At 59.0% G+C, this 57671-nt stretch carries 51 protein-coding genes and 2 pseudogenes (1 of these 53 running past the window's edge); 24 read left to right on the top strand and 29 right to left on the bottom strand.

Translation table 11 applies throughout. The annotated features are described in order from the left end of the window. Positions 1-2129 carry the 3' portion of a DEAD/DEAH box helicase gene (locus A8G00_RS16370; RefSeq protein ID WP_103001173.1) on the top strand. Its footprint begins 829 nt before the window's first position, so 2129 of the gene's 2958 nt are visible here — the last part of the coding sequence; its start codon lies beyond the left edge, outside the window; it ends in the stop codon at positions 2127-2129. Between the two features lie 258 nt (positions 2130-2387). Here the strand turns inward: A8G00_RS16370 and A8G00_RS16365 are convergent, their stop codons facing one another. The 5 genes from A8G00_RS16365 to A8G00_RS16345 all read right to left on the bottom strand — a co-directional run bounded on the left by A8G00_RS16365 (position 2388) and on the right by A8G00_RS16345 (position 11619). Continuing rightward, a complete protein-coding gene (locus A8G00_RS16365; protein WP_103001172.1) occupies positions 2388-6095 on the bottom strand; it encodes an AAA family ATPase in 3708 nt (1235 codons plus the stop codon). Next, positions 6095-7327 (bottom strand): exonuclease SbcCD subunit D C-terminal domain-containing protein, encoded by a 1233-nt coding sequence (locus tag A8G00_RS16360; RefSeq protein ID WP_103001171.1) that lies wholly within the window; start codon positions 7325-7327, stop codon positions 6095-6097. Before A8G00_RS16360 ends, A8G00_RS16365 begins: the two co-directional genes overlap by 1 nt. A gap of 72 nt (positions 7328-7399) precedes the next feature. Further along, positions 7400-8887, bottom strand: coding sequence for a DUF2779 domain-containing protein (locus A8G00_RS25260; protein WP_172451887.1), 1488 nt, complete (start codon positions 8885-8887; stop codon positions 7400-7402). Positions 8888-8952: 65 nt separating this feature from the next. Beyond that, on the bottom strand, positions 8953-9993 hold the full coding sequence (locus A8G00_RS16350; RefSeq protein WP_103001170.1) for a YafY family protein: 1041 nt from the start codon (positions 9991-9993) through the stop codon (positions 8953-8955). 135 nt (positions 9994-10128) lie between these two features. Beyond that, a complete protein-coding gene (locus A8G00_RS16345; RefSeq protein WP_103001169.1) occupies positions 10129-11619 on the bottom strand; it encodes an ADP-ribosylglycohydrolase family protein in 1491 nt (496 codons plus the stop codon). A gap of 171 nt (positions 11620-11790) precedes the next feature. Between A8G00_RS16345 and A8G00_RS16340 the strand changes: the two genes are divergently transcribed. The 4 genes from A8G00_RS16340 (at position 11791) to A8G00_RS16325 (ending at position 13651) form a co-directional block, all read left to right on the top strand. Then, positions 11791-12039, top strand: coding sequence for a hypothetical protein (locus A8G00_RS16340; protein WP_103001168.1), 249 nt, complete (start codon positions 11791-11793; stop codon positions 12037-12039). A gap of 111 nt (positions 12040-12150) precedes the next feature. Further along, a complete protein-coding gene (locus tag A8G00_RS16335; RefSeq protein ID WP_103001167.1) occupies positions 12151-12498 on the top strand; it encodes a thermonuclease family protein in 348 nt (115 codons plus the stop codon). 174 nt (positions 12499-12672) lie between these two features. Continuing rightward, positions 12673-12912, top strand: a complete 240-nt coding sequence (locus tag A8G00_RS25255) for a DNA translocase FtsK (RefSeq protein ID WP_172451886.1) — start codon at positions 12673-12675, stop codon at positions 12910-12912. Between the two features lies 1 nt (position 12913). Then, a complete protein-coding gene (locus A8G00_RS16325) occupies positions 12914-13651 on the top strand; it encodes a hypothetical protein (protein WP_103001165.1) in 738 nt (245 codons plus the stop codon). 26 nt (positions 13652-13677) lie between these two features. Here A8G00_RS16325 and A8G00_RS16320 read toward each other — a convergent pair whose 3' ends face one another. The 11 genes from A8G00_RS16320 to A8G00_RS16280 all read right to left on the bottom strand — a co-directional run bounded on the left by A8G00_RS16320 (position 13678) and on the right by A8G00_RS16280 (position 21293). Continuing rightward, entirely contained in the window at positions 13678-14718 is a 1041-nt protein-coding gene (locus A8G00_RS16320) for a hypothetical protein (protein ID WP_103001164.1), read from the bottom strand. Further along, entirely contained in the window at positions 14715-15395 is a 681-nt protein-coding gene (locus A8G00_RS16315; RefSeq protein ID WP_172451884.1) for a hypothetical protein, read from the bottom strand. The genes A8G00_RS16320 and A8G00_RS16315 overlap by 4 nt, the downstream gene beginning before the upstream one ends. Positions 15396-15460: 65 nt before the next feature. Then, positions 15461-16159 carry a HEPN domain-containing protein gene (locus A8G00_RS16310; protein WP_031286271.1) on the bottom strand — a complete coding sequence of 233 codons (699 nt, stop codon included), beginning with the start codon at positions 16157-16159 and terminating at the stop codon, positions 15461-15463. A gap of 61 nt (positions 16160-16220) precedes the next feature. Continuing rightward, positions 16221-16784 carry a hypothetical protein gene (locus A8G00_RS16305; RefSeq protein WP_172451883.1) on the bottom strand — a complete coding sequence of 188 codons (564 nt, stop codon included), beginning with the start codon at positions 16782-16784 and terminating at the stop codon, positions 16221-16223. A gap of 4 nt (positions 16785-16788) precedes the next feature. Beyond that, positions 16789-17181 carry a heavy metal-binding domain-containing protein gene (locus tag A8G00_RS16300; RefSeq protein WP_103001161.1) on the bottom strand — a complete coding sequence of 131 codons (393 nt, stop codon included), beginning with the start codon at positions 17179-17181 and terminating at the stop codon, positions 16789-16791. A gap of 28 nt (positions 17182-17209) precedes the next feature. Further along, positions 17210-17830 (bottom strand): hypothetical protein, encoded by a 621-nt coding sequence (locus A8G00_RS16295; RefSeq protein ID WP_103001160.1) that lies wholly within the window; start codon positions 17828-17830, stop codon positions 17210-17212. Positions 17831-18006: 176 nt separating this feature from the next. Continuing rightward, positions 18007-18141 (bottom strand): hypothetical protein, encoded by a 135-nt coding sequence (locus tag A8G00_RS25800; RefSeq protein WP_301182313.1) that lies wholly within the window; start codon positions 18139-18141, stop codon positions 18007-18009. Positions 18142-18418: 277 nt separating this feature from the next. Further along, positions 18419-18868, bottom strand: coding sequence for a PIN domain-containing protein (locus tag A8G00_RS16290; RefSeq protein WP_172451882.1), 450 nt, complete (start codon positions 18866-18868; stop codon positions 18419-18421). Beyond that, a complete protein-coding gene (locus A8G00_RS25250; protein ID WP_172451881.1) occupies positions 18858-19127 on the bottom strand; it encodes a hypothetical protein in 270 nt (89 codons plus the stop codon). Before A8G00_RS25250 ends, A8G00_RS16290 begins: the two co-directional genes overlap by 11 nt. Positions 19128-19257: 130 nt before the next feature. Then, on the bottom strand, positions 19258-19770 hold the full coding sequence (locus tag A8G00_RS16285; RefSeq protein ID WP_103001158.1) for a hypothetical protein: 513 nt from the start codon (positions 19768-19770) through the stop codon (positions 19258-19260). Positions 19771-19949: 179 nt separating this feature from the next. Then, positions 19950-21293: an anti-phage deoxyguanosine triphosphatase gene (locus A8G00_RS16280; protein ID WP_172451880.1), complete on the bottom strand. Its 1344-nt coding sequence runs from the start codon at positions 21291-21293 to the stop codon at positions 19950-19952. A 176-nt stretch (positions 21294-21469) separates the two neighbouring features. On the opposite strand from A8G00_RS16280, the gene A8G00_RS16275 reads away from it, so the two are divergent. Then, positions 21470-22234, top strand: coding sequence for a hypothetical protein (locus A8G00_RS16275; RefSeq protein ID WP_103001157.1), 765 nt, complete (start codon positions 21470-21472; stop codon positions 22232-22234). Between the two features lie 68 nt (positions 22235-22302). Here the strand turns inward: A8G00_RS16275 and A8G00_RS16270 are convergent, their stop codons facing one another. The 5 genes from A8G00_RS16270 to A8G00_RS16255 all read right to left on the bottom strand — a co-directional run bounded on the left by A8G00_RS16270 (position 22303) and on the right by A8G00_RS16255 (position 31494). Further along, positions 22303-23553, bottom strand: a complete 1251-nt coding sequence (locus A8G00_RS16270; protein WP_253258019.1) for an MBL fold metallo-hydrolase — start codon at positions 23551-23553, stop codon at positions 22303-22305. Beyond that, positions 23553-24551: a hypothetical protein gene (locus tag A8G00_RS16265; protein ID WP_103001156.1), complete on the bottom strand. Its 999-nt coding sequence runs from the start codon at positions 24549-24551 to the stop codon at positions 23553-23555. The genes A8G00_RS16270 and A8G00_RS16265 overlap by 1 nt, the downstream gene beginning before the upstream one ends. A gap of 44 nt (positions 24552-24595) precedes the next feature. Continuing rightward, positions 24596-25561, bottom strand: a complete 966-nt coding sequence (locus A8G00_RS24845; protein WP_146032605.1) for a hypothetical protein — start codon at positions 25559-25561, stop codon at positions 24596-24598. A gap of 84 nt (positions 25562-25645) precedes the next feature. After that, positions 25646-28804: an exodeoxyribonuclease V subunit beta gene (locus A8G00_RS16260; protein WP_103001155.1), complete on the bottom strand. Its 3159-nt coding sequence runs from the start codon at positions 28802-28804 to the stop codon at positions 25646-25648. 2 nt (positions 28805-28806) lie between these two features. Beyond that, a complete protein-coding gene (locus tag A8G00_RS16255) occupies positions 28807-31494 on the bottom strand; it encodes a PD-(D/E)XK nuclease family protein (protein ID WP_103001154.1) in 2688 nt (895 codons plus the stop codon). 337 nt (positions 31495-31831) lie between these two features. Here A8G00_RS16255 and A8G00_RS16250 point away from each other — a divergent pair, with 337 nt between their 5' ends. From A8G00_RS16250 to A8G00_RS16225, 6 genes are all read left to right on the top strand, one after another. Further along, entirely contained in the window at positions 31832-32368 is a 537-nt protein-coding gene (locus A8G00_RS16250; RefSeq protein ID WP_103001153.1) for a hypothetical protein, read from the top strand. Next, the gene (locus A8G00_RS16245; protein WP_103001152.1) at positions 32365-32724 is read left to right on the top strand and encodes a hypothetical protein; all 360 of its coding nucleotides are present in this window, start codon (positions 32365-32367) and stop codon (positions 32722-32724) included. Before A8G00_RS16250 ends, A8G00_RS16245 begins: the two co-directional genes overlap by 4 nt. 153 nt (positions 32725-32877) lie before the next feature. Then, complete coding sequence (locus A8G00_RS16240; protein WP_172451879.1) at positions 32878-33363, top strand: hypothetical protein; 486 nt, start codon at positions 32878-32880, stop codon at positions 33361-33363. Beyond that, on the top strand, positions 33360-33935 hold the full coding sequence (locus A8G00_RS16235) for a hypothetical protein (RefSeq protein ID WP_103001150.1): 576 nt from the start codon (positions 33360-33362) through the stop codon (positions 33933-33935). The genes A8G00_RS16240 and A8G00_RS16235 overlap by 4 nt, the downstream gene beginning before the upstream one ends. Before the next feature lie 532 nt (positions 33936-34467). Continuing rightward, positions 34468-34899 carry a hypothetical protein gene (locus A8G00_RS16230; RefSeq protein ID WP_103001149.1) on the top strand — a complete coding sequence of 144 codons (432 nt, stop codon included), beginning with the start codon at positions 34468-34470 and terminating at the stop codon, positions 34897-34899. 125 nt (positions 34900-35024) lie between these two features. After that, positions 35025-37055 (top strand): hypothetical protein, encoded by a 2031-nt coding sequence (locus A8G00_RS16225; RefSeq protein WP_253258018.1) that lies wholly within the window; start codon positions 35025-35027, stop codon positions 37053-37055. Between the two features lie 470 nt (positions 37056-37525). Here the strand turns inward: A8G00_RS16225 and A8G00_RS16220 are convergent, their stop codons facing one another. Next, positions 37526-38170: an outer membrane protein gene (locus A8G00_RS16220; RefSeq protein WP_172451878.1), complete on the bottom strand. Its 645-nt coding sequence runs from the start codon at positions 38168-38170 to the stop codon at positions 37526-37528. Positions 38171-38498: 328 nt separating this feature from the next. Between A8G00_RS16220 and A8G00_RS16215 the strand changes: the two genes are divergently transcribed. Genes A8G00_RS16215 through A8G00_RS16200 form a run of 4 tightly spaced genes read left to right on the top strand, consistent with a single transcriptional unit; the run spans position 38499 to position 41073 of the window. Beyond that, positions 38499-39023 (top strand): hypothetical protein, encoded by a 525-nt coding sequence (locus A8G00_RS16215; RefSeq protein WP_103001146.1) that lies wholly within the window; start codon positions 38499-38501, stop codon positions 39021-39023. 37 nt (positions 39024-39060) lie between these two features. Further along, positions 39061-39633: a hypothetical protein gene (locus A8G00_RS16210; RefSeq protein ID WP_103001145.1), complete on the top strand. Its 573-nt coding sequence runs from the start codon at positions 39061-39063 to the stop codon at positions 39631-39633. 49 nt (positions 39634-39682) lie between these two features. After that, entirely contained in the window at positions 39683-40414 is a 732-nt protein-coding gene (locus A8G00_RS16205; protein WP_103001144.1) for a GIY-YIG nuclease family protein, read from the top strand. Positions 40415-40428: 14 nt separating this feature from the next. After that, positions 40429-41073, top strand: coding sequence for a hypothetical protein (locus A8G00_RS16200; protein ID WP_103001201.1), 645 nt, complete (start codon positions 40429-40431; stop codon positions 41071-41073). An 18-nt stretch (positions 41074-41091) separates the two neighbouring features. On the opposite strand, the gene A8G00_RS24840 is transcribed toward A8G00_RS16200, so the two are convergent. After that, complete coding sequence (locus A8G00_RS24840; protein ID WP_146032604.1) at positions 41092-41361, bottom strand: hypothetical protein; 270 nt, start codon at positions 41359-41361, stop codon at positions 41092-41094. 416 nt (positions 41362-41777) lie between these two features. Here A8G00_RS24840 and A8G00_RS16195 point away from each other — a divergent pair, with 416 nt between their 5' ends. Continuing rightward, positions 41778-42341, top strand: a complete 564-nt coding sequence (locus A8G00_RS16195) for a hypothetical protein (RefSeq protein WP_146032603.1) — start codon at positions 41778-41780, stop codon at positions 42339-42341. Here the strand turns inward: A8G00_RS16195 and A8G00_RS16190 are convergent. Both A8G00_RS16190 and A8G00_RS16185 read right to left on the bottom strand, forming a co-directional pair. Continuing rightward, positions 42338-42775, bottom strand: a complete 438-nt coding sequence (locus tag A8G00_RS16190; RefSeq protein WP_103001200.1) for a hypothetical protein — start codon at positions 42773-42775, stop codon at positions 42338-42340. The two genes, A8G00_RS16195 and A8G00_RS16190, sit on opposite strands and share 4 nt — an antisense overlap. A gap of 384 nt (positions 42776-43159) precedes the next feature. Beyond that, positions 43160-43666 (bottom strand): hypothetical protein, encoded by a 507-nt coding sequence (locus tag A8G00_RS16185; protein WP_216365626.1) that lies wholly within the window; start codon positions 43664-43666, stop codon positions 43160-43162. On the opposite strand from A8G00_RS16185, the gene A8G00_RS16180 reads away from it, so the two are divergent. The 3 genes from A8G00_RS16180 to A8G00_RS16170 all read left to right on the top strand — a co-directional run bounded on the left by A8G00_RS16180 (position 43667) and on the right by A8G00_RS16170 (position 46755). Continuing rightward, positions 43667-44782 carry a hypothetical protein gene (locus A8G00_RS16180; protein ID WP_216365625.1) on the top strand — a complete coding sequence of 372 codons (1116 nt, stop codon included), beginning with the start codon at positions 43667-43669 and terminating at the stop codon, positions 44780-44782. 1 nt (position 44783) lies between these two features. After that, on the top strand, positions 44784-45956 hold the full coding sequence (locus A8G00_RS16175) for an adenylosuccinate synthetase (RefSeq protein ID WP_103001140.1): 1173 nt from the start codon (positions 44784-44786) through the stop codon (positions 45954-45956). 151 nt (positions 45957-46107) lie between these two features. Further along, the gene (locus tag A8G00_RS16170; protein WP_103001139.1) at positions 46108-46755 is read left to right on the top strand and encodes a hypothetical protein; all 648 of its coding nucleotides are present in this window, start codon (positions 46108-46110) and stop codon (positions 46753-46755) included. Positions 46756-46811: 56 nt separating this feature from the next. On the opposite strand, the gene A8G00_RS16165 is transcribed toward A8G00_RS16170, so the two are convergent. Further along, on the bottom strand, positions 46812-47543 hold the full coding sequence (locus A8G00_RS16165) for a hypothetical protein (RefSeq protein WP_103001138.1): 732 nt from the start codon (positions 47541-47543) through the stop codon (positions 46812-46814). Between the two features lie 411 nt (positions 47544-47954). Between A8G00_RS16165 and A8G00_RS16160 the strand changes: the two genes are divergently transcribed. The 4 genes from A8G00_RS16160 (at position 47955) to A8G00_RS16140 (ending at position 55098) form a co-directional block, all read left to right on the top strand. Continuing rightward, entirely contained in the window at positions 47955-52841 is a 4887-nt protein-coding gene (locus tag A8G00_RS16160; protein ID WP_146032602.1) for an autotransporter domain-containing protein, read from the top strand. Positions 52842-53564: 723 nt separating this feature from the next. Then, positions 53565-53900, top strand: a complete 336-nt coding sequence (locus A8G00_RS24835; protein ID WP_146032601.1) for a hypothetical protein — start codon at positions 53565-53567, stop codon at positions 53898-53900. After that, the gene (locus tag A8G00_RS16145; protein WP_103001134.1) at positions 53897-54517 is read left to right on the top strand and encodes a thermonuclease family protein; all 621 of its coding nucleotides are present in this window, start codon (positions 53897-53899) and stop codon (positions 54515-54517) included. Before A8G00_RS24835 ends, A8G00_RS16145 begins: the two co-directional genes overlap by 4 nt. A 197-nt stretch (positions 54518-54714) precedes the next feature. After that, the gene (locus A8G00_RS16140) at positions 54715-55098 is read left to right on the top strand and encodes a hypothetical protein (RefSeq protein WP_103001133.1); all 384 of its coding nucleotides are present in this window, start codon (positions 54715-54717) and stop codon (positions 55096-55098) included. Positions 55099-55376: 278 nt separating this feature from the next. Here the strand turns inward: A8G00_RS16140 and A8G00_RS16135 are convergent, their stop codons facing one another. The 3 genes and pseudogenes from A8G00_RS16135 to A8G00_RS25495 form a co-directional block, all read right to left on the bottom strand. Next, entirely contained in the window at positions 55377-56018 is a 642-nt protein-coding gene (locus tag A8G00_RS16135; RefSeq protein WP_103001132.1) for a hypothetical protein, read from the bottom strand. Between the two features lie 162 nt (positions 56019-56180). Further along, positions 56181-56962, bottom strand: a pseudogene (locus A8G00_RS16130) (IS5 family transposase). A gap of 575 nt (positions 56963-57537) precedes the next feature. Next, positions 57538-57671: pseudogene (locus A8G00_RS25495) on the bottom strand (transposase); the annotation flags it as partial.

The raw sequence follows: 57671 nt of genomic DNA, 5'->3' as shown, positions 1-57671 counted from the left end.
GGCTTCTTATCCTCTCTCCACCGCTTCGCAAAGCCATGAGCGTCACTCGGCAAGTGCAGCGTACGGGAGGCGAACTCGCACGCGATTTTGTGCGCAATCCGAGAGCCTATCTTCGCGAGGCACTCGGCGGGGAATTGGATGAGCATCTCGTCGAAGAGCTGTTCAAAGAAACGCGTGAGTTCTCCGAGCGGGTTCAGGCGATCGGCCTTTGGCAGAAGAAGGTATTGCCTTGGATTCAGGTGCCGCGTGAGCCTTGGTTGCCACCCGAGGCAGTTGGCCTGATCGTCGATGGCGCGCCGGTGCAGCTCCCCGCGGAGCGAGTGGCGGAGCTGGCGACCGCGATCCGTCATGCGATTGACGAAGGCCGCGCGGAGGTTATTTTCGACGGCATTCCCATCCCCGCCACCGAGCAATCCCTCGCCTCCTTGGGCGAAATCGAGCGCGCCTTGGCCGGAGGCGACCCGAAGGGCAGGGCCGATCACGAAAAAGGCGACAGCCCGAAGGAGCCGAAGCACGATACAGAAGGCGGCAGTGAGCCGCATGTCCTCCTCGTCCGCAACAACTTCGAGGAAGTCATCTTCAACAGCGATCCGGCACCAAGATTGCCCTGGATCGCGCCGGGGCTTCACGAGAGCTTGCTCCGCTCCTCACCCAAGCAGCATCAGCGCGAAGGGGTGGATTGGCTGCAGCGGTGCTGGCATGCGGGTTGGACTGGCGCTCTGCTCGCCGACGACATGGGCCTTGGCAAGACGTTCCAGACGCTGGCCTTTTTGGCATGGGTTCGGGAAGGCATGCGAAGGGAGCAAATAAAACGAGCGCCTTTGCTCATCGTCGCGCCAACCGGACTGCTCCGCAACTGGGAAAAGGAGCACGACATCCATCTTGACGCGCCCGGGCTGGGGAATGTTCTGCGGGCATATGGCCCTTCACTCCGCACCTTGCGCATAGCATCGGGATCGGAATTGGAGATCGCTAGGCCGGTACTGGACACCGATCGGATTGAGGCCGCGGATTGGGTGCTCACCACCTATGAGACATTGCGCGATTACCAGCACAGTTTCGGGCGTGTCAGTTTCGGTGTGATCGTCTTTGATGAGATACAGAAGATAAAAACGCCGGGGACGCAAGTCACAGACGCGGCCAAGGCAATGCAAGCTGAATTCGCGCTGGCGCTAACGGGCACGCCGATAGAGAATCGGTTGGCCGACCTCTGGTGTTTGATGGACACGCTGCATCCGGGCGCTCTTGGAGGGCTGAAAGAGTTCAGTCGTCGCTATGAGGATCAGCCCGATCCGAACGACCTTAAACGGTTGAAGGAGGCCCTCTCGGTTCCCGGTCCAGAGCGACCCGCAGTGATGCTCCGCCGGATGAAGGACGAGGTACTGGAGGGGTTGCCCATCAAAACGGAGCACGTTCGGGCGGAACGAATGCCGGACGTACAGGCGAATGCCTATTCGGCAGTCGTTGCCGAGGCGCGGCGTCGCACGGATCGTGGAAAAATGCTTGAAGCGCTTCAAGCAATGCGTGCGGTGTCGTTGACGCCTTTGGAACGATCAATGGTTGCTTCGGACGAAGATTATATCCGCTCCTCGGCGCGCCTTATAGCGACCATGTCTATTCTAGACGAGATCAGGGACCGGGGAGAAAAGGCGCTCCTCTTCGTCGAGATGCGGGCCGCTCAGGCCGATCTCGCCGGCATTCTTCAGCGACGATATAATCTCGCGCGCACTCCAATGATCATCTCGGGCGAGGTCGCCGGACCCAAGCGCCAAGAGCGCGTAGATGAGTTTCAAGCAGGGCCGGCAGGTTTCGACCTCATGATACTATCGCCCAAAGCAGGTGGTGTTGGCCTCACCCTCACTGCAGCTAATAATGTTGTGCACCTGACCCGCTGGTGGAACCCTGCAGTAGAGGATCAGAGCACCGACCGATGCTACCGCATTGGCCAGCAGCGGCCGGTGAACGTCTATTTGCCGATGGCTCTGTTGCCTGGTGGCGAAGAGCACAGCTTCGATAATCGCCTTCACCTGCTTCTTAGGCAGAAGCGGGCATTGAGCAGGGATCTGCTCATGCCCCCGGCTATGTCGGAGGAGGATGCTCGACGTCTTTACGAGGAGGTCCTTGGGTGATCTGCGTATGATGGCAAACGCGCTGCCACAGCTTTGTCGAAGCGCGCCGCAGGGAGCAGTTGCAGCTCAAGCTGCTCGGCGGCGAGGGCTTCGGCGATGATCCGATGCGTCGGGCAGTGAATACCGACGGCGTCGAGCCCACAGCGCGCCGCATGCTGGGATAAGGCACGGTGTGGAAGGAGCCAGCACCGGTCATTCGCTGGATCATTGAATGTAGAACACCGGGAGAAGCGGACCCGGATGAAATCAGTGAATTATCTATCCACTGACTATCGTCAATTCGCTGCGGCCGCGAGCCACGGGCGTCACCGCGATTTTTACGGGAATCCTTTCTTTGATCTCCTCGACATGGCTGATGACGCCTACTCGGCGCCCGGTCGCGTGAAGATGCTCCAAGACAGACAGGGCTTGGCCGAGGCTGGCGCCGTCCAGTGCGCCAAATCCTTCATCGATGAACAGGCTTTCTATCTTGAGGCCGCGGCCAGTCGACATCTCGGCAAGGCCGAGTGCCAAGGCAAGACTGATCAGGAATCGCTCGCCGCCTGAAAGATTGTGCACCCCACGGATTTCGCCAGCCATGTCATGGTCGATCACCTGGATAAGCATGTCGCCGCTGGGCGCGCGTTGGAGCTCATAACGGGGCTTGAGATCCGTCAGCCTCGAATTTGCGTGCGCCAGAAGGCGATCAAGCGTTAGCCCTTGGGCGAAGCGCCGAAACCGAGCACCCGTCGCATCGCCGATGAGTTCATCAAGGGCGAGCCACACCCGTGCCGCTGAGCGCTCGCGTTCCAGGTCGGCGCGAAGCTTTGTAGTCTGCGTCCGTACCTCATCATCCCGGCGGAGCACGAATTGGGCATCTTGGAACGCCTTCTGTGCCGCCTCGTCAGCTTGCTTGGCTTCGTTGACTGCTTGAGCAAGGGTTTCGCCGGAGAGAGAAGGAGGGTCAGTCTGATCATGGCGGATCAGATCCTCCTGTCGCTGGGTCAGCAGGGCAGCAGCCTGTTCTGCGGCCCTGTCGATGTTGGCAAGAGCCTCAACCTCCTGATCGATCGCTTCCTGTCCTGCTTGAGCTGCGCCGGCGACGGCGTCCTCTCCGATCGCCAACTCGGTAAGGCGTGCGTGAAATCGACCTTGGCGCTCGAGATGGTTCTTGATCTTGCGCTCTGCTTCTTGGTCCGCGGACTCTTTATGAGCTGTTGCGGCCGCCTGCTGCTCTCGCGCCTTGCTGGCCTCAACTTGGGTAACTTCCAAAGCTCGGCGGCTCTGCGATAGGGCCGCTTCGTTGCGGGCGACGACGATATCCACCGTGTCGCCGCCAAGCAGGCTTTTCCGAGCGTCCGTTTGCCGAAGCTGATCTTCCTCCCACCCCTTCGCTTGAGACTCGATTTCGTCGAACCGGGCGGTGGCTGTGGCGGTCTCCGTACGCGCGTCAGCAACGGATTTCTCCAGCCCCGGAATTGCGGCGAGGAGTCGTGAATGTTCAGCAGAGTGGGCGCGCCAAGCCTTGGCAGATTCGTCGAGCCAGGCTGCGGGGTCAGGTAACTGTCGCCAATCTGCGCTGCCGCCGAACCTCGCGTCGATCGATCGCGCGAGCCGATCTCGTGTTTCGGTAGCGTGCGATCGTCGCTCCGCTATGCCGCTCAATTTCTGTTCGATATCGCGCGCTGTCTGAGCGGCGAGACCGGAGGCTGCGCGGCATTTTTCCCACTCGTTTCGAGCCTTTTCATCGGCGACTTGCGCAATCGTGACCGCGGTCTTCGCCTCCGTCATCGAATCGCGCTGCTTGTCGAGCGCGGCGAGTTCGCTTTGAAGAGTGGCCTCGAAGTCTGGTCCGGCCGGATCAAGGCCCACCGAGCTGCACTTTTCTGAGAGGACTGCAGCGGCAGATTGGGCATTATTGCTGGCCGCCGCCGATGCAGCGGTCTGATTTTCTATGTCGTGGTCCAGCCGGAGGATTGACTGGTCAGTAGCCTGGATTCCTGTGGCTAGGGCGGCCTCTTCAGCGGTCTTTGAAGACAATGAAGCGTCCAGCTGGGCAATGCGCTCCCGCTGCTCCCGAAGCTGTAGGCCCAAGAGCGAGTCGATCGCACTCAACGCATGTTCGGTCGCCCCGCAAACTGGGCAAGCCTGTCCATCCTCGAGCGTGGCGCGAAGTTGCATTGCCGCTTCGCCCGAGGCCGTTTCGGCTAGCTCGCCCGCACGCCGTGCCTCCTGCAATTGCGCCCGCAGAATAGGGAGGGAGGAGCTGACCTGGGAATGCCGGGCGACCAGATCTTCGCGTTCGGCCTTAGCGTCATCGAAATTGCTGCGCAGACGGACGAGGAGGTCGCGGGATGTTTCTACCTGAGCTTCTTGATGCTTCCAGTCTACTAGGAGAGGGGAAAGACCTCCCAGGCGATCCCGTTTTTCAATGATCGCTGAGAAGGCGGCATCGGATGGTGCTGAAGCCTTAGCCTCGTCCAAAATGTTGCGAGCCCATGTGGCAGCTGCGGCGGTTCCCTCTTCCGCTGCCTTGGCGGCTTCCCATGTGGCGTTGGCCTCTATTTTGGAGGCCTCTGCTTCCTTTGCGCTCTCTGAAAGCTCGGACAGCTTTATATCGACGGCTGCGATCTCGACGAGCTCTGCAGAGAGTTCCTGCTGCTGTGCAGCCAACGTGGCAAGCCCGGCGTTCGCCGCAAGCCACGACGCCTGAGCGTCACGAGTTTCTGCAGCCTCAGCCAACAAGGTGTTGGCGGCCTGCTCAAGCTCCTGACATCTCGATAGGGCTAGCGCGCGCGTAGCGCGGACGTCTGCTATACCATCAAGCGATGCGCTTGTTTCGGACAGCTTTCGGTCGAGCACACGGGCTTCTTCGATCTCAGGAGATTGAGCGGCAACCCGCTCCGTCTCGAGCTGGAGTTGAGCTGCTGCGTGACTTTCTTCGGCTGCCGTTTGCGTTGCGCGTTCGCTTGCCTGCTCAAGTGCACTTTGCCGCAGGACAGCAGTTTGCTGCGCTTCTTGCGCCTGCGTGGCCGCTTCCTGGACGGCGGTCCAGTCTCCGGCGAGCGCGTACGCCGCTTTGCTTAGGCGCAATGCTTCGTGCCGAGGGGCGGCTTCTTCGCGGGCTGCGTTCGCGATCGATGCGGCCAACTCACATTCCGTCACCTTGTTGGCCAAGGCAATGCGATCGGTTTCCCAGCGAACAGCTTTGGAGAGTTCTCCAAGCGTAGACGCGGTTCGATCTGCAACGTCCTTCGCTGCGCTTTGCTGCTCTTCGGCGATTCGGCGTGTTTCGTCGTCGAGGCCGTTCTGCGCCTCAATGCGGTCTAGGATCGCCTGCTGCTGGGCCCGCAGCGTTGCTGCTTTTTCATGAGCTGCGCGGCCAAGGCTCGCATAAATATGCGACCCGGTCAGCCGTTCGAGTAGCTGGGCGCGCTCATTATCGTCAGCCTTGATGAATGCCTCGAAATCTCCCTGTGCCAGGAGGACGGCCCGACGAAACTGTTCGGCGGATAAACCGACGAGACGGTGAATCTCCGCAAGCGTTTCGGTTTTGGTCCCACCCAAGATCTCGCCGTCAGCAAGGCGCGTGAGGTTGTGCCGGGTAGCCTGCATGCGGCCATCGGTCTTCTGACGGGCGCGCTGGACGGTCCACCGAGCGCGGTAGCGCTCGCCGTCCCGGCCAACGAAGTCCAATTCAGCATAGCCCTCACCAGAGCCATGCCGAAGGATGGCCCTCGGATCACCTGCCGACAACTCGTCACCTTGGGCCGTTTCGATCCTGGCGCGTGCCGGTGCCGCGCCGAGGCGCGGTACCGAATCGAACAATGCCAGGCACATGGCGTCGAGTAGGGTAGATTTCCCTGCGCCTGTTGGGCCGGTGATGGCAAAGATGCCGGCGTCGCTGAGCGGCTCGGCTTCGAAATCCACTTCAAAATCGCCGTTCAGGCTGGCGAGATTACGGCCGCGAATTGCCAGGACACGCATTAGGCGTCCTCCCTCGATGTTTGTGTCTCGATGAGAAGGGTTTGAAACGCTTGTTTCAAATCGTCCGGCGGTTCGCTGCCGTGAGCCCGCTCGAACAGCTCTGCGAAGACGGCATCAGGAAGGAGTTCGGCTAGATCTACCTCGCGCTCGGCGATGGCTTGGTTGGTGGCCTCACGAGCCGATACACGTGCGATGCGCGTCAGCCGCACAGCCTTCCCATCGAGTGCCGCCATGACCCGAGCTTGTAGGTTGGGTTCAGGGCCATCAACGAGGACTGAAACTTCCACAAACGGATGCAGCCCGCGAGGCATATCGGGATCGAAGTCCAATCCCTGGATTTCGATCTCAACCTCGCCGATCGGCTTTGGACCGTCGGCTGGGATCGTCAGAAAGGGGACGAGGCGGGGAATTTCTTCCTCTCGGACGATCGCGCCGCCCGGCGCAAGATCGACTATGCTGACTGAATGGCGGTAGAGCCTTTCCGTTGCGGACAGGGGGAATGGCGAACCCGCATAACGGATCAGCGTGTCGCCCCTGATCATCTGAGGGCGGTGAAGATGGCCAAGCGCAATATAGGCTGCTCGGTCGTCAAAAAGCGCCGTCGCCTGGGCTTCCTCCCCGCCTATGGTGATTCGCCTTTCTGAATGTTCGGAGATGTCCCCTTCCGCGACGTGAAGGTGGCCAGTCACTATGAGAGGCAATCCGTCTGCTTGTGCAGCGCCTGCCGCCAGAACATTGGCATACAACTCGGCAAGGCCTCCCGCGCCCATATCTCCCGGCCGGCAGTATGGGACGGCTGCCAACCATGCTGCGGTCTTACCCGTCCGATCGGTCAGCGGGATCAGCAACCTATCGAGGTCTGCCATGCCATTTGCGCGGGGCAGGGAGCCCACAAGGTGAATGCGCCCAGGTCCGAGAAGTGCGGCGGGTAGATTGATCCTCGCTGCGCTGTCATGGTTCCCGCCAATGATGACGATCTGCAGATTGGGGCAGCGCGTCGTAGCATCCCGAAGAAACGCATAAAGGCGTGCCATGGCTGATACCGGCGGGTTCGCCACATCGTAAATGTCGCCCGTTACGAGCAGGAGATCCGCTTCTTCAGCTATTAGGCGGTCAAGAAGCCAGGAGAGAAATGCGTCATGCTCCGCCTCTCGTTCATGGCTGAACAGCTCATGCCCAATATGCCAGTCAGAACTATGGATCAGTCGGAAGGCGGGTATCGATTCGGTCATGGGTTGAGTTTCGCAAAATTGGCGACAGAAATGGACGTAATTCGATCGCGGGGGGAGATGGCCAGCGTTGGCTTAGCAGCCATCTCCGCTCTGGCAGAGGTGTCTGGCAAGGACGATCATGGCTTCCGTATCTCGCCCGCAATACGCTCGTAGCGCCGTGTCGAGTGCCGCTCGGCGGTCTTCAGTCGTTGCGGGGGAAATGGCCTCCAGATAGGCGGCCTGGGCGTTCCCGCCGTCTTTGACCTCCAGCTCTGAATAATCAAGATCTGGGGCCACTGTGGGCAGAACGGCCTTGATCGACCAACTGCCGCGCTGGTCACGGTGATACCAGTTGGCGCGCGTGACCGGCAAAAGGTCAACGACCCGCTCAATGATCGAGTTGAGATCGTCCGCCAGATCGGGGAAAAATTCAGACAGTTCCCGGAGGCGTCCCTTTTCAAAGCTAGCGTTGTAAGCGACTACCGCGCCCGACTTGGGGATCATCGTCACCAGCGCTTCGGCACAGGCCCTGCGGGGGTCCGCCCCGTCCAGGTTGAGGAATTCATGGTGCTGAAGGCCTCCATCCTCCGCTTCCACATGAGCAGAAAACTGGAACGGCACCTGTTGATAGGGGCGGGTACCCACCCAGCGAGGAATGGCGAAAGCGATCGTCTCAAAGTCCAACCACGTTCGGGGGAAGGCCCAATCCGACATGGCGGATCGGGCGCCCTCTATGTTGTGATCGGGCTCGCCGGTTAAGGTGGCGTGGAACACCCGTTGATGGGTCGGATTGGTCAGCGCCGCAGGGTCGACTTCGAAAAGATCCTCGACCCCTCGTCGTAGCCACTGATTGCCGCCCCCGTACGGAAGCACGGTCACCGGCCATTCCGGGCCTGACGGGAGCGCTGCCTCGCAATATGCCGCGAAATTGCATGGGAGCCCGCCGCAGTGCGGGCCAGGAAGGATGTTGGGTTCGCTGCCAGTGAGCGCTTCCCGCGCCGCTGCCACTACCGCTGCTCGCGTTTCGACGCGATCCTCGATGTTGGAAGTGAGGTCGCTGTCGAAAAACAGCCCCTCGAGCGACCCATCACTTTTGAGGACGAAGTCGGAGTCCAGATGGCGGATCGCTGCGCTGTCGATTCGCACGCCGGCTTCACGAGCGACCCAGACCTGCGTGGCCAGGTCATTCACGTGATAGTCCTTGGGCTTCGTCGAACTTTTTACCTCGGCCATGTGCCAGCCACCGAGGCCATTTGGCTCGAGAATATCGACACGCACCAGAACGCCATCATGCTGAAAGGTGGCTTCGAAGATCGGATCCTCGTGACCGTTTTCCAGCAAAGCCTTCGTCGTCGCCAACGCAGCGGACAGATCGGGTTCAGCCTCCACCATGACACCGCCTGGCAAGAGCGAGCAGGCAGCCGAGCCAACCTCGTGCCCGGCAGCGAACCGGGCTTCTGCGCCCTCATCGTCTTCCGCGAGTTCAGGGCGATGAACCGATAGCCATAGCCGCTTCGGACATTGCTCGAAGTAGGTGATCCTCGATTTGGATAGACCATGCGGGCGCGATGAGACGCTCATGCTGCCACCCCCATGATGAGATTGAGGAGGGGACGGAAAAATCTGGGAGAGCCGATCGTCATGGTTCAGCCATGCATCGTTGGTGCGACAGAAATGGTCGCTTCGGTTGGCTGGGCCTGAGACGGTAACATCGTCAACGCCGCCACGATGCGCTGGCGCATCATCTCAATCAGGGCATCAGGCTGCTCGATGACGAGCTCATTGCCCCACGTGAACAGATGCTCCGCCAGCTCCCGCATGCCGCCACTGGTGAAGCGGATGAGAAGATCTCCATTCTCGAGTTCTTCCATTTGCTGATGGCGATGGAAGCGCCATTCTCGCGCTCGCGAGGCTGCCGATGCGTGGACGCGAAGCACGACGTCTTGCTTTTCGTCTCGCCAAACCGCGAAACTGTCGGCCAGCCAGGCGTCGATGTCCCAGTCATCTGGGGCGCAGCCGAGCTTTTCGCTGAGCCGGGGGTCGATCATACGATCCAGTCGGTAATAGACCGGATCATTTTCTCGGTCGGGCATCTTTCCGACCAAGTACGACAGGGGGCCGTGGACGATGCCGAAGGGAATGACCCGTCGCCAGCGCGGCTCCTGCTGCTGAACAGCGGCATAGCTGAATTCGAGGCAGCAACCGGACAATATTGCAGCTTGGACGGTCGCAACCGTCTCGGGCGGCACGGTCGCGACAGGGCCTGCGGTGACCATCGTTCGCTGAAGCCGGGTGAGCGCCTCTAGATCAGGATCAATGCGGCGTTTCTCGCGGTCGTCGAACGCCCCTTTCACTTTGGCCAGAAGGTTTGCCAGTTGGTCAGCGCGAACCGTCTGACCAGCTTCTCGTCGTCCATCCACCTCAGCCTGTAATGCTGCAACTTCAGCCGCAGTGGGGCGGGTGTAAACACGGCGAAGGCTGTCCCTGATGAGAAAGCGCTTTCGGCGATCTTCTGTCACTTCCTCAAGGTCAAAGTGCCGAGCGATGACGTCGCGCATGCGCTCGGCCGTCCTGCGATTGACGCCGAGCGTTTCCGCCATTTCATCCAGTGTCAGGCCCTCGGTCGACTCCGATAGCGCGTGTACAAGCGCTAACAGTCGATCCAATTTGGCCATACGATCGGTCATACTACACTACCCCCCAATCCTGCCCACCTACGTCCGCTTCTGCCGCTCTTTCAAGAGCCTAAAGAAGCAAATCGAAGTTCGTCATGCTGGTAGATGCGGGGGCGGGGGCAGAGCACTGGAGTGATGGCGCTGACTTTAAGGGTGCCGAGACAAAAGCTGATCGGCCATTTCGCTAATGCGTTCATATCCGACGATCCGATCCCGCCATGCTTCTGGGATTCCGTCCTCGCCGTAGACGGCGCCCGCGAGTTGGCCGGTGATAGCTGCGGTGGTGTCGGCATCCTCGCCGAGATTGGCGGCCGTGAGGACCGCTTCGGCGAAGCTTCCGGTGCGACCGATGCACCAAAGCGCGGCTTCAAGCGAATGGGCCACATAGCCCGATGCGTGGGTATCTTGCCTTGGCTTACCTCGCCAAGATCCGCCAACGATGTCGGCAATCTTCCCCGTCAGCCGTTCGCGGTTGACGTTGAGAACCTCATCAAGGGTGCTGCCGGAAATTGCACTTGCGATCATTCGAGCATAGATGGCGCAGGCCCCCACGGCCTCGGGCGCTCCATGGGTCACTCGGCTTTGACGAGTTGCCGCATCGTCGAGTGCTGGAAGGTCGTCGTGATATCGCAGAGCGACCGGCGCGAGGCGCATCAAGCTGCCGTTCCCCGCGCTAGTGGGATCCGTTGACCCGGCGATGGGGTTTCCTGATCGCTCCCATCGGGCCAATGCCGCACTCACGGTCATGCCGATGTCGAAGCAGTGCCCGTTTGATGAATAGGCTCCCTCATCTCGCCATGCGACGAAGCGCTTCATCAGATCCGCTTCATTGATGCCGTTGCAGCATATGAGGCTGTCCGCCAAGGCGAGTGCCATTGACGTGTCGTCTGTCCATTCGCCGGGCTTCAGGCCGAAGGGGCCGCCACCGATCATGTCGGTCAGGACGGGATAGCTGTCCCGGCGCGCAAACTCCAATGTCGTTCCCAGTGCGTCGCCTACGGCCAATCCAATCAGAGCGCCTCGGCCTCGATCACGCGTGGCCGCGGGCGTCTGGGCGGGGGCCGTCTCTGCGACTGCGACTTTTTGCTGCACGTAGGCGAGTTGCTGATGCGTTTCGATCGCTCCAGGACGAGTCATTCGCACTTGGCCGATGGCAGCCCTGGGTTCGGTTCCCAACTCGACCAGCAGGCGTGCGGCTATCATTCCAGCGCGTCCCAAGCCGCCCTTACAATGTACCACGATGTCGAAGCCCTGGCGTAGCCGTGAGCGCAGATTTGCGCCGATGGTGGTCCATTCCTTCTCGAACAGCGGACCCGGGATGTTCACGTCAGCAATGGGCAGATGGAACCAGTCCATGTGACGCGCGCGTACTTCCTCGCCGAGCCGATCCACGCCGAGGCTCTGGAATTCTGAGGGCTCGATGAGAGAAACGACCGCCGCCGCTCCGCTAGCTTGAATGGCGTCTAGGTCGACGCAAAGGTCGCGGTCCCACGCACCCGTTAGCGCATCACGCTGCTTTTTCCCCGGGCAGAATGTGATTCCTATTCTGCCGCCGCTGGCGTGTGTTTGGACGAACGCGATTTGCAGCGGATGGCTCGAACTGGTGCGGGGGGTATAGGCAGCGTCTCTTTGTTCCATTTTTGTCCTTTCTAGCGATCCCTGATGGCGCCAGCTTAGCGTTGGTCAGAGCTATTACGACCGAATCTGACAGATACGGTCGTACCTTCCTCTCCGTGGCCTATGTGAGGCCAAACTGTCTTGACCCAGCAGTCACGATAGGGTGGTGAAAGCATCAGAGGGGGAAATATCATGAAGATTGATCGAGATACGCTGAAAGAGGCAGGAACCAGCGCCGCAAAGGTCGGCCAGAAAATTGGCGAGAAGACTGTCGATGGGGTGAAGAAGGCTTGGGAAACGGACATGGGGCGCACCGCCATCACTGGCGCTGCGGCCGGTGCCGCTATCGCTGCTGTCGTCCCGTTCGTTACGGTTGGAGCGGGTTTGCTGATCGGTGGCGCGATTTCCGTTTTGGCGAAGAACGTCAGATCGGGTCAGTAACCTCGTCTGGGAACGAGAGCCCGCTAACGGCGGTCCTAGCCTGCCATAGATCAGCCCACCCCCTCAGCAAAAGGTTGAGGGGCGATCGAGAAACGGGGAACGGAAACTAACATGTTGGGAATATTCCTGCTGGCGGCTGTTACCGTCGTTGATGGCGATACCCTGCGCTTGGACGGCGAACGCGTACGTCTGGTCGGTATCGATGCCCCTGAGATTCACGGATGTCCGGCGGGACGCGCCTGTGCTCCTGGCGATGGCCAAGCCAGCAAACGCAGCCTACAAAATCTCATGAACGGATCGCTCAGCATTCGCCGTGTCGGACACGACCGCTATGGCCGTACCCTAGCGCACGTATATGTGAACGGCGTGAACGTTGCCTGTGAGCAGATCGGCCGCGGGCAGGCGGTTTACATGAGGAAGTGGGACAATGGGCTCGAACTGGCGCGGGAGTGCAGGTGATGGCTCGTCGCTGGGATGAGAAGGGTACAGAGGCGGATGGTCCTGCATTCCCTTATCTTATCTAGTGGCGTTGGAAGCAATCATCATTGGAGGGCTTATCCTGCTGGGCACGGGCATGATGTTGGTATCGGGCGTAAGGTGGCTGTTTGGTCTCTTCGGTTGAGAGGGAACGGGATGAAGGGCGACAGCCAAAGCGATAGCGCAGTCATACATGCTAATCGCATCGCGATGGCTCGCTATCTGGTCACAAAATCGCGTTCCGGTTCGACAAACCGATTGGCCCGAGAGTTGGGTATTCAATATGCCTATGCACGCCGCATTATGCAGGAGTTGGAAGGAGCCGGATTGGTGAGTGCACCGGACAAACGCGGCGCGAGAACGGTTGCATCAGGTGTATTTGTCTCGGAGAAATGAGTTGGGGCGGCTAATTTTAATTGCCTTCTTGTTGATCACCGGTGCTGTTTTTCTGCGCTTGGCCTGGAATGCGGCGCTTAAGATTTTGCAGAGCATTGTCAAAGTCGCCTATATCTCAGCTAAGGTGGCGGGAGCGGCGCTGTTGGCGGGATTGGCTGGCCTCGTTGCGTTCTTTGTTCTGCCTATCGCTGTCATGGGTGACTGGTTCGGAATCGCGGTTGTGAGTGTCGCGATCGCAGCCTTCGTCCTGTGTTGGAGGAAATTCGGATTTCGCGACGTGCGCGCCGCTCGTCGGCTGTCCCCGTTGAAAGACGATCAGTCGACGCCCTCCTCGATCGTCGAGGAAGCGATCAAGCCTGAGGCGGATGCCCGCATCGCTGAGGCGTGGAAAATGGCGGGCGAGCTTGCACCGGAATATGCTCAGCGCCTTTCCGCAGCTAGGCGCAACTGCGCTCAGGTGTTGGAGATGGCAGCCGGGGACTCAGTCGAATGGAGCGTCGTAGATTGTTCCACATTCATCTCGCGCACTGTGCCCGACGCGGTTTCAACGGCAGCAGCGCTGATGAAGGACGCCGACCACTCAGAGCGGAGCAGCCTTGCTGGTGAACTGGTCGTTGACCTGGAGCGGATCGCGAGCCGCGCGCGCGAGGAAGTCGAAAGTCGTCGCCGTCAGATTCGCAACAGTTGGCGCATTATCCGAACTCATATTGCGAACCGGACAGTCCCTAACGGGTCGTAAGGGCACCGCGAGTCGCCTGACGGATGTTATGCAGCTAGCGGCTCCTCATCCTGACCATCTACCATTAACATAAGAATAGGCGATTCTGTCTCATTGCGGGCGGCCTCGAGCCATTCACGCGGTGCTATGCCGCGCTCTTCCAACAGTGAAATGGGCGCGGCACGAGTAGCCGCAGCTGCTTCCCGCCTGCGTACCTTATGCAGTGTCGGTCCAGCGTACTGACGGGCCGAAATCATCGCAAGTTCGTAGTCTGTCGTTCCGAAGTCGACGTCGGTTGGAAGGTGGAACATCGCAATATCGAACAGGCCGATCGTCCCCGTCATAGATGCTATTTGAACAGCGGCTTCGTTCGCGACTGACGTAGCGAGAGCATTTTCGTTGCAGGCGATCAATGAGGCGACGCGAAGACCACTGCATAGATTATATGCATCAAGCATAGCGTCAGCCATTGAGAAGTTAGAAAGCGAGCCCTTCAGCAATCCTTTTGCACGCCAGGCAAAACGGTCCTGAAAGGCTCGGGCCTCGTGAGCTACTCGCAGCCATTGCTGCTCAGATCGGATGCGATCGCCGAACTCCCAGCCTTCCTCGTGCAGGCGCGCAAGCGAATGAATCGCAACGAAGTCGGCGTCTATAGCCTCTTGGCGCAATCCATCAATCTTAGCGCTCAAGGTATCTATTTTGTCAGCCATCAAGTTAAGGCTGCTTTGTACCTTATTGAGCTTATCGGCCATGATCTTGAAGCCGACAATATCTACTCCTATGCCGACGATATCTAACGCGAGATTAGCACCCGCGAGGTTGTGTAGAAGATGAACCCCTGCTTCGACGCGATTAACGCCAGCGCGGATCATCTCACCTTGCACTAGTTGCCCAGCCTGTAGGGGCAGGCTGAGGAGCCCGTCCGACATGAATTGCGCGATGGGTTTGGCCTCTTGCAAATGGGCAACGACCTTCCCGGTTCTCACACTCTGAATTACGCCGCCGCCTACTTTGTAGAGACCCTTGTCAATTCCGGCTAAGAGATGCGAGGGAATCTCGCGGATGACCAAACTGGACAGGGCGCTCATTGGCTCATACCCCGGGCTTTCTGGGTGACTTCGTTGATGATCGCAATCAGTTGCGTTTTAAGGGGACGAGGCTCGCCCGTATCTCCCATCCAGGCCACGGCGATGTGTTGAGTCGCCAGGCGTCGCATCCGCTCATCAAGGCCGCTTCGATCTTGTATCGTGCGGCTCATTGAAGCGGCGAAATCCGTCATGCCATCAATTGCTTTGGTGCGCCATTCGCGGGCGCCGCTTCCCACGAGGCTCCCAATGCGCGAAAATCTGCTGGTGGGAGTAGTTAACGGTACAGGATCTGCTTTTCGATCAGCAGCGGGCTGAACGGCGACTGGGGGCGTTATTGGCTCTGGCGTCGCCGGCATTTCCAAAGCCGTTCCGCTTTCCGCAATTGTAGTCGCCAAGGCGACGAATTGCGGGTCAAGCAAACCCAGTTCGCTCGCGGCTTGCCCAAGCAAATTGTCAAGTTGCCGGTAGATGCCCTCGCGCATTAGCGCGTCAATACGAATTCTGACAAAAGCGGTTGGATCCCAAATTGATTGGGTCAGAGCGGCGTCTCTCAGTTGCTCGTCGAGAGTAGCGCGGGCGGCAATGGCCGCCCCGTTAATCATGCTCAGGACGGCGAACAACTGCCGATCCCGCCATTCTGTAAGCGCCTGTCGACGGTCTAAAGAAGATATATCCATTAGATAAAGGCCGCTTTTTTCAAAATAAATGGAAGAGGGATGTATCGGCGTTCATGTCAGCTCCTTCACGCCGGTGAATCGACCACCGGATAGTGCGGCATCGGCCATTCATGATCCGCATTGTCCATCATCAGGTCGATAAACAGGGGCAGAAGGGAGCCCAGCAAGGCGCCGCAATCTCTAACTTGAGTGCGGTTGACCTCGCTATTCCAGGTTGCCCCTCCGTGGACCAACTGGTTTCGCAGGACGTACAGGCGTCCAAACAATATCGACAGCAAGGTGGCGGTGTCGTGGCGACGAAGGGCGTTCGCCGTCGCAACGCGCTCCCGTTCCAGCATTCCGCTCCAATCCTCGAAACCGGCAACCTCATTGTGATGATGCCAGAAGGGCGCGAACACATAGCGGTTGTCCAGCAGCAGCCTAATTTCCTGACTGAAGCGCTGCCAAACTAGATCATAAATTCGATGTTTGCTGTCAAAGCTAACCAAGGTGGAGAAAAAGCGCGCGAAGGCATCGCGCTCGCGCTGACTCTCTCCACCCAGCGCTAGTCCAACGTCACCTGCATATGCTGCGTTAAAGCCGATCCACAGCAAGATGAAGCGTATATCTTCATCTTCTTCATCTGCTTCTGCGCGGCGAAGCCAGGAAAGCGCTCGGTGAACTCGAAGCGTGAGAGGCATTGCGAAGCCATCACGTAAGCTACGTTGCTTCCGCTTGAGCGCCTCAGGATGAAGCGGACTAGAAGATGGGTAGCGGAAAGACATTGCTCAGCTTCTCTGTATCAGATGTCTAAGATAGTTCTGCGCTGCAACCGGCCAACATTTATCACGTATGAGGGCCGTTTTGGTTCGAGATTAGAAGCGGAGGGGCCGCAGGATCTTCGCCATCTGCGATATATCCATGAATAATATCGCCCGCCTTGAAGGTCGCATTGCCGCCTTTGTTAAGGAGGCCGAGGAGACCAAAGCCTAACACCCCCAAAATGACTCCGCCTGTGTTTGAGGCACCTTCAGCGCCCTTCGTACCGGTCAACGCGACCGGCCCCCATTGCGTGTCGACGTGGATCAAGCGCAGGCTCAGTTGGCCTTTTCCTCCCGCCGCGCTGGTGCCCGAGACGGAAACGATTTCGCCCCAAGCGACAGATCCGATCGGGATTGCGATTGTCCCGTCAACTGTCACGGGTGAGTTGACGCGCAGCCGGAAGCGCTCGCCGGCTTTCGCTGATCGGCTGTTCACTTCCCGAACAACCATCAGTTCAATGTCTGTCCCTTTTACCCAACGTGGATGGGATGGGGCCGGGACGACCGAGGCTTCTGAAGTGACGTCCTGGGCGGCCGCCAGCGGGCTGCCGACTAGGAGAAGTCCTGCCATAAAGGCTGCGCGCAACATTGAGTTAGTGAGAGCCCGCAGTGGTAGCTGCCGCGGTGGTGCCGCCAGCCGACAAGAAGCGGACCGCCGTGCCAGTCGCATTCGCCTTGCCCCAGCTGAATGCCGACACGTGAGCATCTCCATATTGCGCTTTGACCACGGCATCAGCACCGAGCTTCTGCGCGCGTTCCCAAAGCTCCTTATAGATTTTGTCTTGCGAGGGCGACTTGCTGAAAACGGTCGCCTTGCGCACGCCCGCCTTGACCTCTCCCAGGACCTCATAAGGACGGTCAGTGATGTCATATGGGAAAACGGGTACGCCGACTTCCTCATTCACAAGCGGCTGGGCTTGCGGCGCTTGGCCAAAGGCAGGCGCTGCAATACCCATCGAGAGGGCGGCAATCAGAACGAAACGCATAAAGTGTACTTTCCCTGTTGGAGCCGGCTTACTTCGCGGCAGGAGCTACTGCCGAACCTGGCTGAATTGCGGTTGCAACAGATGAAGAAGCTGCAATGGGAACGGCCACAGGTTCAGAAGGCGCAGCCTCGGCGAAGACCAAAGGCACGTCTTCACCGATGAAGCCCTTGACCTGCGATCCCGCAGCGATTTTGGCGCTTGTGCCTGTAGTGAAAAATCCAACGACAGGAACGAAGGCCACAGCAGCTACGACACCTGCCGTTCCGGTAACGCCTTTGTCATCAAACGTGCCGGTCAGCCGGATCTGACGCCCGTTCACGCTCACATTGAGGAGCGAGGCGGTCAAATGGCCAGACTTGCCCCACATCCCTTTATTACGAACCTCGGTGATTTCACCGACGGCTGGCGAACCGACAGGAATGACGACCTGCCCCCCAACAGAAACCGGCTCGATCACGGAGAGCCTGAAGTGCTGACCTACCCGAAGTTTCTTGCCTTCGGTGGTCAGGGGCTCTTCCATCTTGAGTTGGATTTCAGTGCCCGTGCGGAGAACATTATTGGCCGCTGGTCCGACAGCGAGTGCAGGCGCTTGAACCTGAGCATGTGCAGGCGTTGACGACGCGATTGCGCACGCGAGCGCAACATACATCAATCTCATTGATTTTACCCCCATATTTGGCCTTCCCCAAGGCCAGTCACCGTGTTGCAGAGCGCCGGTCGAGATGTCAAGCGACTGGCCACAGGGTTTGAAAAACCTTGTTGGCCGACCGTTTACTGAGTTGAGTCTGGTCGAAGTATTTGGTCCATTTTGGATGCTATCAGCTTTCAGAAGGACAACCCTTCCCAATCAGCTTCGACAGCAAGTTCGCCGATCCGCTCGGCTACTTTGACCGGCGCTTGGTTACCATGTCTCCTCAACAGCATCATGGCTGCGCCCAGTGCGATATGATCGTTGGTCATCCTATCGCTCTCCTGGATTAGCTCTTAACGCCGGACGGTGTCTGGACTTCCACCGTCATCTTGTAGCGATAGCGCTGCTCGCCAAGGATTCCGTAGCCGTAGGCGGTAAGTACAAGTGCGATACCCGCGATCAGCACTCCCAAAGTTATCAAGCACCCGCGCACGACATCCCCTTTTGACGTGAGCCTTATTGTATGGAGATATTTCGATCAGGCTAATAGCTGGGGCGGTGGGCTCGTCATCTTATAAACGCTGGATTTCGAGCGGATTAAAGCTGTCATGCCCTCGGAAAATCGCGAGGGGTGCGGACATCGAGCGTCGGGAATAGGCCGCGCATATGGCCGATGTTCCAGGTCACGATCGTGGAGATACCGTGCACCACCGCTGTTTCGCCGATCATTCGATCGTAGAGGCGAGCCCCGATCCCGCCACCGGCTGCATAGCTGCGCACCGTGTCGAACGTCTGCGCCGGGGTCAAGCCGATCAATTGGGTGACGGTTCTCACGCTTTCAAGCGCGGCCCAGGCTTCCTCTGCCGTGAAGCGAAATGGCGCGTGTGTGCCGCGACGGGTCAGGGTGCTATAGACTTCGGCATAGCTGTGTGCGGCAACGCCCAGCACATGACCGCGACCAGCGTCGAACAGGTCGGCCGACGAAGCATGATGCTCATGATCGCCTGCCAACGCCGCTATAATCACATTGCTGTCGATCAGCGCGTCAATCGTCAATGTCATGCTCACGGGATCGATCGAGAGCCTCATTGGCGCTTTCGAGGCTGACCGGCTTGCCGCTCGACGGACGAACCAGCAGCGCGCCGCGCCGCACCAGCTTGCCGGTATTGGCTGGAATACCTGGCGGGACATAACCTCGAAGCGCGTCCTCGATCACCTCACTGGCCGTCATGCCGGTGAGTTTCGCAAGCGCGTGGACCCGATCGCGCGCAAAAGCCGAGCGGACGTTGAGCTGGATATTTTCGGCACGACCCATGACCGACTCCTTTGCAGCCCGATATATCATGTCGACGCTCGGCGGGCTATCAAAATTCTGTTTTGGCTAGCTCTGGAATCTGACACCGTCGTTTCGTCCTGGTAGAAAAGAGGACTTGCGGGGATCGACTTCACTGGTCCAGTTTCCAATCATTATCTGCAATGATGTTTCGCATGTTCCAAACCACCCGTGGATTAGGTCCTCCTGCGCCGCTGAATTGGGGATATACCGTAAAATGCGTGCGGAAGCCCGGCTTCAGGTCGAGCGACAGATTATCATGGCTTTCGCTGACCGGAGTGCACCGGTCGATCGGCTGGTCGGGTGTGTAGCATTCGTAAAGGCGACCGACTAGAGCCGCGCTTTCGAGTGCCTCCCTCCCATGGTTTTGAAACCATCCTTTTACGGAATAGCGAAGCTGCTGATCGTCAGCGTTGGATTGAAGAGCCTGCTCCTCGATTGTCCATTCTGCGATGGGAGAGCTTGCGGGTAGCTCATGTTCGCTCCACCAATCTTGAAACGCGAGAAATCCCAGCCATGCGACGAGCGCGTAAACGGCCCAACGGAAAGGGGCTACCTGCATCATTAATGCGAAGGCAATGCCCGCGCCCACCCAGGCTAGAAGATCATTCTCGCGTTCCGCCACACCTGCTCCTTGCCATTGTTCGGAGTCTGATGACGTGATCCTGCGTCAAAATCGGTCGCAAGACTTGTAGCTGGATCTCGATCTCGATCACCCGCCTTCTGAGAAGCTGATCATGCAAGCTGGCTGCACTTGGTTGGCGCTGAACCGCTCCGCAACAGCTGAGGCACAGCGTCAGCATTTCAAAGCTTGTCAAAAACCGATCCCATCCGCGGTGCGAAAAGGCGTTCATAGGTTCGCAGCAGATGGGCGTCGGTCATGCCTGAAACATAATCACAGATGATCCTCATCGGATCGGGAGCGCTGGCGAATTTGGCGTACGCATCGCTGGGCAGGAATCTCTTGGGCTCAGACTTCATGACCTCGAATACGGCGATCACCATCATCTGCCCTTTGAACTCGAGATGCTGGACGCTGGGGCTACAAATGACTTCCTCGTAAACCAGCTTCGTTACCGCTGTCAGGAAATCCGCTACGGGTTTTGGGACCTCCGCACGATACCGAAGCCTCGGCTCCTCAAATTCGGCTTCGTCGCGGATCTGGATGCTCGGGATGACGAAGTTGAGGATCCGGTTGATCTGGTGTTTGCGGTCGTTGCCGTCACCAAATAGGCGATCGAGTAGGCCCCCGTATACGTCGTTGCCATACTGCCCGCGGTATTGGCTATTAAGATAGTCGAGTAGGCCTTGGCATGCCGCGGCGGGTACGTGCGTTTGAAACTGCTTTTGATCTATCAGTTTGAGCTCAAGCGCGTCCTCTAGGTCGTGGATGCCGAAGCTGATATCATCTGCAAGGTCCATGATCGAGCAAGCGAGGGATTTATGGCGTGCCTTGGCATGCCTCCCCGCTCGAATGTCAAACTGGCGGAAAGCATCCTGATCGCCCTTGGAGAGCGGGGAGAGGACCCAGTCCACGACATCCTGTTCGCTATCCATGAAGCATTTCGGAGGTTCGGATCCTCTGCGATCAAGCAGCGGCGTGCCGCTTGTATCTGCTAACATTCCCGGACGGAGGTCTGGGTTGGCCACCTCGCTGAACGACGCGGGGTATTTGAGAACGCCGAGCAGCGTCTCGCGCGTCAGGTTCGATCCGGCAGCCTCAGAGAATTTCTCCAGGCGCGATAGGATCCGAAGCGTTTGGCCGTTCCCTTCAAAGCCGCCATGATCTCTCATGCAGTAGTTGAGGGCAATTTCGCCGCCATGGCCGAATGGAGGATGCCCCAAATCATGGGTGCAGGCGATCGCCTGGAGGAGCGCATGTTCGGGAAGGTGCCCGAGGGCTGGATGGCCGGGCAGATTATGGACGAGCTGTTTGGCTAACCCGCCAGCGATCTGCGCGACTTCAAGCGAATGCGTGAGGCGAGTGCGGTAGAAATCGCTTTCCCCCAGGTTGAGGATTTGGGTCTTGCCCTGCAGCCGTCGGAAGGAGGCCGAATGAACGACGCGGCCATAATCCACGTCACCCTCAGACCGCGCGTCGAAAGACTTTCGCAACTCTGGTGTTCTGCGATCGAGCCAGCTCATCATGTCTCCAGTTCCTCAGCACAATATCTGCCCGCTAGCATGGAGAATGAAGTGCGGGAACCGATCCTGTTTCGCCACTGACGCGCGGCTGCTGACAAACGTCGCAAGAGGGGGGAGTCCTATCCTCAAACCTCACAACAGATCAAAGAACCTGCTCTGCGGTGCTGGTTGGAAGGAGGATGTTGCGGGTGACGCTTCCACAAAAAATTAAGAGCTTAGAACGTAACGACTGCGGAATGGTTGACTTCTGGAACGGCAGGGATCGGCTCGATGCGACCAATTTTGTCGTGCAACCAGATATCATCCCTCAGCAGTCCTTGGGATTGACGCATTCGTCAGAGGGCCCTGCGGGCATTGACAGGAGAGGTTCGAAATTGACGCAGCGTAATATCACACCGGTGGATATCGAGATTGCAGAACTCCTCTATCCTGTGCTGGTTGAAGCGGCACGGGGCGCTGAGAAACTTACTTGTCTTCAGTTGATTGACCGAGCGAAACAGCGTCATCCAGATAATGCGGCGATTCAAAAACAAGTGCCAGTCGGACTCGGGCGCCGGCTGGCGACAGTACGTGCGTTTACAGCGCCTCTTGGCTACCCGGACCTCACCTGCCTCGTAGTGCAACCGCGGACCAATCGGCCTGCTGACGTTTTCCCAAATCCCGAAGCTGAACAGGCGAAGGTCGCTGCTTTCGACTGGGAAAATGTGGAACCCGCATTTTTCGTGCAGTTGGGAGAATGGCGCAAAGCCACTGAGCGCAGAGCGAAATGTGATCGCGGGACGGCCGTGCAGATCGTTTGGGACTATTACTCAGCCAATCGCGCTCGGATGCCCTCTGCTATCCAGCAGTTTAGGGAGATTCTGATTGAAGAGGTGATGGGTGGTGAGGACGTCGAGCAGGCGTTCGCAGCTATCGTTTTAGAGCTGACTCCAGAGATGGCGTGATGACTAAGCATTTCGCGATCAAACATTACGCCTGATCCGGCCGGTCTTTGGCGTCGGGACCACTGTGGTTATGGCACCAGCCAGTGTTCCCCATCGGCAAGGCGCTGGATCGGCGGAAGGTCGATGCCGGGTGCATCCCATGACAAACCGTGGACTGGGACCAGGGCGCGCGGGTTTACCGCTTTGGCAAAGCGCGCGATGTCGGAAGGGCTGGCGTGGCCGCTGGTGTGGAGGTGCAGCGCCTTTGCACCGGCCTGCCGGGCACGGCCCCAACCCGTGTTTGGAGCGGCTTCGTCCAAGTAGCCGCGCCAGTTAGAGAAGACGTATGCATCGCGCTCTGTGAAGCCGAGGCCGCCGCGCGCGAACTCTGCCACCATGGAGTCCCGCGTCATAACTATCGCTCGACCGCCTGATAGGCGCTTGCGGGAGGTGGCATATGGTTTCCGAGCAAGAGCGTCGACCCAGTCATCGCGACCTTGCCTTGCATAGAGGCGTTTTCCGGAGCCGGTAATGATTACCTGCAACTCGGGGAATCGCGGATCGCCGGGGAAGGGGATCCCCGTGCCAGGTGCAATCCGTTCCAGCACGTCTGCGCCATAGAGGTCCACCACCAGAGAACGCCCGGTACGTTTCGCGGCGCGGAACAATGTGACTGTTCGGTCGAGGTTCTGAGCGGACCAGTTTACGAAAATGTGTCCCGGCACCTCCTGGGCAAGCAGGGTAAAATCCTGTTCCAGCTGCGCTTCGGTGACGACAGGCTTGTGGGTCCCCAGGTTCGTGCCTTCGATGATCAGTGCGTCCACATCTCGGGGCGGATTTGCGATCATCGCCTCAACGAGTGCGGCCTTACGCCCGTGGCAGCGAAAATCTCCAGAATAGAGTATGCGGCGGCCCTCTGCTTCGATCAGGAGCATGTATGCGTCAGCGGCGCTATGGTCGGTGAGGAAAGGTGTCACCGTGAATGCCCCGATAGCGAGAGCACCTGACTTCGCCGGCCAAGTCGAGATTCGGCGCGAGAGCGGCGATCCGAACAGTCCGGATGTCAGCCGCATCAGCTCCGCTGCTTTTTCACCGGTCCAAAGTGGCCAATGCTCGGGCAGTTCGTCGATCAGGCCCCAGTGATCCATGTGCGCGTGGCTGAACAGAACGGTGGCGGGACCGTCGCGATCAAGTGTCTGGGGTAGGAGGCCGCTCGCTTCGCGCGGCGCGTCGAGCGGCCGGCCGGCATCCAGGATCAAGCGCTCGCCTCCTGAGGCGACGAGTTCGATGCACGAGCCGCCGATCGCGCGTGTGCCGCGATGGACAATCACCTCAGGCATCAGCGGCGCGGTTCCAGTTCCGGGATCCTGCCTTGGTCCAAAACGCCAAGGCATGATGCCGTTGGCTTGCAGCCAATTGGAACGACTTTGATGCCAAACCGAGAGAGACGCGCCTCGTGCTCGTTTTGCACGAAGGAGTTCGCATGGGCCAAATAGCGCTCCATCTCTGTACTGCGCGGCACTCCATCGGCTCGGGGCGAACAGTAATTGCCGACGACCACTCCGGGAGGAAGGATCACGGATGCTGCATCGCCGGCGTCGGCAAATGTCTGCCAAGCCGCGATGGCCGGGCCGGTCTTGCCGAACATTTCGGCTAGCGCGAGAAGAATCCGTGCAGCTTCGGAATAGGCTGAGCGTACCTCGCTGGGACCGCCGTCGTGATCCATCCATCCCACATACTTGCGGAGTTGATCCACGACGTGTGGTGCCGCTGGCTTATTGTGGTCGGACCGTAGCTCGCCGTTCACGGCGCATTTCGCTTCCCAGAACCCGATGTCTTGGCCCTGTGCGACCACTAGATCCATGCGCGGCGCGACTCTTCCACTGGTATCGGGACGGGCAGGAAGCGCCATTTCTAAATCCAACGTGCCCGCAGTGACGGCGACCAAATCATCTACGAAACGCTTCTCGTCACCTGCATAGGTTTCGGCAGTGTGAACCCATTTAGCGACGTCCATCATGGGTGCCTTCCCCTGAACGACCGATAAGGACGTGTATTTTTGAGCGTATTTGCTCTCGTCTTCGTGCCCCTTGGCGACGCCTGCCACGTATTTGTCGTGGACTTCGAAACGAGGCGACCCCGAACGAATGCTCAGCTTGGCGACGGACTGGCCCTTTACATAAAAGTTCAAATATCCGTTGCGCACTGCCACGCGTAGGCCATGTGTGCCCGCATCTTCGCCCGGCAGCACCCAGCGGTCGAACAGAGCTTTAATGACGGCGACGTCCCGGTAGTTGCGAAGGACATCGAGGTCGAATTTGCGTTCAAAAAGTGGCATGCAGACGCTCTACTCATCAGTTGCGACAGATTTGGTCATGGATGTCATTGGTTCAGCAAGGGTAGTGTCAGCTCGGCCGGGGACGTGGCGTCCGTTGCCTGCTGTGCCATCACGACCGTTCGGCCGCCTTCCTGCAGAAGGTCGATAACACCAGTTCGGGAGAGCTTATCAACGCACTGCTGCATCCGCCGACTTGCCACCGGAGGGTTGTAACCTTTCGGCCAATAGGCGCTGACGATTAAACCCGGACGGTCGATTATGGCTGGAGGTAGATGCGTGGCTATTGCGCGCCACAGAGGAGCGCTGCGAGGGCATGTGCCGCTACGGAAAAGCTCGTCCAGATTCACCAGTGCCTCGGCCGCTTGACGTAATTGGGCCGCTGCGGCGTTGCCGTCATCCTCATTCTCAATGGGCTGCAACAAGGCCGGGGCGCCAACATCTCGCCCGTGCAACTTATGGGAGCAGGCAGTCATGACGTCCCACAACGCTATTCGGGCAGGGTAGCTAGTTCCTGCCTGAGCAACAGCAATGCGACCTCCATATCGGCGGTCTCCGGAACCAGATTCCACAATCACACCTATTACGCCGGGGTTAGCTGCGATGACCTCTTCAAGGAAACAGGAGCCCTCGTACCGGGGCGTAGCTGCCTCCTCTATACCGCTGATTATCTCGTCCGTTCGCTTTGGTGTCGCCAGTGCTGCAGAGCGATAAGTCCTTACACCGCCATCGGCGGTCACGGTGAGCAAGGGTGCGGCATCAGCGGAAAGCAAAGAGGCCACCTTCCTACCGTAATGATAGATGGCGATGCTGTCCTTACAAGGCATCATCCGCAGCGGCGTCACTGGAGAAAGTGGACAACCTGGCCGTGCCCACCGTTCGAAAAGCGCTCGCACGACATTGCCCGGATGGGCCACGTCCCACCGAGCCAAAGAACTGATGTCGTAGATCCCAGGCAACTTCGTCCCTTTTTCGTAGGAAGATAGCATCACTTTACGATTTTCGATGTTCACATCCCACGGTAGCTCATGTCGCCGAATGGCGAGGCGAGCGGGAATTGAAAAGCCACCTATTGTGTCGAAGTGGAGACTTAGGGGTCAGCATGAACGGGCGCTCACCTGCAGAAGGCCTCCGACTATCGGCATATGGATGAATAGTTCGCAGGGAACACCAGGTCGGGCCTTGTCGAGCGCGTCGGCGTAGAGCTGGATTTGGGAGCCGTGCCCAACCGCTCGTGCATCCCAGCTTTCCGGCGAACCCGGAAAGGATTTGTGATCGATGATGGCGAAGCCGCTGTCATGCTCAACCAGTAAGTCGATGCGACCCGTTACAAGCTGATCTCCGATCCGGGCGGAAACTGGGGTCTCGCGATGAATTCGGCCGCTCGGCCATCGCTTCGAGATCTCGGCCAACAGCCGCTCATTGGCTCCCAGCACGTCCTTTGCGGCAACCTGATGCACCCCCCACCGATCAAGGATCGCTTGTGCCCGAATGAGGCGGGCTTCATACGGATCGTGAGGTTGATCTGCCGCAATGATAGCGTGAACGGCTTCGCCGAGCAGGGTCATGTCTGGGCTGCCTGCGAACGGCAAACGCGGGCCGATCGTTGATTTCTCTACGATGATGAAGGCTTCGCTGCTGGAGGCCTCGCTGGGGCGACGATGAAGCGGCGCTCGGTGCGTAACTGGCCGTGCGATGCGTCCGAATGATACAACCGCAGGTTGAGACTCCCCGCCTTCACCGCACACCAGCGTTGCGGTTCTCGCAGGAAAAGTTTTCGTCCCCGCATGGATCTCTTCGCCGCCGCTACGTGGTAGAGCGAAATGCTCCGTTTGATCCCCATCGAGAACCTTCAACCAGTGAAGTGTCCCCTTAGCTGGAGGCGCAAACACAAGATGATCCCGAGCCCGGGTCGTGCCGACGTAAAGTAAGCGGGCCTCCTCATCCCTCGATCGGATCGCAGCCTGTTGCCCAAGCGCAGAACTGGGCGCTGACGAATCGAGATATACGTCCTTTTCTTGGCTCGCATATGGCCAAGGCCAGTAGCGGATCCAGCGTCCGACGAGAGGATTTTGCCAGTCGACATCGCCCTCGGCTTCGGCGGTCGGTTCGAACAGTCGAGGCTTGGGCTCCTTGCCCAGCCCAGTCAGGATTACGACGGGCCATTCAAGTCCCTTCGCTCCATGGTAGGTCATGACTTTAACAGCATCGTCCCGCAGGCTTCGCGGGCGGGCTGGGTTCTCTGCAGCCAACGCGAGTGCCAGCCCCGAAGGCGTCGCAGGAGATCCCTCGCCCGCGCAGCTTTCCTCATAGCTCCGAGCGAAGCCGCGAAGCGCTTCGAGATCATCGAGACGTGCCGGCACATCGCCCCAACTTTCGATGCGGCGATTGAGCTCAGGCAGAAGGATGATCGCATCGACGAGATCTGCTGGCGTTAGCGATAGAATGCCCTCACGGATCTCGATAAGGGCAGCGGAGATTGGCACGATGGCGAGTAGTGCCTCCGAGGTATTTCCCGCGCCGAGCGCCTCAAGCCAGGTCTCTGATTCCGGATCTTCGGCGAAGAAGCGGGCAAGTTCGGCAAGCGCGAGACGGTCTGTCGGATCGGCAACCCAGCGGAATGCGGCCATCACCAGTTGAACATGCGGCGTTTGTGCAAGCCCCTCACGCTCGACGGCTGCCTTGACGCCTTGCTGGCTGAGCGCGGCCGACACTTTGGCGATATCCGCTTTGCTACGGCATAGAATAGCGATGTCTCCAGCGCGTAGCGCCCGAACGCCTTTGGGCTTGGCTGCCACTTCCCATGGTTGGTCGGCTGTCACCATCTCGCGGATTTGGGCCGCCAATGCGGCATATTGAAGCTCAAGCTTTCCTTCGAGCCACCAAACCGCAAGCGGCGTCTGCGTGAATTCCTCTTCGCTGCGACCTGTTCCGCTGAACGCATGTTCCTCCGCTTTAAGACCCATCGCGCTCAGAGCCGGCGCAAATGCCGCGTTGACGAGGTTTATAATGCCCTCGCGGCTTCGGTATGAGGTCGCCAGCACATCTTGCGGTTCGCTCGACGATGCAGCCACTCCCGCGAACGCGGCTTGGGTGAGGGCGCTGTCGGCATTGCGGAAGCCGTAGATGGCCTGCTTGGGGTCTCCTACCCATGTGCTTGCGTCGACCAAGCCGGACATCGCTGTGAAAATAGCGACTTGAAGCGGACTAGAATCTTGAAATTCATCGACAAACAGTCGGCCAATGCGCTCACCGAGTCCCGCAGACATCGTCGGGTCACGAAGGACGTCGAGCGCGAGCGCCTCTTGGTCGGTGAAGTCCAATAAACCGCGCTCTGCCTTATAAGCTTGGAACGCTGTCAGGGCTTCGGCCGCACAGGCGAATACCGACCTGATGAACTGGCTGCAATCCTCCCGAAGCCGCGGATGTGCAGGATGACGGCCGGCTGCTTGAGCAACTGCCTCAAGAGCGTCGATGAAGGCCTGACCATCTTTCTTGGCGCAGCTCACCTTCGACAGGCGGGCCCAGTTTGGCCAAGAAATCCGTTCTCCTCGACGAATGCTTGCATCGACCTGTCGCAGCAACGCTATGTGGGGCTTGGCAGTCGCGCTCGATTCAGCAGGAACCGCAGTCACTGCCGAACTTACGGCCTTTCGCAAATCTGTATCGAGATCCTCACTGCTCCGGATCGACACCGCTGGTAGCAATTCGAGGAAAGTTGCGACGGATCGCTCCGCTGAAACGGATAGATCTTGGGCGGGAATACCATTCGCTCGAGCGAGCTCGATCAAACGCCTGACGGTGGTACGCCAATCACTTCGTTCAGCGTCAGCGGCTCGTTTAGGCTCGAAGAACCCCATGACATCGGCGAGCGAATTCAGCGTTGGCGCGTGACGCTCGATCGCAGCATCGGCGGCGATCGCGAAAATACGGGGAACGCTGCCTTCGGGAATGATCTCGGCCCGCGGAGATCGCCCCAGAGCGATGGCGTTCTCAGATACAATCTGACCGCAAATGGCATTTACCGTTCCAAAGCGGGCTCCAAGCAATCGCGCGGCCTTATCCGGCATGCCCAATTCGAACAGTTTGGCTCGGGAACGCTCGATCAGTTCGTCCGCTGCTTTCACGGTGAATGTGGTTGCGACGATCGTCTCGGGATCACGGGATGTGACCTCCGTCGCGATGTTGCCGACAATGCGGGTGGTTTTGCCGGCGCCGGCAGACGCCACGACGGTCGTGATATTGGGAGCGGTCATCTTCAGTTAGCCTCCACGCCCACGCGACAGAGCGCTGTGAGTTCGCAATAGCGACACGGTTCGGTCCCCGGCTCGATCGGGAGATCGGCCGGTATGTGGGCCTCGGCCTCATCGGCACCCGTCGCAACCGCAATCCCCGCCCGGGCTAGATCGCGCCACACCTGCCACGTCGACACGAGATTCGACCATGTGTCGGGCAGGCTATGGTCGGATTCGACCGATTCCTCCGCCAGGAACGAACCGCTCACCCCGATCAGCTGCCGCTGGTTCAGCATATAGAATGCGCCTGGAGCAGGCGTGGTGCTGTTGGAATTTGCTATCGCACCGTATGTCGCGAGCTGAATCGAACGACCTTCGGCGAGCTCCTTGCGCCGCGTTTTAGCGCTCCTTGACCATTTCAGATCAATTACGCCTGTGCCGTGAGTCGGATGCTCTATCAGCATGTCGATGCGGCCCTTTACATCCGGTCCATCGACGAACGTCCTTGCGCGTTCGATTTCCGTCCCAATCACCTTTACATCCATCGTTTGTAGGAGACGTGCGAGTTGGGCCAGAGCAGCTGGAACTTTGACCCGGGCCGACGCGAGTTCGCCAGCATATTCCGGCTGCTGGAGTGGCGTAGCGATCGCGCTGAGCAACTCGTCAAATAGATCGTTGGCTTGCGAGAAAACGGATTCAGGGTCAGGCACAGGACCTGGCGGGAAAACGCGATTCGCAAGTTCATGGGCGAGGTTGCCCAGTAGCTGGCTTGTGCCGGGGATCTCAGCAACCCGGCCGCCTGAGAGCCGCAAAACGTCAAGAAGGAGCCATCGCATTTGGCAGTCCGCGAGATGTTCCAAGCTGGTGGCGCTTTCGACGCGATCGTCGAGTTTGGCGATCACAGATGCCGGCAGAGACCAGCGAGGGCGCTGTGCTGGCAGGATGTTTGGAGTGATCGCTTCACGGAGAATCTCACGCCCTGCGAGCTCATGAGACGGCCTGTGCAATAGCTGTTCTGCTGGCCATTGGATCATGTCCTTAGCAGGTGTCGTCAATGGGTTCAGCTGATGGGCGAGGGGATGGCTCGTCGTCTCCTCCCCGGCCGAAAGCGCCGGTGAGAAAAGAATGACGCGCTCTCCAGCGCGATGCACTGCGTTGGCATTGCTCCAGCCGATCCGGGCGCTAGCCGCGGCCGGCGATTCGATTTCGCATCCACGGGCCTTTAGACCAGCGACCTCAGCGGCGCTCCATGGCGATGAGCTCATGCGCTCTCCGGGACCTTTGAAGTCCCACCAAAGCACATTCTTAGCATCACCCCATATGGCGCCTGGATGGCGCACGGCACGCAAGCCGCCCGACGTCGCTATGTGGTTGGGGTTTTGAGCGCCGTCCGCAAGCACTTGGTCTGTCATCCGGCCGAGCAGCATCGGAGAGAGCATCTCGATGTTCAGCACATCGATCGCTTGCACGAGGGCCTGCGCGGCACCAACTAGCGTCAGAAGAAGCGGGTCAGCATTCCCTGCATTTGTCTCGAGCGCCCATTGCGCGACGCGAGCAGCGATCGACTTGGCAGCCTCCGCAGGCATGCCTTCGTGCCGTTGGTATAATTCTCCAGACGTCCATTGCCTCCACGCCGCAAGCTTCGCATCGCGCTTTTCTTGAGGTTCTGTGGACATTCGTTCGTCAAGATCTGACTCGATATTACCCCACGCATTAAGCCAGGCTGGGCCGCCCGTGCCAGGTTCGCGGCTCAGTGCATAGGCGAGCCTACGCGCCGCACTTCGCGCGATGGGGGGGCGCGGTAGCATGAGCAAGTCAAGCATTGCCTTCGCATTGAATGGTGCCCACGAAGCGGCGAAGGCGAGCGGCAGCACTTGAAGTGCTCCACGCCACGGAGACGAGGCCGACAAGCCCAGAGCGGGAAGCCCGCGAGCTTGAAGCGCGCGGTCCAATAGTGCTGTGTCTCCATCCGCGTTCACTATGACTGTGTCATGCAACTCGGCTTCCGAACAATGGGCAAGCCACTCTGCAGCTGCTTCGGCCGCCGCCAAGGCTGTGTCCGCGTGAACGATCACGAAGCTACCATCGCCTGTTAACGTCGAGGGTGAGCCGTCCGCGAGAAAGGCTTGCACGTGGCCCAGGTCGTTGGCGGAAGTTGCACAGGCTGGAGCCTGCGAGATTTCTACCCCCGATCCCTCCAGCGTATCGATAAGGCGCTGCCAGAGAGGCGGCAGCAAATCTCGGGGCTCGACCAGCTCGATTGAGGCGAGTGGTAGACTGGCACGGACCTTAACCGCCTCGCAGAGCGTGCGCGTGCGATCTCCGATTCCCGGCGGGAGGGGAGGACCAGCCTCTTCCGCCACCGCAAATGCATCAAGCCGGGCGGCACCGATATGGCTGCCAGACCAGCCGCCGGCGACCAGCTCATCTCGCCAACCGAGCAATGATGCGGCAGTGGCCCACGGATCAAGGGTCAACGACTGAGCGAAGAACAGATCGGGGGCGGTGGCCAGCGCGGCACGTAGTTTAGCAGCATAACTGGAAACTCGAACCGCATGTGCCACCCGGGGAGCTGTGAGGCCCAGCTGCACCTCGAGCATCTCTATTAGGCCTTGTGGCCCCACAACGGCGGCATTGAAGACGCCTTCATCGCGCCCCGGGAAATCCGGAAAGGAAGGGCCATCGCATGAAAGGCCGAAGATAAGCTTCATTCTTAACTATCCCCCATCCGCGAGCTGCCTCGTCAGCGCACGGCATCGCTGGCCGTAAGCGCAAATGCTTTGTCATGTCATTAATGAATGCGCCCACGACAAAGTCGGTCGTTACAGTTTCGGCTCATGAAAACAGAGCCTTGGCGCCTTCCTCTAGTATCGCCAAGCTGTGCCCAATTGCTCGGAAAGGTGGCACCGGATCAATCCCGCAAGGCGGCTGCTGGAAGCAGGATGTTTGAGAGGTTGAGTGGGGGAATTTTTGGCTGTCGCTGAGAAGTGAAATGTTCCTCAGGCGTCGGAGGGCAGCCGCCTCCGCGCCAAATCGAAGAGACCAGATATGGTATATGTGAATGACGAAGATCGGCAGCGGATCTCGGACGGTGAAGAGGCCGCACGCGCGCTTGCCAAGATGGCGGGCTGGGCCACTCAACCCTGCGATGCGCTATTCCCGCAGATCCTGAGCGGATATCGTTACGGTAAGCGCGCCGGACTCGTTCTTGGTCACTGGCGCCGCGAAATTTCATTCGGCAAATTGATCGAGATAGTCCGTCAGACACGAACGGACATCCTTATCCTTGAGCCAGGGCGCGACACCTCGAGGCGGAAGACTTATTATCTTTCGCTGATTCTCGCTCGGGCCGGTGAGGTCCGCCTCCACCGCGGTCTGCGGCTCTGGTCTGCCGACTTTGATTCGCCGCTGAAGATAGTCGCAGATCCACGGGATAGGGATCTCGACCCCTGCTTTTTTAGCATTCGGTCGACCGGGGTTGCAGAGGAAGCTGGAGCACCTTTTGGTGATCCGGTCTCTGCTGAGACAGGCTTGCGGATCGCCGATCTTCGCTGGGTCGCGGAAATCGGAGGAAACTTCGTATGAGCCACGACGAGAATTTGCTTTGGGAATCGTACCTCCCGGCCGGATGGCGACCGCTGTTTCGCGAGCTGTTGGCCGATCTGCAGTCGGCGGGTATTTCGGTGAGAGTGACCCAAGCCAAAGAGAAGTTCGGGGAACTGAGAGTCTATATCGATCGGCCTGACCAAGCGGCAGCGCCGCTCATTGCAGCCGCTGAGCAGCGTTCGACCCGCATGTGCCAAGAGTGTGGCGCTGCTGGTGAGCTGATGGTCGGTAATTATCTCTATGCCACCCTTTGTAAGGAGCATGGGGCCGGTTTCACAAAACCGCTCGGGCGGCCGATGATATCGCTGAACCTCCGGTACCCAAAAGACGATTGAAGATGAGCGCTGCCGACACCAAGCGGCAGCGGTTTCGATCGGATGAGAAGAGCTCAGGTGACTGAGCAGATGAGATGAAAATCTTGGGGTGATGCGCGTCCAAGCTCAGCGGATCGCGCCCCTAAAAGGAAGATAATAAATATGTTTAGCTCGATGAACGCGCAGCCCGGCTCGGGTGCGCCAACGATCCCGTTCGTCCGTGACGCAGTCCAGCGCGCGATGATCAAGGTCGCTTGGGAAATCGGCGGGCCTATCAGCTTCGATCCGGCCTTTGGGGGTGGAGTGCTCCTGCTTCAGGAAGCCAACCTCTTAATCCTTGGTACGTCGGCATTTCGGCCCCTTGGGCAGCAGCTGTTCGGCCAGATCGGTGACCTCTACGGCATGGACACTCTGCTCGTCCGGTTCGACGCATATCAATGCAGCTTCGATATTCTTTTTCACGGCGAAGGCGAGTGGCTGTCGGATTATCGGCAAAGCCTTTTGGGCGGACAGGTCTGGTTTGTTCCCGCGCATGAAGACCAATCCTGCACCGTCAGGGCTGACAGTCAGGGGCTCTTCCTCAATCCCCCTATGCTGCCGGACTCGTTCTATCCGCCGAGTGCGGCCGAGGCCCAGCCGGCAGGGAGGGATGTCGCATGACCCAGAAGAAATCGAAGGCGGGTCCAGAGGAATTGTCTTGCTTCTATCTCGATTGGCCTGCTCATCCCCAGTTTCGCTACATGCGTTGGTATTGGAAGTCGGACGGGGCGCGTATCGGCATTGCCGCCCCGGTGTTGGCAAAGCTCAACCCCTCCGGTCATCAGGCGGCTCGGCATGACCTCCTCCTTCCGAGCAGTGCGCCGGGGGAATATGCGGACCTTCGCTATTTGCTCGAACGCTATGATGCTACCCAGCCCCTCATCGAACGGAATGGTTATGCTCAGTTCAATATCGTTCTGGATGCCGACCGCCCTCTCCACGCAGATTGGGAACTGGTCCGCGCCTGGGCGCTGCGCTATTTCGTGCGCGAGCTGCAACTTGCCGCTGTCCTCGTCCTGCATGCGCCATTCCTGGCGGGCTCTGCGAATGAACCCCATGTCCACATATTGGTGCCAGCTCGGCGGCTGACTGCGAATGGGTTTGGTCTGCACGCGCGTGACACTTGCTCCGATGCAGGTGCGGCTGAAGCGCTTGCCAGCTGGTTGGCGTTCAACGGGGTGGAAGCAGTATGAAGCTGATTGAGCCGCCAACTAGGTGGGCCAATGGATCCCTGCTGCGGCTGATGATCCGGGAGGTACCATGAGGAAGTCTCACCGGCCGTTCGCAGCAACGCGTGGCAGATTGAAGCATGGGGTGTCCCAGCGTCAAATTAATAAACTTGGGTGGCTAAAGGCGCCGAAGCTCCCAGTCGGTTATCCTCGCCGCGTTATACGTTTGGACCTGTGGCTGCTGCGGGAACACCCGGCCGCCGTCTGCGTCCGGGCGAGGCATGATCTGGTAGTCGTCCTCCGCTGTGGCAAACCTGCTTTCGTTGTGGTCCACTTCGCCTATGCGACAGAATTTTTGGACATTCGGCGTATCATGAACAAGCCCGCCTCAGAGGGCAAGCGGCGTTGCTCGACCTGAATGTTGATCAGAGCTAACGGCTTAGCAAGGAATGAACAATAAGGCCGAACGGTGCTTGCTATCACTCCTTTGGCGCTACCTGCGACCGACACATGGCCGTCAATTTGGAGCAATGTCAATTTATGGCGAGGACGCGCCATGGACGAATTCGCCCGAGCCGAGGCAGCCGTCAGCGAAGCGCTCCTGTTCCTATCGGAAGTGCCTGGGCGTGGCGAAGCAGTTAGCCTTCCGCACCTTGTTGGCCAGCGCTTCGCGGCGTTGGGCGAATTGGTGAGTGAAAATGGTGCGTTCGCTGCGGAGGGGAAGGGCGTAGCTAAATCGCTTGCCGAATGGAACGTACATCACACCTTCCGGTCCCTATTGTGCCACGGGACGGCGACGGTGACCGTCGATCATCGTGGCCGATGGCATTTGGTGCTGAAGATGCTCACCTTCAGATCCGGCGAAGCCGTCCGAGAGTCGATGGTCATAGATGAAGAAGAGGCTGCCGAACGGCTGACAGCACTGCATGCCTCACGCCAGCGGCTAGAAGGTAGGCTGCGGGGAATGACGGCCGGCATCTGTCGTTAGCTTCGACGCCCGGTCCTGCTAATATTGACGTAGCAATGCCTGGCAGGCCGTGATCGCGCACGGACGCGGAACTTGTCGTCATCGATGCGGGGTACGTTGAAGGCGAAGCTTTGCCGTCATGCTTTTTGCGTCTGCATCTCAGGCGTCGCCAGCCCAAGCTGGATAATGACCATCAAAATTTGGAAATCTCAACGATGCTAAGAACAACACGCCGGAGTAACGGCGACGGGGATCAATCTGCCTCATCGAAGCGGGCGCGCAAGCCTGTGCCGATCGTGGAACGCCCGATTCCAAAGTTCACAGATTGGGTGGATCCCCCCTCTTTTCGCGAAGCGCTCGTCCTCCATCTGGGGCGCTTTTCCGAGAGCTATTATCAACTCCACCGTTCTATTGTTCGGCCCGGGGAGAAATCTGATCGCGCGACCCTGCAATCGTGGGTCGAGGGACGTCGCACACCGCAAAGCACGACCAGCCTTGAGCTGCTAACGCGAATTGAGCGGCGGTACGATTTGCCACTAGGTTACTTCAAATCGAAGCTGCCGAATCCCGCGCGCGCGGCTTCGGGTCTATTGGTGAAGGGGCTACCGAGAGCTGAGCAGCGGCGGCTGGCTTGGCACCTGCCCGATGATTTCAACTCAAGGCCGCTTAAGGAGCAGAAGGAGATCCTGGATTGGGTTCAGAACGTCGTGATCTCCGGCGCCACCGAATATCGCCGCTTTCAGGCGCAAGCCATGAAGCTGCGCTACGCGATCCGGTTTCCTTCTCTGACAGGCAAGCAGATAAAACCGTCGGTTGCGAGCGGTGAGGTTTACGATCTCGATGACCAGGCGGATCATATCGGCGTGGTGGATGCGCTGCCTCATCTGGTGTCGGAACTGACCGAGCTTATCCGTTTCAAGACCGCTACCCTCACCGACATCGGCTTCCAGCGCATTGGGGTTTGGAACGAGGAAACTACGGCCCAGAAGATCGAGCATTTCGGCCTCATGTTCGGCGCCTTGGCGGCCTCACCGTCGGGGGCCGTTCATGGCCATGGCGTGCCGTTCAAGGACATCTCGTTCGCCATGCTCATCTTTCCGCGCGTTTGGGATTGGTATGTCCAGTGGCGTGAGCGGCGGCGCGGCTTCTTCACTCGCTGGGAATGCGACATGCTGCGCAATGCCATGGCGTTGGTCCGTTCCGAGACTGGCTGGCTGCGTCAGCATCCAGAACTCGCTTCACGCCTCGTGCCGGTTGCAGGACTCATATCGGCTGATGACGTCGCAGCTGTGCGTGCCGATTGGCAGGGCGCTTGCGATTTTCTCCATGCACATGCTGGCGCACGTGTGAAGGAAGTGGAGCGGGTGGCGCGGATCCATCGTGATCCGTTCGAGCCGATACTGCCGATTCTCGAGGCCTCCAGTCCGGTGGCGGGATATCTGAAGATTGCCGATGAAATTCTGAAGCTTCGCCCAGACGCGCGGCGGTTTCCGCGTGCAGCCGCGGAAGTGGCTCGCTCCTACCTCCTCATTCGCCTGGGCCTACATCTTGGATTGCGACAGAAGAATTTACGGCAGCTTATGGTCTGCCCGCGCGGGCATCTGCCGCGTTCAGAACGGCAGCTTGAGGCGCAGAAGCGCGGCGAAATTCGCTGGAGTGAGCGCAACCATGGCTGGGAAGTTTTTGTGCCTGCTGTCGCGTTCAAAAATTCCCATTCATCCTTCTTCGCCGGCAAGCCCTTTCGGCTGGTCCTGCCCGATCTCGGCGGCCTCTATGACCATATCAGCGCCTATATCGAGCGGCATCGTCTTGCCTTGCTCAACGGTGCGGAGGACCCTGGAACTTTTTTCGTCAAGACGGTCAAGAGGACCAGCCGGGACGCGTCATACAACCAGAACACGTTCTATGAGGCATGGAGGCTCGTGATCCAGCGCTATGGTGTCTACAATCCTTATACTGGGAGAGGTGCGATCAGGGGATTGTTGCCGCATGGGCCCCACAACGTACGGGACGTTTTAGCCACGCACATCCTCAAGCACACCGGCTCCTACGAACAGGCAAGCTATGCCATCCAGGACACGCCGGAGATGGTAGCCAAGCATTATGGGCGGTTCCTTCCGCAGGACAAGGCGGCGATGGCCGCTCAGATTCTAAACCGGGTATGGGAAGCTGCTTGATGTGAAAAAGTGGGGCCGGCTCAGCCGACCCCAGTAGAGAACTTGGATAAGCCAAGCCTTCGGGTCGCAGAGTGAAACTGCTCGGGATCCTACTGATTCGGATAGGAAGAACGCGACATTGATCACCAATGCTCGTGCGGTCGCAATCCGCCTTCGCCGCGGAACAATCTGCCCACAGGCAGTCCGCCGATCCTGCCGCGCAAACCGGGCTCCTTAGAACAGCCTATCGTATAGATAATTGCCAGCGACGAGGGCGGCAGACCCCGCAAGCAGAGCGAATTCGATCCGCGCAGGCCAAGGATTGCCCTTGGCTACGAGATCATCATGCCGGTCTTTCCAGCGATACCGCTGTCGCATGAACGATGCCTCGGCCAAAAAGCGCCCCGCCGACTGTGATAAGCGGGGCCAGTTGAGAATTGCAAAAAAGGGCGCCCTTTGGGGACGCCCTTCTTCGTCAGCTCAGCCGACGCTTAGTAGCGCCAGGAGATGCCGAGCGAGAGCTTGTTGTTGTCGACCCGAATTCCGTTCGTGTCGAGATCGCGATTGAGGCCGGCGCTGCCATAGTCCTCGATCAGATACTCAACCCGGATCGAGGTCTGAGCGCCGATGCGCGTTTCGAGCCCAGCGCCATAAACGAGAGCGTCCTGGGTGTCCTTCGCGGTGTAGGCATCAACGCCGTCGTAGTAGCTCAGCTTGAACTTGGTCGACTGCCAGCCGCCCTTGGCATAAAGGCCGGTGCTCTCAGCGAGCATGAAGCCCAGACGAGCGCTAGCGCCGAAGGATTCACGAGCGCGGACTTTCCCGCTGATGCTGTCGGTGCCGTCATCGAGGCTCACCGATGAGCTTGCGCCCGAATAGTTGGCATTCGCCTCAACGCCGAAGAAGACGTTGTTCGTCAGGGCGTAATCATAGCCGACATAGAGGCCGCCACCGACGCCATTCGCGCTGATGCCGTCCAGATCGAGGTCAGCGAAGCCGAGGTCGGTGCCTTCGGCCTTCACTTCATAGGCATCACGGCTGATCTGCGCGCCGATATACGGGCCGGAAAAGGTTTCTGCGTGAGCGGAAGAGGCACCGGCGACGACGGCCAGCGCAGCGACTGCAAGCTTGTTCAATTGATCCCCCTTGGGTTGTTCGCGATATCTTATCGTTACGGTTGCGACCCGAAGGGGCATCTAGAAGTCGCTCAAGAATGGGTCAACCCTCTGAACTGCTGCCGGAATGTGACGACGCCCGCTTCCCTACCGTCCGCACCCGATGCTTAAGGATCAGAGGCCGATCAACGTCGCGACCTCAATTGGGGATTGCGACCAACTGTTTCCGTTTAAGCGCTGTTAACTTGGTTTGCCTAGCCTAACGGTACCAAAGGCCAAGGCTCGGATGAACAGATGCGACAGCGCGAGCAGATGCTCTCAACAATCCGTTTAAAGAACGGAAAACGGGATGTTCGGTATGATCAAGCATGACGAGCTTCTTCAAAAGCATTTCATTTTCGCTGGCACGTTCGAGATGAGTGAGCGTGCCTCCCCTTTCATGCGCAATCGACCGCGGGATATTTCTGCAGAAAATTGGAAGATGGAGTGCGGAGAGAGCCACGACGTGCGCGTGCCGAAGAACATAGATCCTTGCCCGGATGCGGCCGTCTACTGTTGGGTGGCTCGGGCCGACGCGACTGTAACCGGAACGATCAAATATGTTGGCAAGGCTGGGAAAGGTGTCCGGAAACGGCATGGACAGCATCAGAACGGTTTCACCGGAAGCAGCGCGGGCCTCAAAAACGCTAGGCTGCTCCGCGCCGCTTTCCGTGATGGCTATCAGGTTGAGTTGTGGTTCCGCAAAGCAACCAAGGCGGAGGTTTTTGGCCTTGGCGTCACACTTCAAAGCGTTGAGGAAGAAGCGCTCATCGAACATCTTCAACCGGAATGGAATGTGAACGGTTGTCGGAAGTTTGACGGCACTCTGCTGTAGGCTTTTCTCATTTTAATTTTATTGTTGGAGTAAACGCATGTCCAAAATTTGCGCGCCAGATTCGAAATGGGTCGATGACGCAAGACTAGACGACCGGGTTTATTTATCGGCCATCACGGCGGGAATCTACGTGATGATATCCGAAGGCGATCCGGGCCTTTGTAGGTCCGGTGTCATTGGGGTCAAAGGCATGACCAACGATGCGTGGAGACGCTTGCAGCAATTGAAGCGCGGGTCGATCAAGCACGAATGCCCATGGCGTTTTTTGTTCCTTGCTCCCCTGCCGAGAGATTTGGGGCCGGATCTTCGCCAGGCTGAGATATATTTGCAGAAGGCGCTGGCGGCAGAATTCGATGTCGGACGCAAGGATCAGTTCCGCACGACGGATTTCGATAGGGTTCGGAAGGTCGCGGGGCAGGCTACATGCGCGTTCTTGGCGAGCATGGAGCGTGGGAGTACAGCCGAACTGGAAACGGCTCTCGCCAACTATGTCGATGCGACCGCAAAGGGCGCGCCGCGCCACACCGATGAGCGGCACGATGTTCTGAACGCCCTACGCATGTGCATCGACGGGCCGTTGGCGGCGCAATTGCTGGCAGCGGTTCGGTAATGGTATAAGTCTTAGAGCATCAAATCCGGCTTGGCCGTAAAGGGGGGATATGAACAACCGGCAGATTACCGATCGCGCGGACTTGGCTCAGTTCATTGCTGCCTCTGGCGGCGGCCCCCATTACGTTTATTTGCTGCGTGTACCAGATGGAGAGTTAATGCATGGGGGCTTAGGCACACCCTTTTATGTTGGAATCGGGCAAGGAGGGCGTTTGTTCGCTCACGAAGAAGAAGCCCGCGATCCGGCGCGTTCGGGTGCCAAGGTCGAGGCCATCCGGTCGATATGGGCCAAAGGCGGCGAGGTTGTTCGCACTATCGACAGCGTACACATGGTCGAGCCTTGGAGCCGGGAGGAGGAGTTGATCAACTCCATCGGTCGTCTAGCTGAAGGTACAGGCCCGCTGACGAACGCCCAGACCTATGCTCCCTCACGCAAGCTTGATGGCATCGAGCATCGTAAGTATGCGGCTGATCATACGGAATCCGGCGACGCGAACGCCATCCCTGCGAAGTTTAAACTGCGTTATACCCGGTTGATGGCAGGTCCAAGAGAGCCGCTGTCTCGGACGAGCGTTTTCGGGAAGATATACACGGTTGCCGAAGCCAATCCTGGCGTCACGGGAGAGGAACTGGTTCTGTTGCTGAGCGCCCTAGATTTCACGGGCAACAAGTCGGCATACACCCAGGGAGGACAAGTCTCTTCATCATGGTTGGTAGGCTATATCGAAGGCGGATATTTTCGCAGTGATCGCCTTCATCTACAGGATTTCAAGCAACAGTGATCGCGACGGCGTGCATGGCGGCGCTGCGCGAGCGCCTGTCGGCCGATGCTGCGCTGGCCGACATGCCGGGCAAGGTGCTATATAGCTCGGCCTCAACCCTCGGTCCGTTTCCGATATATTTTCTTGGGACAAACCCTGGTGGTGCGCTGCCGAGTACCCTGCGTGAGTCCCTCGACGACAGCACGAACGGGTTTAACGAGTATCTAGACGTTTCCTGGGAAGGCCGACCACCTGGGCAGGCTAAGCTTCAAAAACAGGTGACTCGATTCTTGGCAGGGCTCGGTTTTGAGCCGCGCGACGTTCCTGCCAGCAATATCGTGATGACCCGATCGACCGGAATAACGACACACCAAGATATGGACGGCGACGCTCGACGATGCTGGCCGCTTCATCAAATCATATTGGAAAGCGTTCAACCTCGGGCGATTCTCGCGTTCGGAAGTGGCCTTGAAAAGTCAGCGTTCGCCTATCTTCGTGCATTCCTTGAACCCAGCGAGGTTGAGAGCATTCCGGCTGAGCAGCCCGGCTTTACCTGCCATGCCTTCAAAGCCAGCTTGGGGACGAATAGCATCACCGTCGTGGTTGTACCCCATCTGACGCGATACTCGCCTTACAAAAAGTCGACCATCATGGAATGGGTCAAGGCAAGGCTAGCCTAACCGAATGATCGCTTTCAGCTATGCTGATCGTGGTTCCGAAGGCTTGACCGGAGCCGCACAAATCACTTCGCGACCAGATTCATGCTTTATAACCTTCTTCGCCCAGCATGGCACCCTGCGGTCCGGCCACTGAGCAATCTCAGATTCCGGATAGCCGTTGGCCAAAAGCCAGCCGTTCACGTCGTTGCCGAAGGACTGATCGAATTTCTTGGGGAACCCCCAGGCGTGGCCACCTGGCGGATCTAGAAAAACGTCGAAGCCCTCCTGCGGCGCGGAATCATCAGCCATCTGCAAATAATAGAGAAGGCCATCGTGCCCTTCAAGCTTTCCACCAAGCTCCCGGCTAAGGGCCGGGAGCCTCGCTCTCGCGTGCGCTGTGCTCGCAGGACTCTTATGGCTCCAATCAGACCGCGTGTGTTCCGAAGAGCAGGGCTCGGTCAGCGAAGGGACAGCACACGGCGTTCATGAGCAGGCAGCAAAGCGCCATGCACAGTCGTTCGACGCCCAAATCCCATTACCCACAGCGGACCGTCAGCTATTTTGCGAAGAGCCTGTTTGGAAATACCCCTTGACGAATCGGCACCGGCTCGCGGCTCACAAACGGGAATTCTATCAATTAGACCATTGATACTGAACAAGGAATCGTGCCTATATGAATAATATGCGAAGGGTGGGCCGTTTCAAGGTAACTTAAGGGGAATAAGATGATCGAGCATCGCGTATGGTGCCCTGCTGGCTATCAACAAAGCAGCATCGCAGGGCAACGGATTGCTATCGCGGGCCACTCACACACGTCCGATGAACCGGATCATGCCGCAATGACTGAGAATTGTCTGAAGAACGTGATTTCAGGTGATTATGACGATCTACAATTTTTCAATCGAGTACCTGGATATTTCGGATACCAGGATCTGGCGGTTTTCTGGAATTCCGTGCTCTTCTTCAATTTCGTTCCCAGTATCGTTGGCGCCCGCTCGGAATGGAGCAATAATGGCACCAAAGAGCAGAACGAGGCGGGGCGCGCCCGGGTTCTGCGAATCCTCGACGAGTATCAACCGGACAAGCTATTTGTGTTCACAATAAAGGGCTGGGAACAGTTCCCTCCGACACTGGAAAGTCAGAAGATACGTCCGCTGGTCGAACCTTTGAACTGGCACACCTATCAGACTGCCAGTGGCCAAGAGGTCAAGGCCATTGGCCTACCCCATCCTGATCGAGCAAAGAAGGCAACGCAGATCGAAAGGGTGAAAGCGCTGATGGCCTCCTAACGATCGGACATGGGCCGAGCGACATAGTGTGAATCGGATCGCACTATGTGGGGATGGCCGCCGATGGCGAACAGTTCCGCTATGTCAGAAATGATTGCGGCCTTCTGCAGCCTTCGATCCGCATAGACTATGAATTGCTCCGTGCGGCGGTCGAACACGACGCGACCGCGTGGATGTTCCTCATACTCAGATGAGACAATTTCTATCGGCAAACCTATCCGCTTTAAGGCGGCCGTCCCGGCGGCGCGCCAGGCTTCCCAGATTTCATAATGTCCAGTTGGATGGGTCAGGAAATCGCCGTATTCATCTGCGTCATTGAGGCTGACGACATGGCTGACCAGTTTCGGCCCGTTGGAGGTCGGTACACGCCAGAATATCCCGACACAGGGGCCTTCTGGGTTATACGCATCTGATTTCGGCTGTGCGTTCGACATCGAAAATTCCATACCTGTCATATGTCTCGGATCGCGCACCTATATGCGATCGTGCCCGTGACACAGGGCCAGCTTTTGGGGTGGCATCATTAGGAAGGCAAGACTCGCATTTTCCAAGCGTGCATGGGCGTGAAAAATTGATGATTAAGGAATGACCAGTCTGGAAGTCCTTGTTTGCCATTGTAGCCTTCCTCATAAGGGCCTGTAAGACAGAGCAGCCAAACATGGTCGATGGCGCCGCGGCAGGTTCACCGGCGGCGGGGATGGCAGCTTTGCCGAGTCGCCAGCCTCTAACCCGCTATTCTCGAATCGGCCAGATTAAGCCGATCAGCGGGCGGCGTCGGGCTAATGGTCTGAATGGAAGACCGGGCCGATGCGCGGCATTCAGACACGGCGGTCGAAGACGGAATGGCCTTTTCTGAGCCGGTAGAGAAGGGAGGGGCGATTGGCCCCGGGTTCGCGACGCTTTTCTCCGGTTTCTTCCAGAAAACCTCGTTCGATCACCTTCCTCCGAAAGGCGTCGATGTTTAGCTTTTCATCCAGGACAATTTCATAGACGTCGTGTAATTCCGCCAAGGTGAACGTCGGCCCCAGGAAACGTGCTGGCAGATCGGAATAGGCGCCCTTGCCCCGCAGGCGCGCGACCGCGGCAGCAAGGATGCTGTCATGGTCGAAGGGCATCCCCTCGGCCACTTCCACTGGCTTGAGTTCCAGTCCCTCGATCTTCAACGCAGGCTCCAGTCGTTCGCGGGGGGATAATGAAAAATAGGCGACGCTGGCCGACCATCCCCGTGGATCGCGATCCGCGCCGGAGAAAGTTGAGAGCTGTTCGACATAGAGATCGGTCAGTCCCGCCTTCGTGCTGAGCACCCGTCGCGCCGTATCGCCCAAATGGCTGTCCTCACCGACATGGACATAGCCGCCAATCAAGGCCTGGCGCTCGGCGAAAGGTTCGGCGCCACGTCGCGCGCGCAGCACGCACAATCGGTCTTCGCTCAATGTGAGCGGAACGATGTCAACGGTCAGGATCGGCTTTTCGAACGACGGGATCATAAACTGCATCTTGCATCTTATCTAATAAAATGCAAAATGACGTTTATTGAGTCGATGAGGAGATTGACCATGGGACATGGAAATTGGAGCGCCCGCGATTGGGAGGCCTATGCAGCCCGTTCGGTTCATGGGCGCAGCCGCAGCGAGCTTTTCGGCGCCCGGGGCATGGATGCAGCCTATGATCCGATGCGGATCGGCATTCGGGAATCGCGCGACAGCGCCGACAATCCGGATTCCACGCCGATCATCATCGGGGTCGATGTAACCGGATCGATGGGCATGCTGGCGGAAGAGCTGGTTGTGCGCGGACTGAACGAAACGTTCACGATGTTGATGGATCGCAGGCCGGTCAGCGATCCTCATGTCATGGCGATGGCGATCGGGGATGCCTATTGCGACAGGGCGCCGCTGCAGGTCACGCAATTCGAGGCGGACCTGCGCATCGTCGAGCAGCTGCGCCAGCTCTGGCTGGAAGGCGGCGGTGGCGGCAATGAGGGGGAGAGCTATTGCCTCGCCCATGTCTTCGCCGGCCTCAAGACCGAGCACGACGCCATGGAGAAGCGCCGCCGCAAAGGTTTCCTGTTCACGGTCGGCGACGAACCCGTGTTGGACGGTGTTGAGCGTGATCAATTGGCTCGAGTGCTGGGCATCGATGCGCAGCGGGGTGTGTCGGGCCGCGAAGCGGTGAAGCTGGCAAGCGCGGGCTATGAAGTCTTTCACATCATCGTCGATGGAAGCTACGCGGCGCGCAACATGCGGAAGGTGCGGGCATCGTGGGAGGCGATCCTTCCCGAACGGGTCATCCATCTGAAGGACCCGGCGCGGCTTGCTGAAACGATCGTTGCCACGATTGAATTTGCGAGCGGTCGTCACGCAAGGGCCACGAGCGGTCTTGCCAGCTTATTGCCTGAACCGCTGCGGCGCCTTCCCTGGGCCGGGCTGGGGAGGATTTGAGATGCGCGCCTACGCCGTGATCGGCGCGAATTATGGTGATGAGGGCAAGGGGCGGACGGTCGACTGGCTGGCTGCTTCCCTTGGCCCAGATGTCGTCGTAGTGCGCAGCAATGGTGGCGCGCAGGCAGGCCATACCGTGGTGACGGGCGGGCGGCGTCATGTGTTTCATCATTTCGGTTCGGCAACGCTGCGGCAGGGACGTACGCATCTGTCACGCTTCATGGTTTCGCATCCCATCCTCTTTGCCGATGAACGGGAGACGTTGATCGGTTTCGGCGACCCGCCCCAGGTCACGGCGGATCCGCGCGGTTGGGTAACGACCCCGTGGGACATGATGGTCAATCAGGCGGTGGAACTGGCGCGCGGCGGACGCCGGCATGGTAGCTGTGGCCTTGGTTTTGGAGAGACGGTAGGGCGCTCCGAGCAGACTTCCTGCGCGCTGACAGTTGCAGATCTTTGTAGGCCTGATCTTGCGGGTAAGTTGCGGGCAATCCGGGATGAATGGTTGCCTGTGCGCTGCGCGGAACTCGGCATCGACCTGAACGCTGGCCCGCTGGCATTTGCGGCGGCAGATGCATTGCTTGAGCGCTTCGTGGAGCAGTGCCGGGCTTTTTCGGAACGGGTTGTGCTGCAGTCCGATGCCGATCTGCCCAGGAGGGGGCCGATCATCTTTGAAGCAGCGCAGGGCTTACTTCTCGACCAGGGTGCAGCTGGTTTCCCCTTCGTCACGCGCTCCAGTACGGGCCTTGCCAACATCACTGCGATCGCCACAGAGGCGGAGATTGGGGAGCTTGAAGCGATCTACGTCACCCGCTGCTATCTCACCCGTCATGGACGTGGAGGGATGGAGGATGAAAGGTCGATTGATCACTGGTTCAGCGTAGATGATGCAACCAACCTTCCCAATCCTTGGCAGGAAACCTTGCGCTTCGGCCTTCTCGATCCGGCTCGTCTCGGCCGCCGTATCGCGGCTGACCTGGCCGTGGCCGGTGATACCATGGCCGTCACGCCGTCACTTGCGATCACCTGTCTGGATCAGGCCAGGGATGATCGCTTGGGGTGGATCGACGGCGCTGAGGTGCGAGGCGGGCCAGTGCGAGAGATGATGGCGGAGCTTGAGATGGCTACCCGCCTTCCGTGGACCGCTGAATTTTGGACTCCAAGCAACGAATGAAGTCAAAAGTTCAATCATCCGCGTTGCCAGTGCCGCGATTAAGACGATTGTCGAGGATCTGTGGATGCTGGCGCCCAGTGCAATAGATGGCCATCGACTGTGACCGGAAATGTCGCATCTGACTAGCAAAGGCGAAAGAAAAGGAGCGTCTATGAAAAAGCCGGTGAGCGTCGCCAGTCTGAGCGAATTTGGAAGGGTGCGGCTGTCAAAGTCGTTTTTCATGCGCGACTTTTTGTTCTCGGACATCGCGGCGATCCATGGCCTTTCAAACGTTCCGGATGATCCCGATCTCGCTATCACCGCGGGCAGCCGTCTCTGTCAGGATCTGCTTGAGCCGCTACAGGACCGCTTCGGACGAATCGCCATACGCTCGGCATTCCGTTCCTGCGAAGTCAACGGACTTGGCTCTGAGATGATGAATGCCGGTAAAGCGGACTATAACTGCGCTTCCAACGAACGGAACTACGCCAGTCATATTTGGGATCGGAAGCGCGACGGTATGATGGGGGCGACGGCCTGTATCATTGTTCCGTCCTTTTGGGATGCCTTCCAGGAGGAGGGCGATTGGCAGAAGCTTGCATGGTGGATCCATGATCATCTGCCTTACTCCAGTCTCTACTTCTTTCCCAAATACTGGGCTTTCAACATATCCTGGTTTGAGCAACCAGCCAGAACGATCCACAGCTACACCAGTCCGAAAGGCTGTCTGACGAAGCCCGGAATGGAAAATCATGTCGGCACACATGAGCATGAATGGGCGGGCATAGAAAAAGCGATGAATTCTGTAGCGGCGCGCTGACCGCGTCATTTGGTGCATGTGCCGCGCGCCAGGAGAGGGGCGGTGCTTTCAGTCGATCAGAGGTTGTCGTCGATCATGCCGATGATCGGGAAAACTTGCTTGATCTGGCCGTGGGGAATCGATGCCGTCGCTTGTTCGCGATATTGCCTTAGCTCGATAAGGTTGCGATCGCGGGCTAGCAGTCGACCCGCGATCCACAATGAGCGCCCTGATTCATCTCGCAGCTGGACCAGCACGTCCGTATTGATCGATGCCGGTTTGATGCGGTCAAATAGCACTCGCTCGCCGGCTCTGAATCGCGGTTCCATAGCTTCGCCAGGGATATACATGACAAGGTAGCGATCGGTGTCGCCCAGCCCGAAAGGTGCTACCATATAGGCAACTGGACGAGAAAGATCGGCCTCCCAGAGTTCAAGCTGCTCAGAAAAAGCTAGGCCACTCTCCTCAGGAAAGTGAACATTCGCCGCGTATACTGGGATTCCGTTCTGCTTCGGAAGCACGGGAAGGGCCGGATCGTCCTTCAGCGTGATGTCGGATGCCGGAGATCGCAGCGGCAATTCATCCGTTTCGCAGATGGAAAATGCATCCGGAAACGTGGCCCTGAGCTTGGCGACGGTTTGTTGGGAGAGCGAATAGCCGACCGTGGGGTTGGGATAGATCCGGGTGAGCGTGGAGGGCGCAAGACCTGAGCGGCGTGCAATCTGGCTTGCTGAAAACCCGGTCTCCTTGATCAGGCAACCGATCAGGCTGCGGGCTCTATCCTGATCCCACTCACCGACAAAAGACATGTGTATGCGCCCGTTTTCCTAGCGCGACAGCCAACCACGACCAGGTGCGGCCGTCGTCCGTCGCGCCTGCATCAATATGCGCTTCGATCACTTCTGCGCAAACTATAATAGCGCAAATTTGCAAGCGCATATTTGCGCAAATACAACAGAAAAATTGCGGCGCGACATGCTGAAGCTTCAATGTTGCGACCATTTTTGTCATTTTTGAGGGCGCGCTTGTGCAAAAAAGGTTTGCACGGCTTTCGGTCTAGACATAGATGTTTGCGCATGTTGCGCACATTTGCGCAACTACAGGTGTGGTGGGGGGAATTCCGGACAACATCAGCGCAAAGCCATTTGCGTACGCGAAAGCACTGGCGCCCGTCGTTTGCCGCTCATCTGCCTGAGAATCGCAGCCAATAGGGGTTTTGAATGAATAAGAAGTCGAGGTTCAACCGGATGCTGCTGTTGTCAGCCTCCATACCAGCGGCGGCTCTGCTCGCAAACGCTGGTGGTGCATTGGCGGCTCCCGCCACAGTGAGCGTGCCGACCGGCGCAGGAACCGGCGCAGCCGTAAACGCCGACATTGCTACGGCCATCACCACGCCAGCCAATCCCGACCTCACGGTGACGATTGCCAGCGGCGCCGATATCAGCGGCGCGAGCGTCGGCTATGATTTCGTTGCGGGAGGCTTTGCGGCGGGTCAGGGTGACGGCGCGGTAAACCTCACCAATGACGGTCGCGTGACCGGCTTGAGCTTCGGCGGAGTGGGGGCGGCAAGTGCCGCTAACAGCTTCACCGCCACCAACAATGGCGAAGTCGTCGGGAGCGTAAGCGCCACGGACTTTGGCGCCGCGGTGTCAGTTACCAACAACGGCTCGGTGGGCGGCAATGTCGTCGGCTCTGGCTTTGGCGACGTCACGCTCGCAAATGGACTGACCGGTGAAGTGGGTGGCAGCCTGATCGGGCAGGCGCTCGACGCCGCCAACGTGTCGATCACCAATGCCGGCACCGTTGATGGCGACCTTGATGGATCGGCCACGACCGGCACCGTCAGCATCTCCAACAGCGGCGATGTTGCAGGCAGCGCGTTTGCCTCGACCAGCGAAGGGGCGGTCTCCCTTACCAACGCCGCGTCGGGCCGTATCAGCGGCGATGTGTCCGTGGGATCCGAGTCCGGCGCGATCACGATCGCCAACAACGGCCAGGTCCTGGGTCAGACTGATGCCTTCAGCCGCAACACGACCTTCACCTCGACCGGTCCGACGACCACGGTTTCGGGCACCACCACCACCACCCAGTCGAGCACTTCGCAGCAGACCGTCGGTGGCGATATCGATGGTACTTATGCGGGCATCAATGGCTCGCTGAACTTCGGTGCTGGCAATGACGGCAGCATCACTCAGCTGAGCGGCACGAATAGCACGGCGACCGTGACGGGCGCCGTCTATGGCGACACCTACTCCGAAGCGTCTGGATCTTCGTACGCGACGCAGAATGTGGCTGTCTCGACCGATTCGCGCGACGCGGCGGGCACCGGCTCGGTCGTGAACAGCAGCAACAACACCTTCAATGTTGCGTCGACCGGCGGCACGAGCACGGTCAACATTTCCGGCACGGTCGCGCCAGGCGATTCGGGCCGCAATGGCGATGTCACCTCCCGCGGCGATACTGCGAGCGCAGTCAATATCAACGGCGGCAAGGTATCGGGCAATGTTTCCTCGACCAGCCAGGGCGTGGCGTTCAACGGGGCATTCACCTCGGAAGACACCGACACCTATGACGCGGGCGTTTTCCAGGGTTCCACCTCGGTAAGCGGCACGCAGTTCAATCAGACGCGGGCAGGCGGAGACGCTTCCGTCTCGCTTCAGGAAAGCAGTCTGGTTAACGGCAATGTGAGCGTTGTGGGCGGTGCCTCTGCTTCGGCAGCAATCGGCTCGGCAGCCAAGGTTGAACAGGATGTGTTCGTCAGCACGGCTGTTCCGAATGGCCCATTCTTCACCGTAGGCGATGCCTCGTCCACGAATTCCAGCACGCGGACGACAGATGCGTCGGGAGACGGCACTCAGGTCGACACGTCGCTGTTCACCGTGTCGGCTCCAGCTGTCGCTGCTGATGCCACGCTCAACAACGCCGGCCGAATCGATGGGGATGCGACCGTTGCAGCGGGCTTCGGCAACGCTACGGCTACCATCACCGGTACTGTTGGCGGTTCGGTGAGCGCCAGCGCGTTCGCGTCCACATCGAGCAGCGGTTCCACCTCGGAATACAGCATTGCCGGCGGCCTCAACACGCTGACGTCGCAAACCTTCGCTGACAGCTTCGCCGATGCTGGTGGCCAGGCCAATGTCGTGATCGACACGGCCGCTGCGCTGCAGGGTAAAGGCGTGCCGAGCGTTGCAGGCAATGTCTTCGCCTCTGGCGTCGGGGGTGCCTCCATCACGGTCGAAGACGGTAGCGTCATCGGTGATGCTGCCACGGGTACGGGCGGCAATCTGTTCGCCAACAGCCTGGGCGAAAGCAGCAGCGATGAGACGGTCACGACCTACGCTGCGGACGGTTTCACGCCCGCCACGGTTGCGTCGACCTTCAGCGCCGCCGCAGTCGGCGGCGCCGCTTCGGTCATCAACAACGGCACCGTTCTTGGCGATGCTGAAGTTCAGGGGCTGACGTCCGCTTCGCTCGTTAACAATGGCGATTTGGGCACCGGGGGCAATCTGTTCAGCGTTTCGGCTCTGGATGCAGACAGCACTGTCACGTTGACCGACACCAACCCGACCAATGTTGGCATCCGTACCCTCGCTGCGACGGTTGCCGCGATGCCGGTGGGCGGCAACGCCAGCTTCACCAACAGCGGCAACGCCTTTGGCGATGTCGAACTGGAAGGTTTGACGGGCTCATTCACCAACAATGGCATCCTGACTGGTACGACGACGCTTGGCGGCTCGGTGTTCAGCGGATCGGCCACGGTCGATGCGACGATCAACACCACCAACGTCACTGTGACTCCGGTTGCTGCATCGCAGACCTATACGGTTGACCAGAACGGCGTATCGGGCGGATTCGCTGTAACGGGTGCGGTTTCCACGCAGAGCGAGGTGGCGTCCGCGCTGTCTTCGCTGCTTTCGCCAGCGGTGCCACTCGATGCCTCGCAGGTCGATCCGGCTGCGTTTAACCTGACCGTGGGTGGCGAGGCTGCCGTCAAGACCGCCGACATCAAGGCGGCGATCAACCTGAACAACGGCTCGATCACGCTTGGCGATATTGATGCACAGCGTGACGACAGTGGGGCCTTCCTCACCGACACGACCGTCAACCTGAATGGCAGCGGTTTCCTGGGCGCGAGCGAACTCCGTTCGGCTACCTCGACCTCGCCTGCCAACTTCACGCCGGCCGCCACGCTGCCGGAAGAAGCTGAAGGCCTGTTCGGCCCGACCGCCGTCCGCGTGCTGGGCGTCAACACGGTCAACAAGGCCGGTGCGGGCACCTTCGTCTTGACGGGTGCCGAATATGTTCCGGCTGACGGCTCGACGCCCGCAGGCTGGACGATGGATGTCGGCAATCTCAACGTGCAGGCTGGCGAGCTCCAGTTGGACGTTGCCGGTTCGGACGATGCTGTCTTCGGCATCAAGGGCAACATCAACAATGATGCCACCCTTGTCCTGGGCCGTCGTGCACCGACCTTCATTCAGTCGGTTGGCAACAGCATCGTCACGCCGGGTCCCGAAGCCATCAAGGGCATCGAGATCTATCAGCAGGGCAACTACACCCAGACTGCCAACGGCACGACGGTTGTGGGTGTCAATCCCTCGCTGGTCCGCTTTGGCACCCTGTCCGTCAACGATGGCGGCGCAGCACCCGAAGTGCTGGGTCCGATCACCGGTGGGGTCAGTGTTCCCTACTTCACCACCCCGACCAATGCCGGTGTCTTTTCGATCCCGTCGTCGGTCACTGTGGACGGTAACCTGAACCTGGCCGGTAAGGTCGCGGTGACGGTGTCGAAGGATAGCCTCTATTCGACGGGCGACGGCTATACGCTGTTCACCTATACCGGTACCGGCAATGTCACTGCCACCGCGGCACCGACGCTCGCCTCGCAGTTCGTCACCTTCGGTCTGAAGCATGATGCGACCGCCAAGACCGTTTCGATCGAGGCGACCCGAAAGAGCTACGCCACGGGCGCAACCAATCCCAATGCCGCTTCGGCAGCCGTGGGTCTGGACAGCGCGCTGGCTGACGTCATTGCTCGGGTGAAGACGGACGCTGCTGGCGGCAATGGCTTTGCTTCGGTTACGGAGATCGCCAATGCGCAGGACATCGCCAACATCGCTGCTGGTCTCGACTGGCGCTTGAACAGCGCACAGGCGGCGCAGGTCTTCAACGAGCTTTCCTCGGCGGAGATCTATGGTTCGCTGGCCGCGGTCGATCAGAACGCGGTGTTCAATACCACCGTCAACCGTCTGGCCGCGCGCCGCGGTTATGGTGAGGCGCTGGGCACCCAGATCTGGTTCAACCCGTCGGCGAACTTCGCCAAGACGGGCGGCACCAAGTCGGGTGCGTCGAAGATCAAGACCAACAGCTATGGTGGTGCCTTCGGTCTCGACGTGGCCTATCAGGAAGACGGCGCCTTCGGCATCGGCTTTGGCTATGGCCAGCACGACGTTACCGCGCAGGGCTCGCCGGAAAAGGCGCAGGTTCGTACCTATACGATCGGTGCCTATGCGACCCAGGGCTTCGGTCCGTTCTACGGCAGCTTCCAGGCGGCTTACGGCTTCTCCAAGTTTGAAGTCGAACGCGACCTGGCGATCCTGGCTCGCACCATCGAAGGCGACTTCAAGGGCAAGCAGTTGGATGCCAGCCTTGAGTTGGGCTATGACTTCACCGCCGGTAGCGGTCTGGTCGTGACTCCTTACGGCAAGCTGGCGCTGCGTCGCTGGTCGATGAATGGCTTCACCGAAGAAGGTGGTGCTGGCATCGGACTGAAGGTGGATCACGCCTCCAAGACCGTCTTCTCGCCCGTTCTGGGTGTGAAGGCCGGGGCTCTGCTCGGTGATGTCGATGGGATCGCCTATCGTCCCTATGCGAAGGTTCAGTACAGCTTCCAGGGCAGCATCGGCAGCGATCGCACGGTCCAGTATCTTGGCGGCGGCGACGCCTTCCGCCTGAAGGGTGTGGATCCGGACGGTAACGGGCTGATCGAACTGGGCGTGGATGCCTCGGTCAATAAGCGCGTCAACCTGTTCCTCTCGGGCGGTTACGGCTTCGGCGGCCACAATAGCCTCGGGCAGGTCCGCGCTGGCATTAGTTTCGGCTTCTGACATAACCAGTAGCAATGGAAGGGCGCGGCGGTTTCGGCGCGCCCTTTCGTTTGCTTGCCCGCCTTGCTCTCGGGCGCGCGGGGTGGACGATAGCTACGTCGATCGCTGCACTGGAACGTGGAAGAATTCTGCTGCGTCCAAATCTGTCGCGTGACTTATTCACACCCCAACGAGAAATATTGGCGCAGAATCAACGAGTAAACAGAACGTGAACAACTTTGGAACAGGCACAGAACCTCTCAAGACGATTGCGGGTCTGATTATGGAGAGGCTTGCCCATTACGGGGTTCAGACTTTGACTAACGGGAGCGGCGCACTATGCTTTTTCACGCCCGCTCCCGGTCATGTCGGTCGCCCCTGGGTGGCAGGTGAATACGCACAAGGACTGGAAGACGGCGCAACACGGGAGTTGCAGCAGCTCGTGAGGGCCTCGCCGATGCTTGCCCGGGCCATCGTGGAGGAGCTTAAGGTTTCAGGACTGCCCTCGGCCTCCGACTGAACAGCGTCTCTTGGCTCTCACGTGCCAGTCGCATAGCTGCGTATGTACGGGGGAGGCTTCCCTTCTCAGAGACTTTTCGGGCTCTCCGCGCATGATCAGAAAATCTGCATTTGTGATGCCTACCGGAAATGCTTTAACTTATAGGCAGTTAAATCGATGTAGATGAGAGGCAGAGACGACGGCTCAAGCGGGTCGACGCGTTTGGTCAAGGATTGCGCATCAATATGAACAAGATCCCGGTAGCTGCACTTTCGGAGGGACACATCGTCGCGCTGGCAGGAGATCGCTTTGTTGATCCGCGGAGTGATGTTGATGAGCTTGCGACGCATGTGACCGTGGTAGGTTATCATGCCGGAATTCCTACAGCGCACGATGAGCACCGAGCGTTTAAGCTCATCGGCGATTGGAGCGATGTTGCGGCAGAGGAGGATGTCCCTGAGCAGGCCTGCACAATGTTGCTCGTCACGCCGGCGCCTTCGTCGAAATTGCTCGTAGCTTATTTTCCTGATGACCAACATGAAGTATCGGTGGATTGGGATCATGATGACGGATTTGAATGATTTTCGCACCGGATGATCCGGGTCCGATAGCGCCTGACGACGCCTTGGATGTGCGGGTCCTAAAGGTTTTCGACGGCGACGGCTTCCTAGCAAATGTTTGGCACCCACTGCGAGAGGCATGGGTGGAGCGCATCCCTTTCCGGTTCGCGTTCATAGATGCACCAGAAATGGAACAGCCCTTCGGGCCCGAAGCCCGCGACTTTCTGCTCGGGCTGGTAGGTGGCAAAAAGCTTCGTTTGCTTCCGATTGGCAAGGAATCGACGGGCGGCGTACCTATCGACCCGTATAAACGCCTCCTCTGCATGGCATATTTAACGGAGCAGATGGATCCCGGAAGGGTGGAATATTATCATGAGGGTAAGCGGGGATCTGGCTTGGTGACGAGACCCCGGTGCGTTACCCGCAATATCGAGCTGGAGATGATCGTAAACGGTTGGGCCTGGGTCACAGAGCAATATGCGTTCGATCGCGAACCGGAATATTTCAATGCACAGGACGATGCCAGGCGGAACTGGCGCGGATTATGGGTGAGCAACAATCCCGATCCGCCGTGGAACTTTAAGCGTCGCCAGAAGCATCGAATGCGGCAAGCGGAGGGGCAGGGGCGACTGATTTAGAGCAGTGCCTCGCTTTCCATATCATCAGACGTTCAGTTCAAGTTGATCCCATTCAATGCCGGCAGCCTTCAGCCGCGCAAAAGGGTCAGCATTCTCGTCGTCGAACGATCAACCTTCTGGCATACGCACTTTCAGACCGAGCTCGAAGTCGAGACTGTTGATTGCCACTGAGCAAGACAGGTTTCAGCCCAGACGGCATGATCTTCCCTGTATCGGCCGCCATCGTCCGCGATCAGCGCAGCTACGACGCGGTGCTGGAAAGCTTCTCAAGACCCCTGTTAAGCGCGATCGAATGGGGCTGGACCAGCGAGCGCGAGATCGCGGTCCGCAGCGACACTGCGCTGCTCTATCGCTTCTTCGACGCTACCTCTCTCGCCGAATATCTCTATGACCGCGTGGTCGATACCGTCCGTACGGATCTGCGCGAAGAACTGGCCTTCTTGCCGATGTTTGACCGTGCGATGGAAGGGGTCCGCGCAATCGTCGATATGCCGGACCGCCGCGCCGCGTTGCTGATCCGCCTGATGCTTCAGAATGGCGACGCCTTTCCAACAGCAAGCGCGGTCAGTTCGACGAACTGACCGATGCCGAAATTGCCGCGATGGAGCTGGCGGTGCAGGGGGCGCTGGCCGGAGCGGCGGACATATGAGGTCGATTGCACCATGCCCGGGTGGCCGTGAACGATCACGACAATCTAGCGGCGATCATCAATGAAATGGAGCGTCGGCACATGGAATATTAGAACCGTGCTGGGGAGGAAACACCGATACCCAGCGAGCATACGCCGAGTCGGCGAGATGAGGTGATAGGCAAAGTGCGGTCCGCCACCCATGTGCTAACAGCGCATGGGAGCCTTGTGCTACTCGCCCGGGAAAATGACCTTGATAGAGGCGTCAGGAGCTAGGTCGGGATAGTCCTTCTGCTCGAAAGCCCAAGTGCGGATGAACTCGACCACCGTCTTCCGAGCGTGGGGCCGCGCGAAATCCTTGGCCTTTTGACTGGTCGCGATTTTCTCGAGGTCGCTGCTAATCCGTTTAAGTACACGATCCTTGGTACTCATGGGCAGCGCAAACCAGCATTTTTCATTGGCAGTGTTCGCAAGGGAGTTCGTGTCAATGGCCACCGGCAGCGAAGGTTCAAGCTCCGGAACGCGGGCGATCAGTTGGCCCTTGCTGGCGCGGATTGTCCATCGTTCGCCTAACTTCATGCGATAGGTGATTTTGTATTTGGCAGCCCAAACCGATTTTTCGCGACACCAAGGTATACGTTGGCCGAGTATCGTTGGATCGGTTTCATCCGAGAACGCTTTGGTTCCAGTCGTGCTCGCGACTTCCAGCAAGCCGCCCCTGACGCGAATGACCACCGGGAAATCAATGTCGGCTGAACGGTCGGACCCTGGGACCGGTTTACCTTCGAAAACGGAAGGCAGCTGTTCCTTGAGCAGCAGCACAATCAAAACCACCGCCAGCACGGCGAAGGCTAATCTTCTAGTAAATCCCATGTGATCCCTCTGCTTTGTTCTGTCCCGACCTGTGCAGCATGTTGAACTGACACGCAAATATCTTCGATCAATGAACTGAAAGAAGCTTACGTTCCATCGTTGCGGCGACGGCGCTGTCTTGGTCGGCTGGGTCGAATAGATGGCCTCTATGTTGAACATCTCCTAGGCCGCGTTGACAAAGTTTGGCAGCCATTTTCGTATGGCAGCGAGGTTGAGGAAGCTGGCGAATGACAAGGCGGTTTTGTCGTATCGTGTGGCGATGCGGCGGAACTGCTTGAGATGGCCGAACATGCGTTCGATGCGGTTGCGGTCGCGATAACGCCGGAAGTCGCAGGGGATGGGCTCGCGACGGTTCGCCTTGGGCGGGATGATCGGCAGTATGCCGCGCATCAGCAGATTTTCGCGAACAGCATCGCCATCATACCCTTTGTCGGTGAGCAGGGCCTTGGGCTTGGTGACAGGGATCGCCATCAGGGCATCAACGGCTCCATAGTCGGAGGCTTCTCCGCCGGTCAGGACGAAGCCGAGAGGGCGTCCCTGATTGTCACAGCGGGCGTGGACCTTGCACGTAAAGCCGCCGCGTGATCGACCAAAAGCCTGCGCAAAAGCCCCCCTTTTCCGCCCACCGCCGAAACATGGCCGCGAACTGTGGTGCTGTCGATCATGTGCTGCCAGTCATCCGTCATTCCCAATTCGACCAGCGTCGCAAGGATCGCATCCCACACGCCTTGCTCGGCCCAGCGCCGGAAGCGCACATAGACCGAGTTCCAAAGGCCATAGCGTTCATGCATGTCGCGCCACGGACAGCCGACCCGCAACACGTGCAGCATGCCGTTGAGAAAGCGCCGATTATCATGAGCCGGGCGGGATTTGCGGCCACGCTCCGATGGCAGCAGGCCCGCGATCACTTCCCATTCCTCGTCTGTCAGGTCACCCCGAGCCATAGCCACTCCCGCAAAGAGCAGCTTTGAATCAGAAGTCAGCCTGTTTGGGAATCCGGAGGTTTCTGTGAGGTCGCGCGGTGCTGAGCGTACCTCTTGGCGCGCTGCGCGACCTCATTGAAGCCCGATTGAGCGCACTCGCTGACTGGGCAGGTGCTATGGGATTAGTGGCTGCGGCGCCGCTCGTGATGGCGGGGCGTTGCGATTGTTGCGCCTGGACCTTGCTCCGCAGATCGAGGAGGGAGACAGGCTCGTGCCGCCTGAAGACGATACGGGCAGCCGTTGCGCGTGGGCCGCGGGAGAGCGGCAGGCCTTGTGACGTCGCTCCAGACGGCAGATGGCTGTGGCGTTCCTTGCGCCAGCTGGCTGCTTTGCCGTGGTGCTGTCATGATCAGGATCGAGGGAATAGCGCTGGCTCATGGCGCGGCCGGGGGTCCGCGCGCGCGCCAAGTGGCATCGCGCGGCATGGTCGCGACGATCCGCAACGCCCCGCCGCAGCATGGACAGACGGTCGGGTCGAAATTGTGGCGCTTGGGATGGGGCAAGACCGGGTCGAGGTCGGACACCGGCAGCGCTGTCGCCAGCAGGGTACGGATGGTCGCCAGCCGGGCGCGGCGGCAGCCATTGGCGAGGAAGCCGTAATGACGGATGCGATGGAAACCGTCAGGCAGGCTGTGGAGCAGGAAGCGGCGGATAAACTCGTCGGCGGCCA

The sequence above is a fragment of the Sphingobium sp. SA916 genome (genome assembly GCF_002894065.1).
GTDB lineage: Bacteria > Pseudomonadota > Alphaproteobacteria > Sphingomonadales > Sphingomonadaceae > Sphingobium > Sphingobium fuliginis.
Note: the sequence above shows the minus strand (reverse complement) of the source record. Positions and strands in the feature narration are given on the sequence as shown.

What these genes read in the sequence shown, in the direction of transcription:
- A8G00_RS16365 (WP_103001172.1), bottom strand. Translation starts at nt 6,095, where the DNA reads ATGCGTGTCCTGGCAATTCGCGGCCGTAATCTCGCCAGCCTGAACGGC.
- A8G00_RS16360 (WP_103001171.1), bottom strand. Translation starts at nt 7,327, where the DNA reads ATGACCGAATCGATACCCGCCTTCCGACTGATCCATAGTTCTGACTGG.
- A8G00_RS25260 (WP_172451887.1), bottom strand. Translation starts at nt 8,887, where the DNA reads ATGAGCGTCTCATCGCGCCCGCATGGTCTATCCAAATCGAGGATCACC.
- A8G00_RS16350 (WP_103001170.1), bottom strand. Translation starts at nt 9,993, where the DNA reads ATGACCGATCGTATGGCCAAATTGGATCGACTGTTAGCGCTTGTACAC.
- A8G00_RS16345 (WP_103001169.1), bottom strand. Translation starts at nt 11,619, where the DNA reads ATGGAACAAAGAGACGCTGCCTATACCCCCCGCACCAGTTCGAGCCAT.
- A8G00_RS16340 (WP_103001168.1), top strand. Translation starts at nt 11,791, where the DNA reads ATGAAGATTGATCGAGATACGCTGAAAGAGGCAGGAACCAGCGCCGCA.
- A8G00_RS16335 (WP_103001167.1), top strand. Translation starts at nt 12,151, where the DNA reads ATGTTGGGAATATTCCTGCTGGCGGCTGTTACCGTCGTTGATGGCGAT.
- A8G00_RS25255 (WP_172451886.1), top strand. Translation starts at nt 12,673, where the DNA reads ATGAAGGGCGACAGCCAAAGCGATAGCGCAGTCATACATGCTAATCGC.
- A8G00_RS16320 (WP_103001164.1), bottom strand. Translation starts at nt 14,718, where the DNA reads ATGAGCGCCCTGTCCAGTTTGGTCATCCGCGAGATTCCCTCGCATCTC.
- A8G00_RS16315 (WP_172451884.1), bottom strand. Translation starts at nt 15,395, where the DNA reads ATGGATATATCTTCTTTAGACCGTCGACAGGCGCTTACAGAATGGCGG.
- A8G00_RS16310 (WP_031286271.1), bottom strand. Translation starts at nt 16,159, where the DNA reads ATGTCTTTCCGCTACCCATCTTCTAGTCCGCTTCATCCTGAGGCGCTC.
- A8G00_RS16305 (WP_172451883.1), bottom strand. Translation starts at nt 16,784, where the DNA reads ATGTTGCGCGCAGCCTTTATGGCAGGACTTCTCCTAGTCGGCAGCCCG.
- A8G00_RS16300 (WP_103001161.1), bottom strand. Translation starts at nt 17,181, where the DNA reads ATGCGTTTCGTTCTGATTGCCGCCCTCTCGATGGGTATTGCAGCGCCT.
- A8G00_RS16295 (WP_103001160.1), bottom strand. Translation starts at nt 17,830, where the DNA reads ATGTATGTTGCGCTCGCGTGCGCAATCGCGTCGTCAACGCCTGCACAT.
- A8G00_RS25800 (WP_301182313.1), bottom strand. Translation starts at nt 18,141, where the DNA reads ATGACCAACGATCATATCGCACTGGGCGCAGCCATGATGCTGTTGAGG.
- A8G00_RS25250 (WP_172451881.1), bottom strand. Translation starts at nt 19,127, where the DNA reads ATGGGTCGTGCCGAAAATATCCAGCTCAACGTCCGCTCGGCTTTTGCG.
- A8G00_RS16280 (WP_172451880.1), bottom strand. Translation starts at nt 21,293, where the DNA reads ATGATGAGCTGGCTCGATCGCAGAACACCAGAGTTGCGAAAGTCTTTC.
- A8G00_RS16275 (WP_103001157.1), top strand. Translation starts at nt 21,470, where the DNA reads ATGTTGCGGGTGACGCTTCCACAAAAAATTAAGAGCTTAGAACGTAAC.
- A8G00_RS16270 (WP_253258019.1), bottom strand. Translation starts at nt 23,553, where the DNA reads ATGCCTGAGGTGATTGTCCATCGCGGCACACGCGCGATCGGCGGCTCG.
- A8G00_RS16265 (WP_103001156.1), bottom strand. Translation starts at nt 24,551, where the DNA reads ATGCCACTTTTTGAACGCAAATTCGACCTCGATGTCCTTCGCAACTAC.
- A8G00_RS16260 (WP_103001155.1), bottom strand. Translation starts at nt 28,804, where the DNA reads ATGACCGCTCCCAATATCACGACCGTCGTGGCGTCTGCCGGCGCCGGC.
- A8G00_RS16255 (WP_103001154.1), bottom strand. Translation starts at nt 31,494, where the DNA reads ATGAAGCTTATCTTCGGCCTTTCATGCGATGGCCCTTCCTTTCCGGAT.
- A8G00_RS16250 (WP_103001153.1), top strand. Translation starts at nt 31,832, where the DNA reads ATGGTATATGTGAATGACGAAGATCGGCAGCGGATCTCGGACGGTGAA.
- A8G00_RS16245 (WP_103001152.1), top strand. Translation starts at nt 32,365, where the DNA reads ATGAGCCACGACGAGAATTTGCTTTGGGAATCGTACCTCCCGGCCGGA.
- A8G00_RS16240 (WP_172451879.1), top strand. Translation starts at nt 32,878, where the DNA reads ATGAACGCGCAGCCCGGCTCGGGTGCGCCAACGATCCCGTTCGTCCGT.
- A8G00_RS16235 (WP_103001150.1), top strand. Translation starts at nt 33,360, where the DNA reads ATGACCCAGAAGAAATCGAAGGCGGGTCCAGAGGAATTGTCTTGCTTC.
- A8G00_RS16230 (WP_103001149.1), top strand. Translation starts at nt 34,468, where the DNA reads ATGGACGAATTCGCCCGAGCCGAGGCAGCCGTCAGCGAAGCGCTCCTG.
- A8G00_RS16215 (WP_103001146.1), top strand. Translation starts at nt 38,499, where the DNA reads ATGTTCGGTATGATCAAGCATGACGAGCTTCTTCAAAAGCATTTCATT.
- A8G00_RS16210 (WP_103001145.1), top strand. Translation starts at nt 39,061, where the DNA reads ATGTCCAAAATTTGCGCGCCAGATTCGAAATGGGTCGATGACGCAAGA.
- A8G00_RS16205 (WP_103001144.1), top strand. Translation starts at nt 39,683, where the DNA reads ATGAACAACCGGCAGATTACCGATCGCGCGGACTTGGCTCAGTTCATT.
- A8G00_RS16200 (WP_103001201.1), top strand. Translation starts at nt 40,429, where the DNA reads ATGGCGGCGCTGCGCGAGCGCCTGTCGGCCGATGCTGCGCTGGCCGAC.
- A8G00_RS24840 (WP_146032604.1), bottom strand. Translation starts at nt 41,361, where the DNA reads ATGGCTGATGATTCCGCGCCGCAGGAGGGCTTCGACGTTTTTCTAGAT.
- A8G00_RS16195 (WP_146032603.1), top strand. Translation starts at nt 41,778, where the DNA reads ATGATCGAGCATCGCGTATGGTGCCCTGCTGGCTATCAACAAAGCAGC.
- A8G00_RS16190 (WP_103001200.1), bottom strand. Translation starts at nt 42,775, where the DNA reads ATGTCGAACGCACAGCCGAAATCAGATGCGTATAACCCAGAAGGCCCC.
- A8G00_RS16180 (WP_216365625.1), top strand. Translation starts at nt 43,667, where the DNA reads ATGGCTGTCCTCACCGACATGGACATAGCCGCCAATCAAGGCCTGGCG.
- A8G00_RS16175 (WP_103001140.1), top strand. Translation starts at nt 44,784, where the DNA reads ATGCGCGCCTACGCCGTGATCGGCGCGAATTATGGTGATGAGGGCAAG.
- A8G00_RS16170 (WP_103001139.1), top strand. Translation starts at nt 46,108, where the DNA reads ATGAAAAAGCCGGTGAGCGTCGCCAGTCTGAGCGAATTTGGAAGGGTG.
- A8G00_RS16165 (WP_103001138.1), bottom strand. Translation starts at nt 47,543, where the DNA reads ATGTCTTTTGTCGGTGAGTGGGATCAGGATAGAGCCCGCAGCCTGATC.
- A8G00_RS16160 (WP_146032602.1), top strand. Translation starts at nt 47,955, where the DNA reads ATGAATAAGAAGTCGAGGTTCAACCGGATGCTGCTGTTGTCAGCCTCC.
- A8G00_RS24835 (WP_146032601.1), top strand. Translation starts at nt 53,565, where the DNA reads ATGAACAAGATCCCGGTAGCTGCACTTTCGGAGGGACACATCGTCGCG.
- A8G00_RS16145 (WP_103001134.1), top strand. Translation starts at nt 53,897, where the DNA reads ATGATTTTCGCACCGGATGATCCGGGTCCGATAGCGCCTGACGACGCC.
- A8G00_RS16140 (WP_103001133.1), top strand. Translation starts at nt 54,715, where the DNA reads ATGATCTTCCCTGTATCGGCCGCCATCGTCCGCGATCAGCGCAGCTAC.
- A8G00_RS16135 (WP_103001132.1), bottom strand. Translation starts at nt 56,018, where the DNA reads ATGGGATTTACTAGAAGATTAGCCTTCGCCGTGCTGGCGGTGGTTTTG.